The following is a 57,671-nucleotide window of genomic DNA, read 5'->3' as shown; positions in this document are numbered from 1 at the left end:
GTCGACGACGTCAGCGTCGGCGACGACGGCACCTGGCACGTCCTCATCGACGGCACCCAGCACACCGGCCGGGTCTTCTCCGACGCCGCTGACCGGTCGATCTGGGTGACCGGCGACCGCGGCATCCACGTCTTCACCCGCCCGCAGGCCGACACCTCGCTCACACCCGGGGCCGGCGGGGCAGAGGTGCTCGCCCCGATGCCCGGCTCGGTCGTCGACGTCAAGGTCGAATCCGGCGCCCATGTCGAGGCGGGCGACGCGATCGTCGTCGTCGAGGCGATGAAGATGGAGCACGTGCTCACCGCCCCGGCCACCGGCACCGTCACCGTCACCGCGGTGCCCGGCGCCCAGGTGGCCCTCGACGAGGTGCTCGCCACCGTCGTCGACGACAGCGCCGCCGACCTCGACACGGCCGCCGCGGATTCCGCGACTGAGACGGAGACGGCGGTCGCGGTCGTCGGGAAGGGCGGCGCCGCATGACCACCGCACCACAGACCGCACACACCAGCGAAACCACGCCCACCGGCGGAGAGGACACGATGAGCACTTTCGTCCCGGGCATGCTGCCCGAAGAATACGAGGATCTGCGTCAAGGCGTTGCGAAGTTCGCCGACGAGGAGGTCGCCCCCGTCAGCGCCGAACTCGACGCGAAGCACGAGTTCCCCTACGACCTCGTGGCGAAGATGGGGCAGATGGGCCTCTTCGGCCTGCCCTTCGACGAGGAGTACGGCGGCATGGGCGGAGACTACTTCGCGCTGTGCCTGGCGATCGAGGAGATCGCCCGCGTCAACCAGTCCCTGGCCATCACCCTCGAGGCCGGGGTGTCGCTCGGCGCGATGCCGATCTACCGGTTCGGCACCGAGGAGCAGAAGCGGGAATGGCTGCCGAAGCTCACCGACGCCTCCGGGCTCGCCGCCTTCGGACTCACCGAACCCGAAGCCGGTTCCGACGCCGGGGGCACCCGGACGAAGGCGACGCTCGAGAACGGCACGTGGACGATCAACGGGTCGAAGTCCTTCATCACGAACTCCGGCACCGACATCACCCGTCTCGTCACCGCCACGGCTGTGACCGGGACGAAGACCTCGAAGTCGGGCCGTGAGGTGCCGGAGATCTCGACGATCATCATCCCCGCAGGCACCCCCGGCTTCACCGCCGAACCCCCGTACGACAAGGTCGGCTGGAACTCCTCGGACACGCACCCGCTGACGTTCGACAACGTCGAGGTCCCCGAGGAGAACCTGCTCGGCGAACGCGGCCGCGGCTACGCGAACTTCCTCCGCATCCTCGACGAGGGCCGCATCGCCGTCGGCGCGCTCTCCGTCGGCGCCGCCCAGGGCTGCGTCGACGAGTCCGTCAAGTACGCGAAGGAGCGTCAGGCGTTCGGCCACCCGATCGCCGACTTCCAGGGCATCCAGTTCAAGATCGCCCGCATGGAGGCCCGCGTCGTCGCCGCCCGCGCCGCGTACTACCTCGCCGCCTCCCGCATGCTCGCGGGTCTGCCGTTCAAGAAGGAAGCGGCGATCGCGAAGATGATCGCCGGTGACGCGGCCATGGACAACGCCCGCGACGCCACGCAGATCCACGGCGGCTACGGCTTCATGAACGAATACCTCGTCGCCCGCCACTACCGCGACTCGAAGATCCTCGAGGTCGGCGAGGGCACGACGGAAGTCCAGCTCATGCTCATCGCCCGCGAACTCGGGCTCTGACCTCGTCGGGCGCAGGTTCTGCGGCGCCGCCGGTGCCGATGTCGCGGTGCTGGGATTGAGGTGCCGCCGGGGGACGCTGATTCCGTGACCCGGTGGTGACGTCGGCCCGGGCACGCCGCTCAACATCGCCCCGCCGAGGCGGTTCCCACCGCTGCCCCGTGCGATCCTGTGCGGGCGTGCGGGCTCCGGGGGCCGCCTCGGCGGTTAGGGTTGACCTCAACCCCACGAACGGAGGCTGCGGGTGAACACCATCGATTGGGCGACCATCAATTGGGCGACCGTGGCGTCGGTGACGTGGATCGTCATCGAGTACATCGTGAAGATCATCGCGATCGGCGTCGTGCCGGAGAACCGGCGGCCGTCATCGTCCTCGGCGTGGCTGCTGCTCATCCTCTTCCTGCCCATCGTCGGCATCCCGCTCTTCCTCCTCATCGGCAGCCCCTACATCAACCGGCGGCGCGCCCGGATCCAGGCGATGGCGAACGAGCTCATGCACAAGGGCGCCGACGACCTGCCCGATGTGCCGCCGTCGCTGAAGGCCCCGCGCGACTTCGACCTCATCGCCGAACTCGGTCGCAACCTCACCGCGCTGCCGATGGTCACCGGCACCAACCACGGCATCACGATGGACTACGATTCGACGATCGAGCGGATGGCCGAGCTCGTCGACGGGGCGCAGAAGTACGTTCATGTGCAGATCTACATCATGGCGTGGGACCAGACGACCGACGTGTTCTTCGAAGCCCTCAAGCGTGCAGCGGCCCGCGGCGTCCACGTCCGGGTCCTCTACGATCACATCGGGTCGCGGAAGTACCCGGGATTCCATTCGCTCGGCAAGCGGCTGACCGCGGCCGGGATCGAATGGCACCTCATGCTCCCGTTCATCCCGTGGCGGGGCAAGCTGCGGCGGATCGATCTGCGCAATCACCGCAAACTCCTCGTCGTCGACGGGAAGCGGGCGATGATGGGCTCGCAGAACATGATCGACTCGACCTACGACATGAAGGCCAACATCAAGGTCGGGCGGCATTGGCACGACATCATGGTCGAGGTCAGCGGCGAGATCGTCGCCTCGATCGAAGCGGTCTTCGCCACCGACTGGTACTCCGAATGCGGTGAGGAGCTGGGCATCCGCGACTACGAGGGCACTGCGCCGGAGCCGGACGTCGGGGGAGACGTCTGCGGAATGCAGCTCATCCCATCGGGGCCCGGGTTCACGACGGAGCCGAACCTCAAGGTCTTCAACTCGCTCTTCTACCTCGCTCAGAAGAAGCTCTCGATCGTCAGCCCCTACTTCATCCCCGACGAATCCCTGCTCGCCGCGATCAACACCGCGTCCTACCGCGGCGTCGACGTCGAGCTCTACGTCAGCGAGGAAGCCGACCAGTACGTCGTCGGCCGCGCCCAGGCCTCGTACTACCAGGCCCTCCTCGAGGCGGGGGTGCGCATCTACCTCTACCCGAAGCCCGCGGTCCTCCACACGAAGTGCTTCGTCGTCGACGGCGAGTACGGGGTCATGGGGTCCTCGAACATGAACATGCGCTCCTTCGGACTCAACTACGAGATCAGCCTGCTCACGACCGGCGGCAACCTCGTGCCCGACATCTCCGCAGTCATCGACGACTACCGGGAGAAGAGCCACGAGCTCACCCTCGACGAATGGATGAAGCGACCGTGGACGCGCCGGTACATGGAGTCGGCGATGCGGCTGATGTCGGCGCTCGCGTAAGGACTCGGCACTGCGTGGCGGCTTCGGCGTGCCAGGCTCGCTGTGCTGGGCTCGACGTACGGGCTCGACGTACGGGCTCGGCGTGCGGGGCTCGGCGTGCGGGCCGATTCAGTCGTGTTCGGCTCCGCCGATGCCCTCGGGATCCCTGACCGTGGCGAGCCTGCGGTCGAGCGGGTCGTGCCACCAGCGGTCCGTGCCGCGGTCGAGCACAGCCACGCGGGCCTCGAGCGGAGGCCGCTGGGATTCCGGGACGACGGAGGACAGGGTGGCGAAGAGCGCCCGCAGACGCCGCTGGATCTGGATCGACGACGTCCCGAACTGGCGGATCTCGTCGGTCGCCGCTTCGATGTACTCGGTCCAGCTGCGGGTCCAATCCCGCAGCACCGAGGCGTCTGGGCTGGCCGCGAGCGTGCGCTCCTGCTGTGCGACCAGGGGTGAGAGGCCGATGAGGATGGCCTCGATCTGGTCGAGGGCCTGCACCGCCCGGGACGGGTCGTTGACCGCCGGTGACAGCGCTTTGAGTGCGATGTCGACGATGGTGCGGATCGCTCCGAACGGTCCGTTCGCGGCGGATTCGATGTCGCCGAATGCGACGGCCTTCTCCAGCTCGGCGGCCTGCTTGCTGCTCAGTTCGACGCTCGTGCGGAAGAGGAGGGTGCGCACCGGCACGGGGGAGCCGACGGTGGGGACGAGTTCGATCGTGCAGTGCCACGCGTCTTCGAAGTCGAGCAGGCGCGGGGTGTTGACCGCCAGCAGCGCATCGCCGCCCCGGCCGGGGCGCTGCCGGTGCACCGGATGACCGTCGGGCACGGAGCGCTGGGACACCGCAGCCGCCTCGGCGGGGAATTTCTTCGGCAGATAGCGGGTGGCTCTCCAGCCGTCCCGGGCGAGTTTGCGCAGCAGGGCACCGGAGGTGAGGAGCTGGCAGACGCGGACGACGAAGGCGAGGAACATCACCGCGCACGCGAGGGTGGCGGTCACGGCACTGATCGTGCCCGCCCATGGCTTGTAGCTGTCCTCGCCGAGCGCGATGCTCAGGGCGATGAGCAGCGCATAGACGAAAGTCGCGATGAACGAGCCGAGCGCCCACTGGACGACGCGATCGGCTTGGAGCAGGGGAGCCAGGCGCACGGACATCGCCGTGATGCCGAGGCTCATCGCCGTTGTCAGGGCGGCGAAGGCGAGGCCGGCGAGGGTGACCATGGCGCCTGAGATGATGCCGAGCAGGGAGCCGACGCTGCCCGAGTCGAGGTCCGGATAGGAGTTGAAGACGGTCGCGAGCTGACGGTCGACGAGCGGGGTGAGCACGCCGAGGACCGCGGCGGCGATGAGGAGCCTGAGCGGGACGCCCCACATCGTCGCCGGCCGCAGGTGCCGACGGATCCTGCGCCATTCCCGCCGGTCGGAGGCGGTCTCCCGGATCTCGGTGTGCTGCCGCGGCATCGGGCCTCCTTGCGTCTCCGTCGTCGGCCGCTGGGCCGGGTGGTGGAGAGTCTATCCCGGCCGCGGGCCGGCGGGGAGGTCCGCGGGTGCCGCTCACTGAGCGACGGTCTCCGGACTGAGCACTCCGGCATCGTGGCGGAAGAGGACGGGTGCGCGTCCGGCAGGCTCCTCCCAGCTCTCCTGCCGGCCGAGGGCGGTGAGATCGAGCATGCCGTAGGCCGGCATCATCACCTCGAGCCCGCGGGCGTAGACCGAATAGGTGTGGAAGATGTCGTCGCCGTCTCGGAGGAAGACGCTGATCCCCGGCTGCTCGCCCCGATAGGTCGTCAGCCATTCCTGACCGGCCGCGATGAGCTCGTCGGCGGAGCGGAAGTTGTAGTTCGGCGGTGCCGCCTCGGGGTTGAGGGTGACGTGGAAGTCGAGGTTGAAGTCGCTGTCCGCCGAGGAGAACCACGGGAACGACCAGCCCCGCGCCGTCCGGTAGGCTTCGATCTTCTCCAGCGGTGCGCGGGAGACCGCGGCGAAGGCAGTGCCCCGTTTGGCCAGTTGGTCGAGGACGGCGGGGTGGGCGGAGCTGTCGGCCATCGCCGTGCAGCTCGTACAGCCCTGGTCCCAGCTGGGATCGAACATGAAGTGCTGGACGATGAGCTGCGGCGAATCGCCGAACAGCGCGCGGAGCGTGACCTCCCCGTCGGGGCCGGTGAGACGGTAGTCCTTCTCGACTTTCACCATCGGCAAGCGGCGGCGCGCGGCATTGACGGCGTCGATCCGCTTCGTCAGGTCCTTCTCCTCGTCGAGCAGGCGCCGGCGTGCGGTGACCCAGGTGTCCTCGTCGACGATCTCGGGATAGCGCATGGTGACCTCCATCACATAACTTTTATGATGAAAGTGAGTCTAGGGCTGCTTGGGCCGGTCGCGCCGAGTGATGCCGGCCCCCGAGGTGGATCGAGCTCGAATCTGCGTCGAGAATCGGGCGCGATCCACCTCGGCGAGGCTCTGACCCGTGATGCGGGTGCCGGGCGTCAGCTCACGCGGAGCCGGTGACGTCGGCGCCGAGGTCGGTCTGCTGATCGAGCGGGACGTCGAGGAGGTCGTAGACGCCGTCGAGGATCTCGTCGGGGCGGAACGGATAGCGGCGGACATCCTCGGCGGTAGAAATCCCTGAGAGGACGAGGACGGTGTGCATGCCCGCCTCCATGCCGGCGATGATGTCGGTGTCCATGCGGTCGCCGATCATCGCGGTGGACTTCGAGTGCGCGCCGATCTTGTTGAGGGCCGACCGGAACATCATCGGGTTGGGTTTGCCGACGACGTAGGGTTCGCGGTTCGTCGCCTTCGTGATGAGCGCGGCGATCGCACCGGTGGCCGGCAGGACCCCCTCGGGGCTCGGTCCGGTCGCATCGGGGTTGGTGACGATGAAGCGCGAGCCGGAGTCGATGAGCCGGATCGCCTTCGTGATCGCCTCGAACGAGTAGTTGTGGGTCTCGCCGACGACGACGAAGTCGGGGTCGTTCTCCGTCATGATGAACCCGGCTTCGTGGATCGCGGTGGTCAGACCCGCCTCACCGACGACATAGGCCGAGCCGTGGTCGACCTGGTGGGAGAGGAAGTCCGCGGTCGCCATCGCCGAGGTCCAGATGTTGTCCTCGGGAACCTCGAGACCGTTCGAGCGCAGCCTCGCGGAGAGGTCACGGGCGGTGTAGATCGAGTTGTTCGTCAGGACGAGGAACGGGATGTCCTTGCGCCGCCACTGCGCGAGCAGCTCCGAGGCACCGGGCAGGGCGTTGTTCTCCCTGACCAGGACGCCGTCCATGTCGGTCAGCCAGCAGTCGATCGAATCGCGGTCCATCGCTCTCCTCGGTCTCGGGTGCGGTTGCCACTCGGTGGGCCCGTTGCCTTCAGCCTAGTCGGATTCCGCGGGGAAAGGGCGGGCTGGCCCGGGTGGACTTCGCCTCATTCGCCGAGGTGGTCGACCGCGGCGAGGGACTGCAGCGTGCGATTGCGGAAGGTGTCATCCTCCCGCAGCTCAGGGGCAGGCGGGAGGCCTGGTGATTCAGGCGAGGAGATCGCCGATGAGGGCCCGGGCGCTCTGCAGGCGGTGGTCGTCGCCGTCGAGGCCGCGGTGGACGATCGCGCCTTCGAGGATGAGGAACACATGCTCGGCGAGGGCTTCGGGTGCGGGGTGTCCGCCGGTGTCGAGGATACCGGCGAGGAGATCGACGACGCGCGCCTTGTGCGCCCGGATGACAGCGCGGCCGGGATGGTCGGTGGGCAGTTCGGCCGCGGCGTTGACGAACGCGCACCCGCGTTCGGCCTCCGCCCCGGCGTCGAGTGAGTAGGAGTCGACGATGGCGAGCACGCGGTCGCGGGCTGCCGACCTCCCGTCGAGATCGTCGACGTCGAGCGCTGCGAGTCGCCGCTCCAGGCGAGACCACCAGGTGTGGTGCCTGACCTGCAGGTACGTGACGACGAGGGCGTCCTTCGAGCCGAACCGGTCATAGAGCGTCCGCTTCGTCCTCCCCGACTCGTCAGCGATCGTGTCGACGCCGACGGCATGGATGCCACGGGAGTAGAAGAGACCCGCGGCCGTCTCGAGGATGCGCTGCGCCCCGGCGGTGAGCTGCGGGGGAGTGAGGGGGTCCTCCGTCGTCGTGGTCGCCATCGGTGTCCTCCTGTCTCAGGGAAGCCGTGCGGGATTCCGTCCGGCCGGTCGTGGCGCCGTGCGGCTGCACTCCCACTTTACAGATCAGTGTACTTGTGATCACACTAGTTCACAGACCTGTGAAGTTACCCGGCGGCACTGGTCGCCAGGCACTCGACGACGAGCCCTCGGAGATCTCCGCAATGACCTCGACCGACACCGGCGCAGCACTCCTCGGCCGCCGCGGAACTCTGGCCCTCGCAGCCGCCGGCCTCAGCCTCATCGCCGCCTGCTACGGCCTCGCGCGTTTCGCCTTCGGTCTGTTCCTCCCGGCCTTCCGTGAGGACTTCGGACTCGACGCACAGACGGCCGGGGCGATCGCCTCGGGGTCGTACATCGCCTACTGCCTGGCGATCGTCGCCGCAACGGTCCTCACCCCGCGTTGCGGTGCCCGTCCCATCGCCGTCTGCGCCGGGATCATCGCGACGATCGGCACCGCGCTCATCGCCGCAGCTCCCACCACGACGATGCTCGCGATCGGTGTCCTCATCGCCGGATCGAGCACCGGTGTCGCCTCACCCCCGCTCGCCCAAGCCGTCGCGCAGTCCGTGCGCTCGTCCGTCCGCGGTCGGACCCAGACGGTCATCAACGCCGGCACGGGACTCGGCGTCGCCGTCGCCGGACCGATCGCCCTGCTCACCCTCGGCCAGTGGCGCTGGGCGTGGATCGCCTTCGCCGTCCTCTCCGCCCTTGTCACCCTGTGGGTCCTGCGCGCCGTCCCCTCACCGCGTCGGACGACCGCCTCACTGGGCGGTGCCAGGGCCGCGGCACCGCGCCGGCCCGGGATCGCCGAACCCGCTCTCCTGCCCCGCCCCCTCCTCCCGCGCGGAAGCACGCCGCTGATGACCGCCTCGGCGCTCATGGGATTCGCGAGTACGGCGGTGTGGACGTTCGGCCGCGACCTTCTCGTCGGCGTCGGCGGCATGGGGGAGGCCGCCTCGGCGATCGCCTGGATCCTCCTCGGCGCCTTCGGCATGCTCGGAGCCGTCTCCGGGGACCTCGCCGCGACGGTGGGACTGCGCCGCGGCTGGTTCGTCGCGATGCTCGTCCTCGCCGCATCGACTCTGCTCTTCGCCGCCGTGCCGGGCAGCATCGCCGGTGCCTGGGCGGCCGCTGCGGTCTTCGGGGCCGTCTACATCGCCCTGACCGGCCTCCTCCTCGTCTGGGGAACCGAGGTCTACGACCGGGCGCCCGCGGCCGGCGTCGGGCTCGCCTTCCTCCTCATCGCCGTCGGACAGGCCCTCGGCGCACCGCTCCTCGGGGCCCTCATCACCGGCCTCGGCGCCGGTCCCGCATTCGCCGTCGCCGCCGGCACCGCCGTGGTCGGAGCATTCCTCGGACCGCCTCGGCGGTGATCGTGCGGGCCCGGGGCAACCGCACCTGCCGCAGACTGTGATCCAGCTGACGGGTAAGCTCGAAACATCACGACGAAGGAGCGAGAATGAGCGAGAGCAAGGTCATCGAACAGCGCGGACTGTGGCTCGACGAGATGGAAGTCGGCACCGTCTACAAGCACGCGCCGGGCCGGACGATCACCGAGGCCGACAACACGTGGTTCACCGCGGTGACGATGAACACGCAGGCCCTCCACCTCGATGCCGCCTTCGCCGAGACCGAGCCCTTCGGGCAGCGCCTCGTCAACTCGATGTTCACCCTCGCCACGCTCATCGGCCTGTCCGTCTCCCAGCTCACCCAGGGCACGATCGTCGGCAACCTCGGCTTCTCCGAGGTCAGCTTCCCCGCCCCGCTCTTCCACGGCGACACCCTCTACGCAGAGACGACGATCCTCGACAAGCGCGCCTCGAAGTCCCGCCCCGGACAGGGCATCGTCACCCTCGAACACCGCGGCTACAACCAGAACGGCCAGCTCGTCGCGAAGGCCGTGCGCCAGACGATGATGTTTGACTCGTCCCATGCCAAGCCCGCCGAGGCGACCGCGGGGTCCGCGACGACACCGCAGACCGCGGCCTCCTCCGAATCCCCGCAGGCCGCGGCTTCGCAGGCCGAATCCCCGCAGACCGAATCCCCGCAGGCCGCGGCCTCGCAGACGGAGAAGTGAGGAGACCGACCATGGCACTCGAATTCGCCCCCGCCTGGCTCTTCGTCCCCGGCGACCGGCCCGACCGGTTCCAGAAGGCCGCCGAACGCTCCGACATCGTCATCCTCGACCTCGAGGACGCCGTCAACGACGCCGACAAGGACGCGGCGCGCGAAGCGATCATCGACTTTCCGCTCGATCCCACCCGCACCGTCGTGCGCGTCAACGCCCGCGACTCCGCGCACCTCGCCGACGACCTGCGGATGCTCGCGAAGACCGACTACACGGCCGTCATGCTGCCGAAGACGGAGTCGGCCGATGACCTGACGATCCTGACCGGGTACGAGGTCATCGCCCTCATCGAAACCGCGCTCGGCGCCCTGCACGTCGCCGAGATCGCCGCCGCCGACAACACCTACGGCCTGATGTGGGGCTCCGAGGACCTCATCGCCGACCTCGGCGGCGGCTCCTCCCGCCGGGCCGACGGGACGTGGCGCGATGTCGTCGCCCACGTGCGCAGCTCGACCCTGCTCGCTGCCCGCGCCCATGGGAAGTACGCGCTCGATTCGATCTGGGCCGACATCCCCGACCACGACGGTCTCGCCGCCGAAGCCCACGACGCCGTCGAATCCGGCTTCAGCGGCAAGGTCTCCATCCACCCCAACCACGTGCCCGTCGTCCGTGAGGCCTTCCGCCCCAGCGACGACCAGCTCACCTGGGCCAACGCCGTCCTCGAGCGTGCGAAGACGGAGAAGGGCGCGTTCGCGCACGAGGGCAAGATGATCGACGCCCCGCTGCTCAAGCACGCCGAGCTCATCGTCGCCCGCGCCCGCTGACCCTCACGCCTCCAGGAGAACCCAGTGCAGCTGACCGACCGTCTCGTCGCCGACCAGATCCATGCCGTTCTCGCGGCCGCCGAGGCGGGCGGCGGCATCGCCCCCATCGTCGATGCCGGCGACCCGATCCTGCGGACCCCGGTGCTGCCGTTCTCCGGACAGGTCGACGATGCGACGCTGTCCCGCCTCGCCGAGGTGATGCGAGCGACCATGCACGCCGCCCCGGGCGTCGGCCTTGCCGGCCCCCAGGTCGGTGTCGGACTGTCCCTCTTCGTCGCCGAGGACCCCGCCGCCGTCAGTCCCGAAGCCGCCGCGGTGCGCGAGCGGGAGCCGCTGCCGTTCCGCACCATCGTCAACGCCTCCTACGAGCCATCGACATCAGAGCAGGTCGCCTTCTACGAAGGCTGCCTCTCGATCCCCGGCTACCAGGCCGTCGTCGCCCGCCCGCGGACGATCGCCCTGCGCGGTGAGGAGCTCGACGGCACCCCCATCGCCGAGGAGGTCACCGGCTGGTCAGCGCGCATCGTCGCCCACGAGACCGACCACCTCGGCGGGATCCTCTTCCTCGACAAGGCCGAGATGCGGTCGCTGGCGACGAACGAGGCGGTCGCGCGGCTGTGGAACCAGCCCTCGACGCAGACGGCCGCCGCGGAACTCGGATTCACCCTGCCGAGCTCGCTCGTGCTCTGAGCCTTCGCCGTCCGGCGAGCGTCGCCGTCCGGCCAGCGAGTTCACACCCGCGCTTCAGGTGCGCGTGATTCGATGTGGACATGCGCCTCCCCGATATCCCACAACGCCATCGCCTCCTCGTCCGCGCCGTCTCCACGCTCGGCTCCGGAGCGCAGAGCATCGTCCGCCGCCGCGACTTCACCGCCGGTCAGGAACCCGTGGTCCGCGCCGCCTACGCCGTGGCCACCGCCGCCCTGACCTGGCTCGGAGGCACGAAGGCCTTCGCCGACCAGGACGCCGCGTTCGCCGATGACGACACGGCATTCGGGCAGCTCGATGTCGACGGTGAGGACACCGAGGCGTGGACGGTCGAGGCCGACACGTGGAAGTCGCAAGCCGTGCTCAACGCTGCCGCCGCGGTCGCCGCCGGAGTCGCGAGCTGGGCCCTGTGGACGCCGATCCAGGACATCAAGGACCGCTGGGATGCGAAGCTGCCGGCCGGCGTCGGCCGGGGGCTCAACGCCGCGGTGAACTCGACGGTCATGGCCGTCACCGCCTTCGCCCTCGACAAGGCCGAGGAGTTCGTCGCGGCCGAGGCGATCGACGGGCACCCCGACTTCGCCCCCGTCGAGATCGAACTGCCCTCCCACATCCGAGCCTCCGTCGAGGCGATTCTCGACCAGCCGCACCCGCAGTCCCAGGACGTCGCCGAGGTGATTCGCGCCCAACTCGAGCACGCGCGGTTCTTCGTGTGGGTGCCGTACTCGACGAAGCAGTTTCCCGGCAGCGATCCGATCGAGCTCAGCGACGAGGACCTGGCGGCCCTGCTCGCCGAGGAGGACATCACGAGCATCGACGTCTACCTCGACTCGGACGCGCCCGCTGCGGTGCCCGCCAACCAGATCTACCCCGTCGTCGGCGTCGTCGAGGCCGGGGAGGCGCTGACCGACGCGACCGGCGACGATGAACCCACGGCACTCGAGCTCAAGCTCGATGTCCACCGCGGACTGCTCAGCGGCATCGCACTCTTCACCGCCGAGGACGGCGAGGACCTCGTCCTGGCGGCGGAGACCGCCGAGCGCCTCGACGCCTCGGCACCGGGAACCCTCCACCCCGACGGCGTGGACGCCCACCAGGGGCCCCTCGATGAGGAGGACATCGACGGCGCTGCGGTGGTTGTCGACGACGCCCCGGAACCACCGCCGCTCACGCTCGCCGACTGGCCGCGACCGGCCGATCTGACGTTCCGCACCGACCGCAGCTGAGCGGACAAGCACCGAGCCGTCGAGCACCACGCCGTCGACTACACTGCTGAACGATCCCGGGCGGCTCTAACGCCGGCCCGGGAATACGCTGAACCGAAAGCCGTTGTACCAACTATGAGCGAACTTCGCACTCTCACGCTCGGCGCCGGATGCTTCTGGTGCCTCGATGCCGTCTACCAGCGCACCAAGGGCGTCACCTCGGTGGTCTCCGGATACACCGGCGGCGACACCCCCGACCCGCACTACCGGGAAGTCGCCGGCGGAACGACCGGCCACGCGGAGGCCCTCCAGGTCACCTTCGACCCGGAGATCGTGCCCGAGAGCATCATCCTCGGCCTCTTCTTCACCGGCCACGACCCGACGAGCCTCAACCGCCAGGGCTACGACGTCGGCACCCAGTACCGGTCGGCGATGTTCTACCGCGACGACGAGGAGAAGGCCGAGTTCGAGCAGGCGATCGCCGAAGCCCAGGAGTACTTCGACGATCCGATCGTCACGACCCTCGAACCGCTCGGCACCTACTACCCGGCCGAGACCGTCCACCAGGACTTCTACACGAACAACCCCGACAACGGCTACTGCCGGGTGATCATCGACCCGAAGCTGTCGAAGGCGCGGAAGGCCTACGCGAACTGGGTGAGCTGAGTGGGGAGCAAGAAGAAGTCCGGCTGTGGGAAGAAGGCGGCGAAGAAGCCGAAGCGCTCGATCGCCGAGCGTGAGCTCGCGCGCACCCATTTCCTCGACGGGGAGACCGGTCCGTGGGCGAAGAGGCTCGCCGCCCAAGCCGTGAGAACCGCCGCCGGACCGTCGGATGAGACCGCGCCCACCGAGTCCGGGGATCCGTTCCCGACCGCGGTGGGGCCCACCCTCGCCGAGGCGGGGGAGGAGTCGCGCACGGGACCGGACTATTCGCAGCCGAGCTCGATCGACGCGCTCACCGACCCGGTCCTCCACGCCCTCGCGACACGGCGCTCGATCTCGAAGGTCGACCCGGAGACCCCGAGCGACTCCGATCTGCGGGAGATCATCCGCATCATCTCCTCCGTCGCCGACCACAAGGCACTCAAACCGTGGCGGTTCGTCATCATCCGCGGGGACGACCGCCTCCGCCTCGGCGCCGCCCTCGACGAGGCCGCAGGCGTCACCCGCGCGCCCGGTGAGGTCAACACGAAGCTCCTGCGCGCCGAGCTCCTCCTCGCGCTCGTCGCCTCGCCGACACCGCACCCCAAGGTCCCCGAATGGGAGCAGCACGCGACCGCGGCCGGTGCCGGACACCTGCTCGAACTCGCCCTGTGGCAGGCCGGCTGGGGTGTGATGTGGCGCAGCGGCACCCTGACGAACGCACCCGCCGTCCGCCGCCTCCATCGGCTGAACGACAGCGAGCTACTCATGGGCTGGTTCTACATCGGGGCCGTGCCCGAGCGCTATCGGGCCCGTCTGATGACGAGCACGCGCCCCCTGCCCGATCCCGACCAGTTCCTCGACACCCTGTGAGAGGCGAGGAGGGGCAGCGCGACGAGGCGGCCGCCGACCTCGACGGCACCGCTCCCGCCGCCGACCGTCGCCTGCCGAAGGAGATCTACGTCCTCGTCGCGGCCGCGTTCATCGTCGCGCTCGGCTACGGCATCATCGCCCCCGTCCTCCCGCAGTTCGCGGCGAGCTTCGACTTCGGGGTGACGGCGGCGACGATCGTCGTCTCCTCCTTCGCGTTCTTCCGGTTCGTCTTCTCCCCGACCTCCGGTCGCCTCGTCGACGCCTTCGGGGAGCGGCGGATCTACATCACCGGGCTCCTCGTCGTCGCCGCCTCCACGGCGGCGGTCGCGTTCGCCCAGAACTACTGGCAGCTGCTGATCTTCCGCGGCCTCGGCGGCATCGGCTCGACGATGTTCACCGTCTCCGCGATGGCGCTCATCATCCGTCTCGCCCCCGTCGACGCCAGGGCGAAGGCCTCGAGCACGTACGCCACCGCGTTCCTCGTCGGCGGCATCGCCGGACCCGTCCTCGGCGGACTCATGGCCGGGTGGGGGATGCGCCTGCCCTTCCTCATCTACGCGATCGGACTCGTCATCGCCGCCGCCGTCGTGCGGATGTTCCTCGCCTCGACCGCCTCGGCGGGGTCGGCGACGAAGTCCGGGCGGGCACGGCGCGAGGCCGCGCAGGACGAGCCCATCCAGGAGGTCATGACGTTCCGGCAGGCGTGGCGGGACTCGGCCTACCGCGCGGCGCTCGTCTCCGCGTTCGTCCAGGGCTGGTCGGCGATGGGCATCCGCGTGGCCATCTACCCGCTCTTCGCGATCCAGATCCTGCGCGCCGACACCGCCGTGGCGGGACTGGCGCTGACGATGTTCGCGATCGGCAACGCCTCGGCCGTCGCCGTCGTCGGCCGCTTCGCCGACACGTACGGCCGCAAGCCGTTCATCCTCTGGGGTCTCACCGTCCTCGGGGTCTCGACCGCGGCCCTGGCGTTCACGGAGACGATCTGGCTCTTCTTCGTCCTCTCGATCATCGCCGGCATCGGCTCGGGGCTCGCCAATCCCGCCCAGCAGGCCGCGGTCGCCGACGTCATCGGCCGTGACCGCAAGGGCGGCCGGGTGCTCGCGAAGTACCAGATGGCCCTCGACGGCGGGGCGATCCTCGGCCCCGTCATCGCCGGCGTCGTCATCGACCACGCGAGCTACTCCGCCGCGTTCCTCCTCACCGGCGCCCTCGGCCTCATCGCCGCAGCCGTCTGGCTCACCGGCCGCGAAACCCGCCCGCGAACGGCGGCCGCGGAGTAGACGCGTTCGCGGTCTGCGCCGGCGCCGTCGCCGCCGCGCCACTGACGCCCTCAACCGACAAATACGCTCTGCGCTGACGGCGTATTTGCAGGTTCAGTGCGTCGGTGGGAATTCAGAGCGTCGGTGCAGGTTCACGGCGTTGGTGCGGCAGGGGCAGGTCGACGGCGTCGGTGGGGACTCAGCGTCGTCGCGCCATCGACGCCCTCAACCGACAGTTACGCGCTCAACCGACACCGTCGCCAGCGGCCCAGTCATCATCGACGCCCTCGACCGACAAATACGCTCTGCGCTAACGGCGTATCTGCAGGATCAGGGCGTCGAAGCGGATTCTGGGAGTCGGCGCGGCAGGGCCGGTGACCTCGTCGGGCGCACTCACAGTCCCGGTCACTAGGATGACCGTGGTGTCGTATGTCGCGGCTCCGGTCGGCTTCCCGAGAAGAAAGTCCACGAGTGAGTTTTCTGACCCGCCTGAGTCTGAAGAACCGTGCGCTCATCGCACTCATCTCCGTCGTCGCCGTGATCTTCGGCGTCATCGGGGCCGGAGCGCTCAAGCAGGAGCTCTTCCCCTCCCTCGACAATCCGCAGGCCACGGTCACCGCGACGTACGAAGGTGCGACCCCGCAGGCGGTCGAAAGCGAAGTCACCGACCCGCTCGAAGGAGCGCTCGCCCCGCTCTCCGAGGTCGAGGACATGACCTCGGTGTCCTCAGCCGGGTCGTCGACGATCACCGTGAGCACAAGGTACGGGGTGAACTCCGACGACATCGTCCGCACCCTGCAGCGCGCCGTGTCCCAGGTGCAGTCGCAGCTGCCCGAGGGCGTCGAACCCAATGTGCTGACGCTGAGCACCGACGACATCCCCGTCCTCGCGCTGTCGGTGACCTCGGATGCCGATGAGGACAGGCTCGCCGCTGACCTCAACGACATCGTCGAACCCGAGCTGTCGAAGGTCGACGGCGTCTCACAGGTCCAGATCGCCGGGGCCCGGACGAAGCAGGTCGACATCCGCATCCGCCAGGACGACCTCGAGGACGAGGGCGCCAGCGTCGATGAGATCGCCTCGCTTCTCCAGTCCAACGGCATCCCCACCTCGGCGGGTGACCTCAACAGCAGCGCGGGCACGGCACCGGTCGAGGTCGGCAGCCGACTGCGCTCGGTCGAGGCGATCGAGAACCTCGCGATCAACGGCAGCGACGGACCGATCACGCTCGGCGACGTCGCCGATGTCGCGATCGCCGACGCTCCCGTCGAATCGATCTCGCGGACCAACGGCCAGCCGTCGCTGTCGGTGTCGGTGATGAAGGAATCCGACGCGAACACCGTCGACGTCTCCCACGCGGTGGCGGAGCGGCTGCCCGACCTCGAGCGGACGATGGGCGACAACACGCAGTTCGTCTCCGCGTTCGATCAGGCCCCCTTCATCGAGCAGTCGATCGAGGACCTGCTCAACGAGGGCATGCTCGGCCTCATCTTCGCCGTCCTCGTCATCCTCGTCTTCCTCCTGTCCGTGCGCGCGACGATCATCACCGCGATCTCGATCCCGCTCTCCCTCCTCATCGCCCTCATCGGCCTGTGGATGGGCGGGGAGACGCTCAACATGCTCACCCTCGGTGCGCTGACGATCTCCGTCGGGCGCGTCGTCGACGATTCGATCGTCGTCATCGAGGCGATCCGTCGTCGGCATGCCGCCGGCGGTGACAAGTTCGCCAACATCCTCGCCGCCGTCGCCGAGGTGGCCGGAGCCATCACCGCCTCGACCCTGACGACGGTCGCCGTCTTCCTCCCGCTCGCGTTCGTCACCGGGCAGACGGGGGAGATGTTCCGTCCCTTCGCGCTCACCGCGACGATCGCCCTGCTCTCGAGCCTCTTCGTCGCGCTGACGATCGTGCCGGTCCTCGCGTACTGGTTCCTCCGGCAGCGGGAGTCGACCGTCAAGCTCACCCGAGAGGAGAAGGCAGAGATCCGCCGCAGCCGCAGGCAGATGCTCGGGCAGTGGCGCACCGAGCGGAAAGCCGCGCGCAAGGCGGCGAAGAAGCAGAGCATCCTCACCGCCGGACGCCACGACGCCGGCGGCGCCGTCGAGACCGACGACGGACTCGCGCCCGCGGGGTCGGCAGCCGCGGCTGGGGGATCGCGGGCGAGGTCAGGGTCCGGGAGCGTCTCCGCGTCCGGTGCCCCAGGGTCGGCCGCCTCGGCGGGGCGCGAAGCGGCGGAGGTCGATGAACTCGCCGCCCTCCACTCCCCGGTCACGCGCCTGCAGAAGACGTACATGCCGGTGATCTCGTTCTCCACCAAGCATCCGGTCATCATGATCCTCGCCGCGGTCATCATCCTCGTCGGGACCGGTCTCATGGTGCCGCAGCTGAAGACCGAGCTCTTCGGCGACACCGGCCAGGAGCAGCTGCAGGTGAGCCAGACCTTCGACCCGGGCACCGACCTCACCGAGGCCTCCGACCAGGCGCGGCAGGTCGAGGACATCCTCGCCGGTGATGAGAACATCGAGTCCTACCAGGTGTCGATCGGCGGGTCGAACTTCGGCTTCGTCGACGATTCCGGCCTGACGGGCACGTACATCGTCAACGCGAAGGACGGTGTCTCGGCGCAGTCGATCACGACCGAGCTGCAGAACGAGTTCGACGCCCTCGAGGGCGTGGGGCAGGTCGAGGTCGAGGATCAGAGTTCGACGCCGGGTGCGCAGACGATCGACGTCACCCTGACGTCCACGGACACGCAGGTCCTCGAGGAGACGACGCAGACCGTCGCCGACCGCCTCGAGCAGGTGCCCGACACCCAGTCCGTGACGAGCGACGTCGAAGCCGTCCAACCGGTCATCGAGGTCACGATCGACTCGGAGCGGGCGGCCGAGGAGAACCTCACCGAGGCGGCTATCGGCCAGTACGTCCAGCGGGCGATGCGCGGGCAGACGATCGGCGACGTCGTCATCGACGACGTCACCCATTCCGTCCTCCTCTTCGACCGCGAGGCGACGACGGTCGACGAGCTGCGCAGCCTCGAGATCCCCGCCGCACCCGAGACCCCGACCGCCCCCGGTGGTGCCGGGGCCGGAGCAGGCGCCGGTGCGGGTGCCGGTGCCGGGGCGGGCGCTGGTGCCGGGGCGGTGCCGCCGGCCGAACCGCAGTACATCGAACTCGACGAGGTCGCCGACGTCAACGAGGTGAGGACCGCACCGAACATCCGCCACACGAACAGTCAGCGTTCGACGACGGTGTCGGTCACCCCCGCCGGCGACGACCTCGGCACGCTGTCGGCCGATGTGCAGGCGGCGCTTGGCGAGGTCGATATCCCCGACGGCGTCACCGTCGACACGGGCGGTGCCACCGAGGAGCAGGAGGACGCGTTCTCCCAGCTGGGGCTGGCGATGCTCGCCGCGATCCTCATCGTCTTCGTCATCATGGTCGCGACCTTCAAGTCGCTCCTCCAGCCGCTCATCCTCCTCGTCTCGATCCCGTTCGCGGCGACCGGATCGATCGCGCTGCTCCTCCTCACCGACACCGCGATGGGGCTCACGGCGATGATCGGCCTGCTCATGCTCATCGGCATCGTCGTGACGAACGCGATCGTCCTCATCGACCTCATCAACCACTTCCGCGCCCGCGGGGTCGAGCTGCGGCCGGCGATCGTCGGCGGCGCGCGCCTGCGCTACCGGCCGATCCTCATGACCGCGGCGGCGACGATCTTCGCGCTCGTCCCGATGGCGCTCGGGCTCACCGGCGGGGGCGTGTTCATCTCGAAGCCGCTCGCGATCGTCGTCATCGGCGGCCTCGTCAGCTCGACGATCCTCACGCTCATCCTCGTCCCCGTCCTCTACCTCCTCCTCGAGGGAGCGAAGGAGCGCCGGGCCGAGAAGCGGCACGTGAAGAACATGGCCCGCGGTCAGGTCCTCGACGTCGCCGAGGCGCGCGCCGCCGACCGTGAGAATGCGACGGTGGGCGCCACGGCCGGGTCGGCGCCGGCCGGGGCGACTTCGACCGGCGCGATGTCCGGCGGGTCAGCGTCGACCGGTTCCGCGCCGACAGACGCAGTGTCGACTGGATCGGAGTCTGAGGCGGGTCCGCAGGCGGGTCCCGCCGAGGGCCGCGACGAACCGAAGCACTGATAACGAGACGGAGGAGAACGACGGTGAGCATGGAGACCGCGGCCGACCCGCGGGAGCGCAGACGCCTGTGGATCGAGCTCGGGCTCGTCGCCGCCCTCTCCCTCGGCCAGTCCGCGGTCTACGCGGTCGTGCGGTTGGCCGACATCGTCACCCGCGGCCCCATCAGCGATGCCGAGGCGAAGCTCAACACCTCGCTCAATCCGCGGCCGTTCTTCGACCTCGTCTACCAGCTCCTCGACATCGGGTTCGCCCTCGTCCCCGTCGCGCTCGCCCTCTACCTCCTCACCCGTGACTCCGACCGGAGGCCCCTGAGCGAGCGCCTCGGCGTCCAGGGGCACCGAGTCCGCGACTTCGCTCAGGGTGCGGGCCTCCTCCTCGTCATCGGGCTCGGGACCCTGGGGATCTACGCGGGCGGCAGGGCACTCGGGATCACCGCCGAGGTGCAGCCGGCCAACCTCGGCGACCATTGGTGGACGATCCCCGTGCTCATCCTCGCGGCGGCGAAGAACGGGATCCTCGAAGAGGTCCTCCTCTTCGGATTCGGCGCCGAGCGCCTCCGGGAACTCGGCTATCGGCCGTGGACGATCATCATCGCCCTCGCGCTCTTCCGCGCGAGCTACCACCTCTATCAGGGGATCGGGCCGTTCCTCGGGAACTTCGCGATGGGCATCATCTTCGGGTGGTTCTTCATGCGCACCGGCCGGCTCATGCCGCTCGTGTGGGCGCACACCCTCATCGACGTCGTCGGATTCGTCGCCCCCGGCGTGCTCGCCCTCGTCGACCCTCGGTGATCCGGCGCGGAACCTGCGGCATCCATCTCGCATGCGCCGTCGCGTCGGCTGAATGCCGATCGGCGCTGGGACCCGACCCCGGTCTGAGGACGCGTGTGTGGTCCCAGAACGGAGGGATTCGGGCCGATTCAGCGCGACCACCTCGGCGATGTGACCACAAACGGGCAGCCGGACAGGCAGTGCGGCGGGGACATGACACAGCCGCGCACGGCCCGATCGGGGGCTGTGCGCGGCTGCTCTGTGGGGCGGGCAGACTTCGTCGTCTGCTGCGTCAGTGCCGAAGCGCCCGGGTTGATGCCGAAGCGCCCGGGTCAGATCGTGACGAGGCCGTTCTTCTCGGTCTCGAACGTCACCGACATGATGCCGGGGGCGCCGTGCGGGGCCGACCAGTCGATGTGGATCTCCGGGATCGGCTTGGCATCGTCGGTGCCGAGCCAGTCGCGCAGGCGATCACGGTCGCCCGCGATCTGGAGGGTGTCGATCGAGACATCCTCATTGGTCTTGTACGAGGAGGGATGCTGAGACGAATCGGCGGACCACTTGATGAAGAACGGCAGCTGGGGATCGGCGATGAGCCCCTTGACTCCGATCTGCAGCCACTTGAGCTCTTCTCCCGACTCGGGCGTGCGATTGCCGTCGACGGCCTTGCGTTCGAGGCGCGTCTCGACCTCGGAGAGATCGTCGACGGACACGCACCAGCCCATCCAGCCGCCGCCGAGTTCGGAACGCGTCCGCACAGCTTGGCCGAAGGGGGTCGAGAGAGCGGCCGGGTGCTCCAAGGCTTCGACGACTTCGAGGTAATGGCCGCCCGCAAGCGGGAAGATGAGATTCCGGGTACCGAAACGCGGATGCACCCCGCCGTCGTAGGGAACCACTCCGAGCTGGTCCGAGATGCGCTCGGCAGTCGCTCGATAGCCGTCAGGTTCACTGGCGAAGGACACATGGTCGAGTTTCATGTCACGAGAATTGCACACCCTGGCCCACACTTCTCATTAGGGTAACCTAATCTGAAAACTCACGGTCGCTCGTCGCTGCAAGCGGGCTTTCCTGTGACACCATATGTGACCTGGGCAACAGGCGTGATGTGTTGCGGCTCGCACCTGAGGGTCCAGGTCGGAGCAGTGTGAAAGGATTCCCCCTATGCCCCCCTCAGACATCTCCTCGGCGAAGGGCACCCCGTTCTTCGTGCGCTGGCTGCCGCGCGTGCTCACCATCCTCGCCGTGCTCATGCTCATCAACCTCATCACTCCCGAGGACAGCTGGCTCGGCCGAGTCCTCAGCTTCGTCTTCGACTGGATCGTCCCGATCACCCCGGTCGACTTCGTCTCCTCGGTCATCCTCTTCCTCCTCGCGGCCGCCCTCAACATCCGCAAGCGCCTGGCGTGGTGGATCCTCCTCGTGTTCCTGGCCGTCATCCTCCTCCTCTACATCCTCATCGTCATCGCGGTGTACTTCACCGCCCCCGACCTCCTCGCCTGGGACCTCGCCACCGGCATCGCCGTGCCGGTGATCGTCATCATCGCCCTCCTCGTCTACCGCCGGTGGTACGTCGCGAAGACCCAGCCGCGCGGCTTCCTCAAGGCGCTCGTCGTCCTCGCCGCCGGCCTCGTCCTCACCGTGATCATCGTGCTGACCTGCCAGTACGTCACCGGCGGCCTGACGATGATCCAAGCCCGCCAGATCCTCGCCGAGCTCTTCGGCGTCCGGCAGAACACCGCGTCGAGCTGGATGATCACGCTCTTCGGCTTCGGTTCCGGTGCGAGCATCATCCTCGCCTTCTGGACCCTGCTGCGGTCCTCGCGCGACGCCGAGCGCATCGACATCGACCAGGAGCGCCAGGTCCGCGAAGGCCTGGCCGACCATCCCTCGGATTCGCTCGGCTACTTCTCGACGCGGCGGGACCGGTCGGCGTTCTTCGCCGACGACTGCGTGCTCACCTACCGCGTCCAGGCCGGCGTCTGCCTCGTCGCGAGCGACCCGATCGGACCGCCCTCGCAGTGGGCGAGTGCTGCCCGCGCGTTCGTCGCCTACGCCGAGTCCTACGGCTGGGTGCCCGCCGTCCTCGCCGCCTCGAAGCAGGGTGCGCAGGCCTATCACGAAGCCGGACTCAAGGTCCTCCACGTCGGCGACGAAGCTGTGCTCTACACGAAGGACTTCACCCTCTCCTCGCTTCCCGAGGTGCAGCGGGCCGTCTCGAAGCTCTCCGGCCTCGGCTACACGCTCCGCATCCGCCGGCAGGGAGAGATCCCCGCCGACGAACTCGCAGGCCTCTCCCGGTTCGCCGACGAATGGCGTGACGGGGACACCGAACGCGGCTTCTCGATGGCGCTCGGGCGCTTCGGCGACCCCGCCGACGCCGACGGGCTCGTCGTCGAAGCGCTCTTCCCCGCCGACGCGGGAACGCTGGCCGAGACCACGGCGGGACTGCTCTGCTTCGTGCCGTGGGGCCGCTCGGGAGCCTCCCTCGACCTCATGCGCCGTCACCCGTTCGCGGAGAACGGCGTCACCGAGTTCATGGTCGCCGGCCTCATGCGCGAGGCCCCCGATCAGGGGATCGCCGAGGTCTCGCTCAACTTCGCCGTCTTCCGGTCGGCGTTCGAACAGGGCAAGGAGCTCGGCGCAGGGCCCATCAAGCGGCTGTGGCGCAACGTCCTCCTCTACCTCTCCCGGTTCTGGCAGCTCGAGTCCCTCTACCGGTCCAATGAGAAGTACCACCCGACGTGGGTGCCCCGCATGCTCTGCTACCCGGAGGGCTCGGACCTCGCCCGCATCGGCCTCGCCGTGAGCATCGCCGAAGGCTTCCTCACCCCGCCGAAGATCTTCGGCAAGGGCCAGCACGAACAACCGATCTACACGCCGGAGGAAGCGGCCCCGCTGCTCGGGATCACCGCCTCGGCGCCGGCCCCGGACACCGCGTCCCGGATCCCCGATCAGGTCCGCCACCGTCTCGACGTGCGCGAGCGGATGCTCGCCTCCGGGGTCGAGCCCTATCCCGCCGAGGCGGCCGCCGACGCCGTGCCCGGCACCGTCATCGACGGGCGGGTGCTCGGCATCCGCGACCACGGCGGCGTCGTCTTCCTCGACCTGCGCACGCAGGGCCACGACGTCCAGCTCGTCTGCGAACGGGACAACCTCGGTGCGGAATCGCTCTCCCAGCTGCAGTCGTGGCTCTCCCGCGGTGACCGGATCTCCGTGACCGGCTACGACGGCGTCTCCCGCACCGGCACCCCGTCGTTCATCGTCACCGGGTGGACGATGACGGCGAAGTCGCTGCGCCCGTGGCCGAGCCTCCACGAGGGGCTGACCGACCCCGAGGCGAAGGTGCGCCAGCGCTACCTCGACTTCACGATGAACACCGGGCAGCGCGACCTCATGGTCGTCCGCTCGCTCGCGTTCCAGACGATCAGGGAGACCCTGCAGTCGCGTGACTTCCTCGAGGTCGAGACCCCCATCCTCCAGACCGTCCACGGCGGAGCGAACGCACGGCCGTTCCTCACCCACATCAACGCCTACAACCTCGACCTCTACCTCCGCATCGCCCCCGAGCTCTACCTCAAGCGCCTCCTCGTCGGCGGCTTCGACCGGGTGTTCGAGATCGGGCGGAACTTCCGCAACGAGGGCGTCGACGCGACCCACAACCCGGAGTTCTCGATGCTCGAGGCCTACCAGGCCGGTGGTGACTACACGACGATGCGCGAGCTCACCCGCACGATGGTCATCAACGCCGCCCAGGCATCGTTGGGGACCACGATCGTGCGCGGGACCGTCGACGGCGTCGAACACGAGATCGACCTCGCCGACGAATGGACGACGATCTCGCTCACCGACGTCGTCTCGCAGACAATGGGCGAGGAGGTCACGACCGACACCTCGATCGAGGCGCTGCGCACCCTGGCGCGGAAGGCCGGGGTCACCGTCAACCCGAAGTGGGGGTGGGGCATGCTGCTCCAGGAGATCTACGAGGAGGTCGCGGAGTCCCAGACGGTCGCCCCGACCTTCTACACGGACTTCCCCGCCGAGACCTCACCGCTGACCCGGCAGCACCGGACGGACCCGATGCTCGCCGAGAAGTGGGACCTCATCATCTTCGGCTCCGAGCTCGGCACCGCGTACTCCGAACTCGTCGACCCCGTCGTCCAGCGGCAGCGGCTCACCGCACAGTCGCTGGCCGCGGCCGGCGGCGACCCCGAGGCGATGGAGCTCGACGAGGACTTCCTCCGGGCCCTCGAGTACGGCATGCCGCCGGCCGGTGGGCTCGGGATGGGGCTCGACCGGCTCGTCATGCTCTTCACGCAGCAGACGATCCGGTCGACGATCACCTTCCCGCTGGCCAAACCGCGCGGATACTGAGCATGCGCCGCACCCTTGCCGTCGTCCTCGCCGCGGCCGTCCTGCTGTCCTACGACTCGTGGGTCCTGCTGGCACTGAGCCCGCAGCCGTACCCGCTGGCCGGGTACGTCTCCGAACTCGCCGCGGCCGATCAGCCGTACTCGTGGGTCTTCCGCACCGGTGATGCGATCGCCGGGACCCTCATGGTCCTCATCGCGGGCCTCGGGGTGCGGGGGTGGCGGGCGCGCTTCGGGCGGCTGGCGGTCTGGGTGGCGGTCGCCGTGGCGGTCACGGGGCTCGGCACGATCGGCGATTCCATCGCCGCGCTGCCGTGCGCGCAGAGCTTCGACGACGTCTGCTACGCCGAGTACACCGCGAACCCGCTGCGGCCCGACTTCCTCCTCCACACGATCGCGTCCTCCCTCGTCGCGTTCGGGGCCATGGCGAGCATGGTGCTCGCCTACCTCGCCCTGCGCCGGCAGGGGAGGGGGCGCACGGCGTACGCCCGCGGCGTCGTCATCATGCTCGCTGCCCTCTTCGCGACGAATGTGTCCTCGGTCGTCATCGAGACGCTGTGGCGGACCGGGCAGGGCTACGTCCAGGCCATCGCCGTGCTCGTCATCGCCGCGTGGGCCGCGCACCTCGGGTACGTCGCCGTCATCGACCGCGGCACGGAAGGGCAGAAGGGCGCCGAGGCGGTCGCCGGTGAGGACAGCCGTGTCAGCTGAGAGCCGGTTCGCAGATCTCGCGACGACCGTCATCGACGGGTACACGGTCTATCGGCGCCCGGGCACCGCCTCGGTGGGGGATACCGCCGCGGTGGGGGAGTCGGCTGCCGGTCCCGCCGCCCTGCCGGTGCTGCTGCTCAACGGCTGCGCGATCGCGGCGGCGAGCTGGGCCCCGGTCATCGAGGCGATGCCCGACCGCGAGATCATCGCCATCGACCGTCCGGGCTTCGCGGGCACGCCCTGGCCGGGCGTCCTGCCCGACCTCGCCACGGAGGTCGCGGCGATGGAGCGGGCGATCGGCGAGCACGACGAGGTCGTCATCGTCGCCCATTCGATGGCGTCGTTCCGCGCCGAGGCGTTCGCCCGGCTGCACCCGGAACGCGTGGCCGGCATCGTCCTCGTCGACCCCTCGATCGAGGACTACCGGTACCGCGGCAGCGCCGGAGCGCTCTCACGGGCGACGCTGCTGCCCGTCCTCGGAGCACTGACGACCCGCAGCGAGATCGGACAGCTCGCCTCGCTGGTCTCCCACCGCGGATTCTCCAAGCAGTCGGGGTCGGGGCGCGCGCTCGACCAGGCGGCATTCAAGGACCCCTACGCCGATCCCGACACCCTCAAGGCCTCCCTGGCGGAATGGCTGAGCTACCGCAGTCAGGGGGCTGACCTGCAGGCTCTGCGGACGTCGACGGACCCGGTGGCCGCACCCACCTCGGCGCTCGAAGCACCGCCGCTGTCGAACCTGCGGCGCGAACGGATCCTCGGTCAGGCGTTTGCGGATCTGCGGAAGCGGGAGGTCCTCGACTCCCGGCACCTCATGATGATCGACCGCCCCGACGTGATCGTCGAGGCGGTCGATGAGGTCAGCCGTGAGGCGCGCGCCGCAGGGGCCGGTTCGAAGGACTGAGCCGCGGGGCTCAGTTCGAAAGGACTGAAGTCGCGGTCAGCGCCGACTCAGTGGTCGCTGGTCTTGAAGCGCTCGATCGAGGCGTTGACCTCGGCTTCGGCCTCGGCGCGGCCGACCCAGTTCGATCCCTTGACGAACTTGCCGGGCTCGAGGTCCTTGTAGCGAGTGAAGAAGTGCTCGATCTCGTCGAGGGTGAACTGATTGACATCGGCGATGTCCTGGTAGGAGTCCCAGCGCGGATCGCCTGCGGGCACGGCGAGAACCTTGTCGTCGCCACCGGCTTCGTCCTCCATCTGGAACATGCCGATCGGGCGGACGTCGACCTGCACACCGGGGAACAGGGGCTCGGTGAGCAGCACGAGCACATCGAGGGGATCCCCGTCGTTGCCGAGGGTGTCCTCGATGAAGCCGTAGTCCGCGGGGTACTGCATCGAGGTGAAGAGGTAGCGGTCGAGCTTGACCCGGCCGGTCTCATGGTCGACTTCGTACTTGTTGCGGGAACCGCGGGGGATCTCGATCGTGGCCAAGAGTTCCATAGTGCTCCTTACGCGTTAGGGTGGCATCACTAGGATAGTGCCTATGCGTCCCCACCGCCGACACGCCTCGACCCTCCCCGGCCGGCCCCCGCACCGGCACCAGATGCGAGGGCGGACGTGCCCGATGACACGAACAGGAGCCCGCGTTTGACCCCCACGACGCCGCAGGACTCTCAGCCCGAGAAGGAACCGCGGGCAGGTTCGGGATCGGCAGAAGCCGATACGACGGGCACCGGTTCGACGAGCACGGGATCGACGGGCACGGGCGGTGCGGGTTCACGCGGTGAGCGGAAGCGGTCGGGCAAGCGGCTCGCCGCCGGGATCACCGCAGGCGTCCTCCTCGCCGGTGCCCTCGGGTACGGGGTCGCCGACGCCGCCGACGTCGTCCCCGGCTTCCTCACCACGGAACCGGCGATCGAGGTCGACCCGCTGCCGCAGCCGGTCGCGGCCGGACAGGACGTGCCCGCCCCCGCCTCGGCGCTCACCGACTCCGCCCCGATCCCGACGAACGCCGGCGGCGAACTCGAGCGCATCCTCGGCGAGTCCGAGGTCAAGGGATTCGGCGTCGAGGTCCGCGACGCCCTGACCGACCAGGTGCTCTTCGCCACCGACGAGAACCGCGCGCGGACGCCGGCCTCGGTGACGAAGGTGCTCACCGCCTCGGCCGCGCTGCTCGCCATCGGCGGTGAGCAGCGACTGTCGACGACGACCGCCTTCGACCCGGCGACGTCGACGGTCACGCTCGTCGGCGGTGGGGACGCCCTCCTCGGCGCCGGCGAATCCCAGCCCGGTGCCGTCAACGGCCACGCGGGGCTGGGGACCCTGGCAGAGGAGACCGCGGCGGCGCTCAAGGACCGGCAGGTCACCGAGGTGGCGCTCGCCGTGGACACGAGCCGCTACCCGGGCAATGCCTTCAACCCGAGCTGGGAGCGGGCGGACATCGCCAAGGGCGTCATCACCCCGATCCAACCGCTCATGGTCGACAGCGGGTACGTCGGGGATCCGTCTGCGGCGTGGCGGGGCCGCAGCGAGAACCCGTCCGCGGATGCCCTCGCCGCGTTCCGCAGCGCCCTTGAGACCGCGGGGATCACCGTCACCGATCAGCCGGCGGCCGCCAGCGCCGCGGACACTGCGGGGACGACACCGAACCCGACGGACACCTCGGCGGCAGCGACGAACACCGAGGAACCCGCGACGCTCGCAGCGGTGGAATCGGCGACGATCTCCGAGATCGTCGAGTACGCCCTCGTCCACAGTGACAACGTCGTCGCCGAGGTGCTCGGCAACGAGGTCGCGATCGCCGAAGGCATGCCCGGCAGCCTCGAGAACGGACCGAAGGCCGTCGTCGCCGCACTCGAGGACACCGTCGACCTCGGGCAGACGCAGCTCTACGACACCTCGGGACTCGACTACGGCAACCGGATCAGTCCGCACGATCTCACGACGGTCCTCCAGGCCTCGGTCGTCGCCAAGGACTCGCTCTCGAGCCTCATCAGCTACTTCCCCGTCGGCGGGCTGACCGGCACGCTCACCGACCGGTTCGGCGACGATCCGAATGCCGCGGGCGTCGTGCACGCGAAGACGGGAACCCTGTCGACGGTGACCTCGCTGGCCGGGGGAGTCCTCGACGCCGACGGCCGCTACCTCGTCTTCAGCCTCCAGATCGACGGGGTCGACCGGGCGAAGATCCTCGAGGCCCGCAAGACCGTCGACGACGCCGTGTCCGCGCTGGCAGATTGTGGGTGCTCATGATCATCGACGAGAACTTCGCCGTCCGCACGGCCCGCGAGGTCGTCTCCGCTCCGAAACCGCCGGCGGCGGGCAGACTCGAGGAGCTCGTCGGCGGGATGAAGGACAATGCGCTGACTGCGCAGGACCTCGTCGTCGATTCGTTCCTGCTGGCCCCGGACCACGCCGACGACGTCCGCACCCGCCTGGCAGCAGGATCCGTGCTCGTTCTCGACCAGGTCGGCTGGATCAAGGCGAACGCCGAGTCGCTCAACGGGATGGTCGACGTGACCGCCCTGCCGGGGGTCCCCGGTCCGGCCTCGCAGCGGGCCGCAGCCGTCGAGGTGGCGAGTGTCCTCTCCCTGCTCTCGACGCGCGTGCTCGGCCAGTTCGATCCCTTCGCCCGGGAGTCCGGGCGGCTGATGTTCATCGCCCCGTCGGTGCTCATCGCAGAAGAGGCGATGAAGGTCGACCCCCGGGACTTCCGGATGTGGGTCGCCCTCCACGAAGCCACCCACCAGGTCCAGTTCGCCACCGCGCCGTGGCTGCGCGAGCACATGCGGGGGCTGCTCTCGCAGTTCGTCTCGACCCCGCTCTCGACTCCGGGGTGGTCGACCGTCGCCGAGGTGTTCGCCACCTTCGGACGCATCATCCGCGGTCAGGCGAGCATGGTCGACCTCATCACGAACGAGGGGATGAAGACGGCGCTCACCGACGCCTCGGCGATCCTCAGCCTGCTCGAAGGCCATGCCGACGTCGTCATGGACGAGGTCGGCATCGGCGTCATCCCCAGCGTGCGCAAGCTGCGCCGCCGGTTCGAGGCGCGTCGGGACGCCGGACAGGGAGGGTTCCTCTCGAATCTGCTGGGGATGAACCTCAAGCTCGCGCAGTACCGGGACGGAGCGAAGTTCGTCCGCGAGGTCCGGTCCGCGGTCGGCCAGTCCGGGTTCGGCGCAGTCTACGCGAGCGCGGAGAACCTGCCCACGGCCCCGGAGATCCAGACGCCGAGGCTGTGGCTCGACCGCGTCCACGGGTGAGGGGCTGCGAGAGTGACTCGAGTGAGTGGCGACGCGGGTGAGCCGGGGCGTCGGCCGACGCTCGACCCGGCGAGTGCCGCGATCCGCGCCGCCGTCCGCGCGACGCTGGCAGATGCGGGGGATCGAGGGCGGTCGCGAGCGGACGGGGAGTCACGCCGATCTGTCGAATCGCTGGCTTCCGGGGAGTCGCATCTTTCCGGGCAACCGCGCGCGGAAGCCGTGCCGCGTCTCATCGTCGCGGTCTCCGGGGGTGCCGATTCGATGGCGCTGCTCCACGCGTGCGCCTTCCTCCATCGACGCGGCGAGGTCGAGGCGCTTGCCGTCACCGTCGACCACGGCCTGCAGGCGGAATCCGCCGAGGTGGCCGCGACCGTGGCGGGCACCGCCGAGTCGTGGGGAGTGCCCGCGAGGATCGTCGCCGTCACCGTCACACCCGGAGCCGACGGCATCGAGGCCGCGGCGAGAGACGCCCGCTATGCCGCGCTCGAGACCGCTCGGACAGCCCATGACGCGGACTGGATCCTCACCGCCCACACCCGCAGCGACCAGGCCGAGACGGTGCTCCTCGGACTGCTCCGCGGTTCGGGCACTCGGTCGCTGGCCGGCATGGCGGTGCGGTCAGGGCATGTGCTGCGCCCCCTGCTCGACATCGACCGGGCCGCGACCGAAGCCGCGTGCCGGGCGCAGGGGATCGCCGTGTGGGACGACCCGATGAATGCCGATGCCGCATTCGCCAGGGTGCGGGTGCGCAGTCTGCTCGGCACGCTCGAGGCCGAGCTCGGCCAGCCGGTCACCGACAATCTCGCCCGGACGGCGGAGCTCTGCCGCGCCGACGCGGACTTTCTCGACGCGGCCGCCGCGGACGTCCTCGCCGAGATCCGGGGAGCGTCCGAGATTCCGCTCGACCGCCTCGGCGATCATCCCGATGCGATCCTCTCCCGCGTGCTGCGCGGGTGGCTGCTCTCACTCGGAGTGCCCGCGCAGTCCTTCGGGTCGACCCGGATCCGCGATCTCATGGCGCTCATCAGGGAGGATGCCGGGGCCGGTCGGGTGGGCCGTCTGTCCTTCCCGGGCGATACGGAGGTCGTCGTCAGTCGCGGCACCGTGCGCTTCGGCTTCGCCGCCAAGCACCCGGACTCGTAGCGTCCGTACCTCTGCTGTCGACCGCCGCTGTCCGCAGGTACCCCCGAGCCCCACGCACACTCAACGCCGAGCTTCACGCATAGCCCCGTGCTTCACGCACAACCAGGCACTCCACCCGCAACCCCGCGTAGCACAAAAGACCTCGCGCTCCACCCGCAACCCGCAGCTCGGCACACGCAACCCCGAGCCTCGAGCACTACGCGCAGCTCCGCACGCACTCCGTGGAGCCGCGAATCCGCCGCGTGCACAGGTTGTGCAACGAGTTGCGTGTGTGGGATTCGCGGCGACGGATACCGGGACGCTGAACTCAGGCGTGCTCGCACTCCGGGGAGCGCGATATCGCCGGTGCGGCGGCACGCACAACCCCGAGCCTCACGCACTACGCGCAGCTCCGCACGCTCTCCGTGGAGCCGCGAATCCGCCGCGTGCACGGGTTGTGCGTGACGCTCAAGGTGCCGGTGGGGGAGCGGCGACGCCAGCGGACGCCGCCGCTCAGCAGGGGAGTAGAGCGCGCGGCGGCGGATGGGGGAGAACGCCGCGCCGCCGGTGGGGAAGCGACGGGGTCAGCGGAGGCCGCCGAGGAGCTCACCGCCGGAGGCGACGAGCCTCCCGCCCTTGTAGACGTCGCGCTCGAGCGGACAGTCCATGACCGCCGAGGTGACCGTGTCGGCGTCGAGGAGCAGGAAGTCCGCAGGCGCCCCGACACCGAGGCCGTGGTCCGCATCGTCGGTGAGCGCGGTGCCGTCGGGGCGCGTCCCGGCCATCACCTGGGCACCTCCGCGGGAGGCGATGTCGAGGCAGTGCTCGATGTCCTCGTCGCGGCGGAAGCCGTTCGTGAACGCCAGCTGCCACGTTCGTCGCAGCAGGTCACCGTCACCGTAGGGACTCCAGTAGTCACGCTGCCCGTCCTCGCCGAGGCCGATCGCCACCCGCTGCTCACCGAGGATGTCCTGCGGCAGGCTGCCCTTCTGCGGGGCCACGGTCGTCACGGAGATGCCCGCTTCGGCGAGGAGCTCCGCCAGGCGACGGACGACGGGTTCGGGGTTCGTGTTGAGGGCGAAGGCATGTGAGATCGTCACCTTCCCCTGCAGGCCGAGCGTCTGCGTCCGGTGCGCGATCTCCTCGAACGAGAAGACACCGGCCGTGCCGCCCTCGTGGAGGTGGATATCGACGCCTTTGCCGTGCTTCTCGGCGAGATCGAAGACGATGTCGAGATGCGTCTTCGGGTCGCGATCGTACTGGACGGGGTCGAGGCCGCCGACGAGATCAGCGCCCTCGGTCAGGGCCGCGTCGAGAAGATCCCGGACGCCCTTCTCCCGCACGATGCCCGCCTGCGGGAACGCGACGATCTGCGAATCGAGGACGTCCGCATGAGCGGCGAGGGCATCGCGGACCCCGGTGAAGCGCTCGAGCCCGGTGTCGGAGTCGATCTGCGCGTGCGAGCGGATCCGCGATCCACCCGAGGCGATGATCGCGGCGATCGCGAAGCTCGCCTGGTCGCGCACCGACCGTTCGCCGCTGCGCCAGTTCGCGCGGTCGTTCATGATGTAGCCGTGCAGCGTGCCGTCGGCGGTGTGCGGGCGGAAGGTCTGCCCGAGGCGGTTCGAATCGAGGTGCGCATGGACATCCCCGAGGCTCGGCAGCAGCACTCGTCCGCGCCCCTCGACGATCTCGTCGGACGCTGCGGCGCCCGCTTCGCCGGCCCCGGCTCCCGCGCCGCCGGCCTCGCCGGCAGGCGTGATCGCCGCGATCCGACCGTCGGCGACGACGACGTCGACGGCCGCCTCGTCCGGATAGCGCGGGAAGAGGCGGACATCGGTGAACGTGGTGGCCATGGGCTGCCTCGGCTTTCTCTCTGCTCTCCGATGGTCGGGGAGAGCGCTCTGCTGGTCGGGGAGAACACTCTGCGGGTAGGAGAGGTCTCTGCGGGTGGGAGACGGTGAGCTGCAGGCCCGGTCGGAGCCCTCGACTCAAACGGTATACCATTGTTCGGGCGGCTGCCCACCCCGGCTCCACCCGTGCAGCCGTCCACCCACCAGTGAACCCCCTTCCGGGACCCAGGCGTGAGAGACCGCCGGGTGTGAGACCGAGGGGTGAGAGACCGACGAACGACGGAGCACCGTCTGAGAGGATGACCGCATGAGCACCACTCCCGGGACCGCGAACGCCACCGGCCCGCGGATGGGCCCCGGCCTCGACGTGCTCGCCCTCATCTGCCTCGTCCTCATCGCCTCCTCGCTGCGTCCCGCGGCCTCCTCACTCGGCCCCGTCCTCGCCGAGGTCCAGACCGCCTTCGGCCTCGCCGAATGGCAGACCGGCCTGCTCACCGCCCTGCCCGGTCTCATCTTCGCCGTCTGCGGCTTCCTCGCCGTCCCGCTCCTGCGGCGCGTCGGACTCTTCACCTCGCTGACGATCGCCTGCGTGCTCATCGCCGGCGGCATCGGCGCCCGCGTCCTCGTCGACTCATGGGTGGCGTTCGCCGCCCTGACGATCGCCGCCCTGGCCGGGATGTCGCTCGGCAACGTCATCCTCCCCGTCTTCGTCAAGACCCGCTTCCCGCACCGAGCCCACCTCGGCGCGACCGCGTTCACCGTTTCCCTCGGCCTCGGCGCGATGTTCCCCGCCCTCCTCACCGCGCCCCTGACCGAGCACTTCGACGATTGGCGGGTCGGCCTCGGCGCCTGGGTGCTCGTCCCCCTCGCCGCCCTGGCCACATGGATCGTCCTGCGCGGCCTCGGCTCCGTGCCCGTCTTCCGCGCCCCCGGAACCGACCGCACCCCCGGAACCGAGCGCAACGCGACACCGGCACCGAGGCGGCACATCCACATGACCGCGAAGGCGCGGTACATGGCGATGTTCTTCGGCCTCCAGTCCGTCAACGCCTACGTCCAGTTCGGGTGGCTGCCGCAGATCTACCGGGATGCCGGACTCGACCCCGTCGCCGCCGGTATCATGCTCACGATCGTCACCCTCGGCGGTCTGCCCGGCGGCTTCCTCGCCCCGCAGATCATCATGCGCGGGATCGCACCCCGCGCCTTCCTCGTCTCCTTCGCCGTCAGCGCCGTCGCCGGCTACACGGGCCTCCTCCTCGCCCCCGCCTCGGCGCCGGTGCTCTGGGCGGTGCTCCTCTCCTACGGCGGATTCGCGTTCCCCGCGGCCCTCGCCCTCATCACCAGCCGCACGCGTGACGTCTCGGTCACCGCCCGCACCTCGGCGTTCGTCCAGTCCTCCGGCTATGTGCTCGCCGCCCTCGGCCCGCTCGCCGTCGGCGGGCTGCTCGGCCTCAGCGGCGCCTGGACCCTGCCGCTCCTCCTCATGATCGCCGTCTCCGTGCTCATGGGCATCACCGGTTATCTCTCCGCGGCACCGGGCACCGTCGACGACGAGCTGACCCAGTGACTGCGCGGGTGGCTCCGCGGCGGTCCCGTCGCCCATAATGGAGTCACAGCCACCCCACACGAGGAGAATCGACACCAGTGGACATCAACGATCTCGGCAATGACATCGAAGAAGTGCTCGTCTCGGAAGAACAGATAGCCGCCCGACTCGTTGAACTGGCCGCCGCCATCGATGAAGACTACAAGGACAAGGACATCCTCCTCGTCGGCGTCCTCAAGGGTGCGGTCATGGTCATGGCCGACCTCGCCCGCGCCCTGCACTCGCCGGTGACGATGGACTGGATGGCCGTCTCCTCCTACGGCTCGGGCACGAAGTCCTCCGGCGTCGTGCGGATCCTCAAGGACCTCGACACCGACCTCACCGGCCGCCACGTGCTCATCGTCGAGGACATCATCGACTCCGGCCTCACTCTGTCCTGGCTCGTGCAGAACCTGCGCTCGCGCGGAGCCGCCGACGTCGAGATCTGCACGATGCTGCGCAAACCCGAAGCCGTCAAGGTCGACATCGACGTCAAGTACGTCGGCTTCGACGTCCCCAACGAGTTCGTCATCGGCTACGGACTCGACTACGCGGAGAAGTACCGCAACGTCCCGTTCGTCGCGACGCTGGCACAGCACGTCTACAGCTGAGCACCGGTGAGCTGAGCGCCCACCGCGCGTTGCCTGGAATTTGCTTCCGCCGGGGAACAAAACCTCTCTGATTCCCGCTATGCCACTGGTACGTACTAGGCTGTGGGGGATGCTCCCAGGCAGCCGCGGCGGCCTGCACGGGCTGCCCAGACTGAAATCCTGAGAGGATCTATGGCCGAGTCCAAAAAGCGACGTCCACTGCTCAACAAGGCGACGAGAGGTCCCTTGATCTGGATCGTCATGGCGCTCCTCGTGGTGTCCATCGGAGCGCTCCTCTTCAGCCGTGTGGGCTTCAGCCAGATCGACACCGAGCAGGGACTCCAACTGCTGGCCGACGACCAGGTCGAACAGGCCAAGATCGTCGACCGCGACCAGCGCGTCGACCTCACCCTCAAAGAGGACCTCACGGTCGACGGCCAGGAATACGGCAAGAAGGTCCAGTTCTACTACGTCGAACAGCGCGGCGACCAGATCGTCGAGGCCGTCACCGAGGCGAACCCCACTCAGGGCTACACCGACGAGGTGCCGCAGCAGAGCTGGCTGATGTCGCTGCTGGGCACCCTCATCCCGTTCGTCATCATCTTCGTCGTCTTCTGGTTCCTCATCTCGCAGATGAGCGGCGGGAAGATGATGAACTTCGGCAAGTCGAAGGCCAAGCTCGTCAACAAGGAGAACCCGGACGTCACGTTCAAGGACGTCGCCGGGGTCGACGAGGCGCTCGAAGAGCTCGAGGAGATCAAGGAGTTCCTCGCCGAACCCGAGAAGTTCAAGGCCGTCGGGGCGAAGATCCCCAAGGGCGTCCTCCTCTACGGTCAGCCGGGCACCGGCAAGACCCTGCTCGCGAAGGCCGTCGCCGGTGAGGCGGGTGTGCCGTTCTACTCGATCTCCGGTTCCGACTTCGTCGAGATGTACGTCGGCGTCGGCGCCTCCCGCGTGCGCGATCTCTTCGAACAGGCGAAGGCGAACGCCCCCTGCATCATCTTCATCGACGAGATCGACGCCGTCGGCCGCCAGCGCGGGGCCGGCATGGGCGGCGGGCACGACGAGCGCGAGCAGACGCTCAACCAGCTCCTCGTCGAGATGGACGGCTTCGACGTCAAGACCAACGTCATCCTCATCGCCGCGACCAACCGGCCCGACGTCCTCGACCCGGCGCTGCTGCGCCCGGGCCGCTTCGACCGGCAGATCCCGGTCGAGGCCCCGGACATGAAGGGCCGGAAGAAGATCCTCGAGGTCCACGCGAAGGACAAGCCGCTGGCCCCCGACGTCGACCTCGGCCAGATCGCCAAGCGCACCCCCGGATTCTCCGGCGCCGATCTCGCCAACGTCCTCAACGAGGCGGCCCTGCTCACCGCGCGTGAGAACGCGAAGGTCATCGACAACCGCATCCTCGACGAGGCGATCGACCGCGTCATCGCCGGACCGCAGAAGCGCACGCGCCTGATGAACGACAAGGAGCGCCTCGTCACCGCCTACCACGAGGGCGGCCACGCCCTCGTCGCTGCGGCGATGAACAACACCGACCCGGTGACGAAGGTGACGATCCTGCCCCGCGGCCGCGCCCTGGGCTACACGATGGTGCTGCCGAGCGAGGACAAGTACTCGACGACCCGCAACGAACTCCTCGACCAGCTCGCCTACGCGATGGGCGGACGCGTCGCCGAGGAGGTCGTGTTCCACGATCCGACGACCGGGGCGAGCAACGACATCGAGAAGGCGACGAACATCGCCCGGAAGATGGTCACGCAGTACGGCATGAGCGAGAAGCTCGGCATGGTCAAGATCGGCGACGACCAATCCGAGCCCTTCGCCGGACGCGGCTACGGCGCCGGCGACGAGTACGGCGATTCGACGCTGTCGGCCATCGACAAGGAGGTGCGCGCGCTCATCGACACCGCGCACGCCGATGCGTACTGGGTGCTCACCCACAACCGCGACATCCTCGACGCCCTGGCCTACCAGCTGCTCGAACGCGAGACGCTCGACCAGGCCGCCCTCGAGGAGATCTTCGCCCCCGTCCTCAAACGGCCCCGCCGCGAGGTGTGGCTGGCCAACGACGAGCGCCCGGTCTCCGACCGCGGCCCGATCGTGCCTCCTGCCCCGCAGGGCGGCCGCAGCGCCGGCGGCGATCAGGACGGCACCGGCCACTCCGGTGGTCCGGGTCCCGACACGACGGACCTGCCCGGTGCCGGACCGACCGGCACCCACGGCCCCGACGTGCCGCACAACCCGCCGGGACCCCGCGACCCCAACGGTCCGGTCGGACCCGCCGGTCCCACCGGGCCGGCAGGACCGAACTCCGGTCTGTCCGGGGACGAACCGGGAGGCCAGCGCTGATGACCGATTACGTGTTCGACGACCTCGGCGAGACGACCGCGGACAAGCCCACGGTCGATCATGAGCGCATCGCCGCGGCAGTCAGGGAGATCCTCTTCGCCGTCGGGGAGGACCCCGACCGCGACGGGCTCATCGAGACCCCGGCCAGGGTGGCCCGCGCCTATGAGGAGTTCTTCGCCGGTCTCCACCACGACCCGGCCGAGATCCTCTCCGTGACGTTCGACATCAGCCACGAGGAGATGGTCCTCGTCCGCGACATCGACCTCTACTCGATGTGCGAACACCACCTCGTGCCGTTCCACGGCGTCGCCCACGTCGGCTACATCCCGGCGAAGAACGGCAAGGTCACCGGCCTGTCGAAGCTCGCCCGGCTCGTCGAGGTCTACGCCCGCCGTCCCCAGGTCCAGGAGCGGCTGACCTCGCAGATCGCCGACGCCCTGATGACCTACCTCGAACCCCAGGGCGCGATCGTCGTCGTCGAGGCCGAGCATCTGTGCATGACGATGCGCGGAGTCCGCAAGCCCGGCGCCTCGACGATCACCTCAGCGGTGCGCGGTCAGCTGCGCGAACCGGCGTCCCGGGCGGAGGCGATGAGCCTCATCCTCCGAGGCTGAGCGATGACAGGGACACCGGCTGTCGAACCGACCCCTGCCGCGGGTCAGCCGCCTGCTCTCGGGGATCCGGCGCGCACGCAGATCATGGGCGTCCTCAACGTCACGCCCGATTCCTTCTCCGACGGCGGCCGCTACTTCGACCACGCCAAGGCGATCGCCCACGGGCTCGCACTGACGACCGCAGGCGCGGACATCATCGACGTCGGCGGGGAATCGACTCGCCCCGGTGCGGTCCGCGTCGACGAGGACGAGGAGCTGCGCCGGGTCGTGCCCGTCGTCCGTGAACTCGCCGCTGCCGGCGTGCTCATCAGCGTCGATACGATGCGGGCGGCGGTGGCCTCGGCGGCCATCGACGCCGGGGCGCACATCATCAACGACGTCTCGGCCGGCCTGTCGGATCCCGGCATGCTCACCGTCGCCGCGGACACCGGCGTCCCGATCGTCCTCATGCACTGGCGCGGTCATCTCGACCGTGCGGATGCGACGTTCCACTACGACGATGTCCTCGCCGAGGTGGTCGCCGAACTGCGCGAGCGCATCGATGCAGCCGTGGCCGCCGGCATCGACGCGGACGCGATCATCGTCGATCCGGGCCTGGGCTTCTCGAAGAACGCCGACCACAACTGGCAGATCCTCGCCGGGCTCGACGCGTTCTCCGCGTTCGACCAGCGCCTCCTCGTCGCCGCGAGCCGCAAGCGCTTCATCTCCTCTCTCGTCTCGCCGGAGGATCCGACGCGTGCCGCGGAAGCGGCGAAGGACCAGGCCACGGCCGTGATCTCGGCGTTCGCCGCGCAGGCAGGGGCCTGGGCGGTGCGCGTCCACGACCCGGCCGCCTCGGCGCTGGCCTGTCGGGTGACGGCTGCCATCGCCGATCACGCGGCCCCGGGCACCTCACCGTGGAAGCCCGGCCGGGCATGAGCTCACAGCCGGACCGGATCGAGCTGCGCGGCCTGACGGTGCGCGGCAACCACGGCGTCTTCGACTTCGAGAAGCGCGAGGGTCAGGACTTCGTCGTCGACGTCGTCCTCCACACGTCGACGGCGGCTGCGGCCGGGACCGATGACATCGCCGACACCATCCACTACGGCGACCTCGCCGAGGCGGTCGCCCACATCGTCGAGGACACCACCTTCGACCTCATCGAGACTCTCGCCGAGGCGATCGCCGACCACTGCCTGACCCTGACCGACCATGTCGAGGTCGTCGTCCACAAGCCGAGCGCCCCGATCGAGCGGACCTTCGCCGACGTCACCGTCACCGTCGACCGGCACCGCGCGGACGCGGGTCCTGCCGAGGCACCGGCCGCGGTCGCCTATCTCAGCCTCGGGGCCAACCTCGGCGATGCCGCGGCCACGCTCGACGACGCCGTCGCCGCCCTCGACCGGCACCCGGCGATCACGGTCGCCGCCCGGTCCTCGCTCTACCGGACCGCACCGTGGGGCGGGGTCGAGCAGAACGACTTCCTCAACCTCGGCGTCCTCATCGAGACCGCCCTGCCCGTCGACCAGCTCCTCGGGGTGGCCCAGGGCATCGAGGTCGCCGCCGGTCGGACCCGGGAGCTGCGGTGGGGACCGCGGACCCTCGACATCGACCTCATCAGCGTCACCACCGAGGCCGGGGAGGTCCGCTCAGCGACCCCGACGCTCACCCTGCCGCACCCGCGCGCTCACGAGCGGGCCTTCGTCCTCGTCCCGTGGGCGGAGCTCGCACCGGAGACGACGGTCGCCACGGCCACCGGGCGCCAGCCGATCTCCGAGGTCATCGCCGCACTGGCCGATCAGGAAATCACCCGGGTTCCCTCCCCGCAGACGCCGGAGATCTGAAAGACTGAGGAGCATGCAGCGAACCTCCTCAGGCATGCTCGTCATCTGGGCGACCGCCGGCGTCGTCCTCGGCGTGCTCGTCGACGTGCTCCTCGAGAGCCAGGGGTTCGCGCTGCCGGGCCAGCCGTGGTTCCCGATCATCGGCATGCTCATCCTCGCCGCCGTCCTCCTCGTCCTCGGCTACCCGATCAAGAAGTGGAACGAGGGGGACCGGACCCGCGAGATCGACCCGCTCCAGGCCGCCCGCGTGGCCGTCATGGCCAAGGCGAGCGCTCTGACCGGAGCCGGGCTGGCCGGCTGGTACCTCGGCAACGCCGCCTACTACTTCTTCTCGGCTCCGGGCATCCGCAACGACCTCGCCGCCGGCATGCTCTTCGCCGCGATCGCCGCCGCTGCCCTGATGATCGTCGGGATCATCGTCGAGATCTTCTGCACCCTCCCGCCCCACGACCCACCAGGAGCCGAAGCCGCATGACCGACCCGATCTACACCCGAGTCAGCCCGAAGTACTGGCGCAAGGAGACGATCTCGTCGCTGACGTTCTTCGTCCCGCTGCTCGCCGTGGCGATCGCACTCGCCGTGATCTTCCCGTCCCAGTGGTGGCTGCACCCGCTGTGGGCGGCGATCCTCGTCTGGGCCGTCGTCTACCTCGTCGTCCTCTACCGGCAGGCGAAGGTCATCGGGTACGCCGAACGCGATGACGACCTCCTCATCCGCCGCGGCATCATGTTCCGCCGCACCACCGTTGTGCCCTACGGCCGCCTCCAGTTCGTCGACGTCGACTCCGGCCCCATCGACCGGATGTTCGGACTGGCCACCGTCAAACTCCACACCGCCTCGGCGGCCACCGATGCGACGATCCCCGGCCTGCCGCGCCCCGACGCCGACCGCCTCCGCGACAGCCTCGCCGGTCGCGGACAGGCGAACCTGGCAGGGCTGTGACGATGAGCTCCGATCACGACATCACCGAGGAGACCGGGCAGTCCCAGCCGGCAGCGGAGCCCCAGCCGGCTGCGGAGTCCTCCGTCGCCGAGGTGGCCGCCCCGGAGGTCTGGCATCGGGTCCATCCGCTCACCCCGGTGCTTGAGAGCCTCGGCGTCATCGTCGTCCTCTTCGTCGTCGCCGGGTACGTCGGGCAGAACTTCATCCAGCAGGCGCTCAGCGACTTCGCGGCCGGTGACGGCGTCGACCTGTCGATGGCCGGCTGGGTCGGCGCGCATCCGCTCGTCATCCTCGCCGGCCTCGGCGGGGTCCTCCTCGTCCTCGCCGTCGCCGGTGTCTACAGCTGGCTCGCCTGGCGGGTCATGGGCTACCGCGTCGACGCCGAGGCGATCTACGCCCGTTCCGGCCTGCTCGCGAAGAAGCTGCGCAAGGCCCGCCTCGACCGGGTCCAGTCGATCGACCTCCAGCAGAAGCTCGTGCCCCGTCTCCTCGGACTCGCCGAGCTCGTCTTCGACGTCGCCGGCGGCAAGGGCGCCAACGTGTCGCTGAAGTACCTCAGCCGGAAGAAGGCCGACGCCCTGCGCGATGAGCTCCTCGCCGCGGTGCGCGAGGTCAAGCAGGGCGGGCGACCTGCCGGTGGTGCCGGCAGTGCCGCCGTTGCCGGTGTCGGTGATGCAGGGGTCCCGGGAGGGCCCGTTGGGCTCGGCAGCCCTGCCGGTACCCCGGTCGGCCAGGCGGCCTGGGCAGGTGAGGACGGCACGGTCGACAGCCTCGGCGCGGGCCAGGGTCCAGGGGAGCCGACGGTCGATCTCAGCGCCCCCGAACGCGCCGGTGACAGCATCGGTGTGCGGCTGAGCAAGCGCCTGAGCCGGTACGCGGGGGAGGCGATCGGGGAGGCCGAGGACAGCCTCAACGACATGCTCGCCCCCTACGGCGTCTCGACCAGGCTGACGGAGGAGGGCGAGATCATCCGGGTGCCCGTCCACCGCGTCATCCTCTCCTCGCTGCTCAAGACCGACTTCCTCATCGGCGTCCTCGTCTTCCTCGCCGTCATCGTCGCGGCCATCGTCCTCTTCCTCACCGGTGTCCGGGAGGCGGCGGTGCCGATGCTCTTCGGCGTGCTGCCCGCCGGCATCGCGGCATTCGCCTCGGTGAAGAAGGACCTCGACAACGCGAACTTCGTCGTCCGCCTCACCGACTCGGGCCTCGCCGTCAGCCACGGCCTCGTCTCGACCTCGCGGAAGGTCATCCCGCTGGACCGGGTGCAGGCGGTGTGCCTGCACCAGCCGCTGCTGTGGCGCATCGGCGGCTGGTGGAAGGCCGAGTACAACATCGCCAGCGCCGGCGACAAGGGCGAATCGAACCTGCTGCTGCCCGTCGGCGACATCGACCAGGCGCTGACGATGATCGGTCTCGCCCTGCCGGCACCGCAGGTCGACGACGAGGTCAGCGCCCGCAGCCTCACGCTCTCGGCGATGTACGACACCGACTCGCCCGACCCGCAGGCCGCGCGCGCCGAGCAGGCCTTCCACCCGCAGCCGCGCTCCTCCCGATTCATCGACCCGCTCGTGTGGAAGCGGCGGGCGTACGCGATCACCGAAGCCCTCCTCGTCATCCGCCTCGGCCGCCTCGAGCGCCGCGTCGACTTCGTCCCGCACGAACGCGTCCAGTCGATGGAGTACCGGCAGGGTCCGCTCCTGCGGTCACTCGGTCTCGCCTCGGTGGCGGTGCACTCGACGGCAGGGCCGATCACCCCGAACGTCGCCCACCAGGACGCCGAGGAGGCGCGGCGGTTCTTCGCCGAACACGCCGAACGCACCCGGCTGGCCCGTGAGCACTTCGACGAGCAGCGCCGCACCGGGAAGGGGATCGACGCATGACCGCACCGCCCCCGGACGCCCCGCGCCTGGGCATCGGCATCATCGGCGCCGGCCGCGTCGGCTCCGTCATCGGAGCCGCCTGGCGGGCGGCCGGACATGCGATCATCGGGGTCAGCGCCACCTCGGCGGCCAGCCTCGAACGCGCCGAGGACATGCTGCCCGGCGTGCCCGTCCTCCCTCCCGACCAGATCGCCGAACGCGCCGAACTCCTGCTGCTCGCCGTGCCCGACGACGAGATAGGCTCGCTCGTCTCCGGTCTCGCCGCGCTCGGCCGGATCCACGCAGGTCAGATCGTCGTCCACGTCTCCGGACGCTACGGCACGGACATCCTCGAACCGGCGACCGGCGTCGGGGCGCTGCCGATCGCCCTGCATCCGTCACTGTCGTTCACCGGCACCGCCGTCGACCTTCCGCGCCTGCGGCAGGCCACCGTCGCCGTCACCGCACCCGGACCGATCCGGCCGGTGGGCGAGGCCCTCGTCGTCGAGATGGGGGCTGAACCGATCGAGATCGCCGAGGCCGACCGACCGCTCTACCACGCCGCGATCACGCACGCGTCGAACCACTCGATCACGATCATCGCCGAGGCCCTCGAGATGCTCACCGAAGCCGGTGTCGAGGACCCCTCGCGGGTGCTCACCGCTCTCGTCGACGCGAGTGTCGCCAACACCCTGCAGAACGGGGCGAAGGCGCTGACCGGACCGGTCGCCCGCGGCGATGTCGGGACGCTCGCCGCGCACCTGGCGGCCCTGAGCGAATACAGCCTTGCCGTCTCCCATCCGGGCACCCGCGACAGCTACATCGCACTGGCCCGGTCGACGACGGCGAAGGCGCTCGCCCTGGGGCGGATCACCGAGGCGCAGGCCCAGGAGATCCTCGCCCTCCTCGCCTGAGCTGACGGGGCGGGTCGGCCGGCCTGCGACCCCCTCCGCACGGGGTGTGGCGGGGGCCTCAGGGCGGTTGCGCGAATTCCCCCGCGGGGTGCTGGCGCGGTAGCCTTGAGGGCATGGCAGAAACTGAGTCGATCATCCCTGACACCGCTGAGTCCGCACCGGAACACCTCGATCCCGAACAGATCAGGATCCGCAAGGACAAGCGGCAGCGGATGCTGGACTCCGACACCGAGGCCTACCCCGTCTCCGTGCCCCGCACGCACACTCTCGCGCAGGTCCACGCTGCCCACCCCGACCTCGAAGCCGGTGACGAGACCGACGATGTCGTCGGCGTCGTCGGCCGCGTCGTCTTCGTCCGCACCACCGGCAAGCTCGCCTTCGTCACCCTGCAGGCCGGTGACGGCACCCGCCTGCAGGGGATGCTCTCCCTGCGCGAGGTCGGCGAGGAGCGCCTGGCCGACTTCAAGGCCGACGTCGACCTCGGCGACTTCCTCTTCCTCCACGGCAGGGTCATCAAGTCCAAGCGCGGGGAGCTCTCCGTGCTCGCCGATGAGTGGCAGATGGCGTCGAAGGCCCTCCGCCCGCTGCCGGGCCTGCACACGGAACTCGCCGAGGACACCCGCGTGCGCCAGCGCTACCTCGACCTCATCACGCGGGAGGCCGCACGGACGACGATGCGCACCCGCGCCGAGGTGATGGCCTCGCTGCGGCGGACGTTCGCCGACCAGGACTTCATCGAGATCGAGACGCCGATGCTCCAGGTCATGCACGGGGGAGCGGCGGCCCGCCCGTTCAAGACGCACATGAACGCCTACGACATCGACATGTACCTGCGCATCGCCCCCGAGCTCTTCCTCAAGCGGGCCATCGTCGGCGGCATCGACAACGTCTTCGAGATCAACCGGAACTTCCGCAACGAAGGCGCCGACTCGACGCACTCGCCGGAGTTCGCGATGCTCGAGGCCTACCAGTCCTACGGGGACTACCATTCGATCGCGGAGCTGACGAAGACGCTCGTCCAGAACGCGGCCCAGGACGCCACGGGCTCGCTGCTCGTCACCCTCGACGACGGCACCGACTACGACTTCGGCGGCGACTGGGCGGTCGTGAGCATGTACGAGACGCTCTCGGCCGAATCCGGTGTCGAGGTCACCCCGCTGACCGGCATCGAGGAGCTCGAGAAGATCGCCGCGGACCACGACGTCGACCTGGGCGGAGTCTTCCGCTCGCACGGCAAGTACGTCGAGGAGCTGTGGGAGCACTTCTACAAGGACAAGCTGTGGGCGCCGACCTTCGTCACCGACTTCCCGGTCGACACCTCACCGCTCGTGCGCGAGCACCGGGACAAGCCCGGCGTCGTCGAGAAGTGGGATCTCTACGTCCGCGGCTTCGAGCTGGCGACCGGATACTCCGAGCTCGTCGACCCCGTCATCCAGCGGCAGCGCTTCGAAGCGCAGGCCGCCGACGCCGCCCGCGGTGACGGTGAGGCGATGGGCCTCGACGAGGAGTTCCTCACCGCGATGGAACACGGCATGCCCCCGACCGGGGGAATGGGCATGGGCCTCGACCGTCTGCTCATGGCGCTCACCGGTCTGGGAATTCGCGAAACCATTCTCTTCCCCTTCACCAAACCGATCGCTGCGGCGAATTCGGACTCCACAGAGGAAGGCTGAGACCGTGCTGGATCTCATCAAGGCGCTGCTTCCGTCGATCTGCATCGCATTGCTCTTCTGGTACGTGATGCGCGGCATTGTTCGCGCAGATCGGACAGAACGCGAGCAGATCGAGAAATTCTATTCGGAGCATGAAGTTAGCGAATTGGACGATAATGGGGATTCGGGTGTTATGCTTACACCCGTAAAGTCGTCTGAAAATGAAAAGAGTGAACATGGCACGGGAGATGCGACTCGTTCTCACGGATGATTTCGACGGTTCGGAAGCAGCCGAAACCGTTCGGTTCAGCCTCGACCAGGGGACTTATGAACTGGAACTGTCCACGAAGAATGCCGAAGAGCTGCGTGAGACCTTTGCTCCCTATATCGCCAAAGCCCGCCGTGTGGCCAACCCCGGTTCACGCGGACGCCGCGGAGGATCGACCGGCTCGGGCCCCAAGCGGGACACCGCGAAGATCCGCGAATGGGCGCAGGAGAACGGCTACCAGCTCGGTGATCGCGGACGGATCCCCCAGGAGATCGTCCAGGCCTACGAAGCCGCAGGGAACTGAGCACAGGCACAACTGAACGACAGCCCCCTGACAGGGGCGCCGATTCGCCGAGGGACCGATGACACGAGCATCGGTCCCTCGGTCTTTTCGTCGCCTGGGCTTGATCGGTGCGTGCGCCGCGCCGGATCGCGGGGTCTGCGCCTGCATCCGGCCATCCGTGCAGGTGACTGCGATTCTGCGGCGGCGGTGTCGCAGTTAGGGATTAGCCGCGCAAAGCGACTTTCTTGAGAATTGACTGAGCGTCGCGCGTGCCGATTTGTTTCTCCGCAGGCGGCTTTCCAGGCGGCAATGCCGGTGGCGGAATATCGGCAACGCCGTCTGCGTTGCGTGTGGTGTTTGAGGGTGCCGTCACCGATTGCCGGGAGGATGACAATCGCCGAGGCGGTCAAAAGGACTTTGGAAGAGACCAGGTCCGCACCCATCCGGAAACCCGGGGACTCCGAATATACAGTGTAAGCACGGAAGCGCTCGGTTGGCGTTCGACGTGAGAGCGGTGCCACGTGCGCCGGTCGCGGCAGCGTCCGAACGGGGCGGCCGACCGACTGCGGTGGACCGGGTTCCGACCGACCGCCTCGGCGCAGGATCAAGGGATTTCGCCCTGAGCCGAACGGTTTCGGCTGATGGCGAAACGTGCAATAGATCCCGAGGTTGGGTCGTTACGCTCTACAGATACCAGAACTCCAGGAGGGTGAATATGTTCGAGCGGTTCACTGACCGAGCCCGCCGAGTGGTGGTGCTCGCCCAGGAAGAGGCCAAACTCCTCAAGCATAACTACATCGGAACCGAGCACATCCTGCTCGGCCTCATCCACGAGGGTGAAGGCCTGGCGGCCAAGGCTCTCGAGGGGATGGACATCTCCCTCGAACAGGTTCGCGATCAGGTCCAGGAGATCATCGGGCAGGGACAGCAGGCGCCGAGCGGGCACATCCCGTTCACTCCGCGCGCGAAGAAGGTCCTCGAGCTCAGTCTCCGTGAGGCCCTGCAGCTGGGCCACAGCTACATCGGCACCGAGCACATCCTGCTCGGCCTCATCCGCGAAGGCGAGGGCGTGGCCGCTCAGGTCCTCGTCAAGCTCGGCGCCGACCTCGGGCGGGTGCGCCAGGAAGTCATCAAGCTGCTCTCGGGCTACCAGGGCAAGGAGCCGGTCGCTGCCGGCGGTCGCGAAGAGGGCACGCCCTCGGGCTCGCTCGTCCTCGACCAGTTCGGGCGCAACCTCACCGCAGCCGCCCGTGAGGGCAAGCTCGATCCGGTCATCGGCCGGCACGAGCAGATGCAGCGCGTCATGCAGATCCTCTCCCGCCGCACGAAGAACAACCCGGTTCTCATCGGCGAGCCCGGCGTCGGCAAGACCGCCGTGGTCGAGGGTCTGGCGCAGGCGATCGTCAACGGCGAGGTTCCCGAGATCCTCACCGACAAGCAGCTCTACACGCTCGACCTCGGCTCCCTCGTCGCCGGCTCCCGGTACCGCGGTGACTTCGAGGAACGTCTGAAGAAGGTGCTCAAGGAGATCCGCACGCGCGGTGACATCATCCTCTTCATCGATGAGATCCACACGCTCGTGGGTGCCGGTGCCGCCGAAGGCGCCATCGACGCCGCATCGATCCTCAAGCCGATGCTCGCCCGAGGTGAGCTCCAGACGATCGGTGCGACGACGCTCGACGAGTACCGCAAGCACATCGAGAAGGACGCTGCGCTCGAGCGCCGCTTCCAGCCGATCCAGGTGCCCGAGCCCTCGCTCGCGCACTCGATCGAGATCCTCAAGGGCCTGCGCGACAAGTACGAGGCGCACCACAAGGTGACGATCACCGAGGGTGCTCTCGCGGCTGCCGTCAACATGTCCGATCGCTACATCAACGACCGGTACCTGCCGGACAAGGCGATCGACCTCATCGACGAAGCGGGAGCGAAGCTGCGCATCTCGCGGCTGTCGGTGCCGCAGGAGATCCGTGACCTCGAGGAGAAGATCCTTGAGGCCCGTCACCGCAAGGAAGCTGCGATCGACGCTCAGGACTTCGAGCTGGCGGCCTCCGAGCGGGACTCGGAGATGAAGCTCCAGCACGAGAAGGACGAGCAGACCGAGGCCTGGCGCAAGGGCGGCAAGGACACCTCCGCCACCGTCGACGCCGATCTCATCGCCGAGGTGCTCGCCTCTGCCACCGGCATTCCGATCTTCAAGCTCACCGAGGAGGAGTCCTCGCGTCTGCTGCGGATGGAAGACGAGCTGCACAAGCGCATCATCGGCCAGAACGATGCGGTCAAGTCGATCTCGCGGGCGATCCGCCGGACCCGTGCGGGTCTGAAGGATCCGAAGCGTCCGTCGGGTTCGTTCATCTTCGCCGGTCCCACCGGTGTGGGAAAGACCGAGCTCGCGAAGGCTCTCGCGGAGTTCCTCTTCGGCGACGAGGATTCCCTCATCAGCCTCGACATGTCGGAATACTCGGAGAAGCACACCGTGTCGCGTCTCTTCGGTTCGCCTCCCGGCTACGTCGGCTACGAAGAGGGCGGCCAGCTCACGGAGAAGGTGCGTCGCAAGCCGTTCTCCGTCGTCCTCTTCGACGAGGTGGAGAAGGCCCACTCGGACATCTTCAACTCGCTGCTGCAGATTCTCGAGGACGGCCGACTCACCGACTCGCAGGGTCGTGAGGTCGACTTCAAGAACACGATCATCATCATGACGACCAACCTGGGCACGCGTGACGTCTCCAGCGGTCTGCAGATGGGATTCCAGGTCGAGGGTGACACCAAGACCAACTACGACCGGATGAAGCAGCGGGTCAACGAAGAGCTCAAGCAGCACTTCCGTCCCGAGTTCCTCAACCGCGTCGATGACACGATCGTGTTCCCGCAGCTGAACAAGGAAGAGATCATCGAGATCGTCGACCTGTTCCTCGAGCGCCTCGACACGCGTCTGGCGGATCAGGGCATGAAGGTCGAGCTCACCGATGCGGCCAAGAACCTGCTGGCCGATCGCGGCTACGATCCGGTGCTCGGTGCACGTCCGCTGCGCCGCACGATCCAGCTCGAGATCGAGGACCAGCTCTCGGAGAAGATCCTCTTCAAGGAGATCGGCCGCGGTCAGACGATCAAGGTCGACATCGAGGGCGAAGGCAAGGACGCGCAGTTCACCTTCGAAGGCGTCGAGACCGAGACCTTCCCGACCTCCGGATCCGACGATTCGTCCTCCGGCGGCGAACTCGCCGGCGCCGGGTCGACCGGGTCGGCGTCCTGATCGGCAGCGGTCCGCTGACTGGCTGGCTGACTGCGGCTGCTGGCTGACAGTGGTCTGCTGAGCGAACAGTCACCCTCCGCAAGCGGCCCCGGGCCCGAGAACTTCGGTTCTCGCCCGGGGCCGCTTCGCGTTGTCCGGACGCCTCGCGTTCTGCGCCAGGTTCATGGTGACGCCTGCGTTCTGCGCCAGGTTCATGGCGGCGCCTCACGTTCTGCGCCAGACTCATGTCGATTTCGGACTCGAGATCACCACGGAGGTGGCGCACAATCGCCGTCACTGTGGCGCAGACCTGAGTGGACGCACCGTCAGCGCCTGCGCGCGATGGTGTTGAATGAGGGGATGAGCTCAGCCACCTTCGACCACGGACTCGTCGCCTCCGATCACCACCAGACCCACGGTCTGCCCAGTGGGCTGCGGCTGCGACGAGCCCGGACGTCCGACGTCAAGGGCATCGAAGCGCTCGTGGCCCCGCTGGCCGAAGAGCGCATCCTCCTCGCTAAGGACACGGTGACGTACTTCGAGTCGCTGCAGGAGTTCTGGCTCGTCGTCGATGAGCGACCCGACGGCAGTGAAGTCCTCGCCGGCTGCGCGGCCCTCCACATCATCTGGTCCGACCTCGCCGAGGCGCGCACCGTCGCGACGTCCCCTGACTACCGGGGCAGGGGAGTGGGCAAGGCCCTCATCCGCCAGCTCCTCGCCGACGCCGTGGAGATCGGGGTCGACAGGGTCTTCTGCCTGACGTTCGAAACCGGATTCTTCGGCTCCCTCGGCTTCGAGCCGATCAAGGGCATTCCCGTATCACCGGAGGTCTACGTCGAACTCCTCCACTCTGCTGACGAAGGTGTGGCCGAGTTCCTCGACCTCGCCAGGGTCAAGCCGAACACTCTCGGCAACACGCGAATGATCAAGTACCTGTAGATCCGGCCGCCGGCATCGGGCCGGGTACCCGGCCGTCACCGCGGCAGGCTGAGGCGGTCCTCGCTGCGGTGAGCCAACCCGTCGGTGACGAGATCGGCGATGAGTCGTGAGATGCGGCCGGCATCCGCGCTGAGATCGCGCATCGTCGTGAGCTTCGCCGAGGTGGCCGGGCCCAAGGCGGCGAGGCATTCGTCATCGAGGTCGGCAGTCGGTGCCGTGAAGAGATCGACCGCGACAGCATCGGTCGCGGCGGACCTCCGACCTGCGGCTGCGTTCGCCGCCCCCTCGACCGCCGAGGACCCGTCGGCAGCCGATGAACTCTCGGCCGCCGAGGTCGACCGATCGCCCGCCTCGGCGGCTTCTGCATGCGCGGCCTTGAGGACATCCATGATCGCGCCGCGCAGCTGTCGGTCAGTGCCGGCCCACTTCTGGGTCTTCGGCTTCGTCGCCGAGGCGGGACGTCCGGCGAGGTTCCAGGCGCAGATGTCCGCGAGCGGGCATTCCTCGCATTTCGGACTGCGGGCGGTGCACACGACGGCACCGAACTCCATGACCCCGGCGTTCCAGGCCACATGATCGGTCGCGGGGACGAACTGTTCGGCCCAGACCGTCTCCCTGCGGCTCGGTGACACCGTGGGCCGGTCGCGGCCGGCGAAGACACGGATGAGGACCCGGCGCACATTCGTATCGAGGACCGTGGTGCGCTCGCCATGGGCGAACGAGGCGACGGCTGCCGCCGTGTACGCGCCGATCCCCGGCAGCGTCTCGAGAGCGGCAGCGGTGTCCGGCACCTGGTTGTCGTGGTCGTCGGCGATGACTCTCGCGGCTTCCTGCAGCCGCAGCGCACGACGCGGGTAGCCGAGGCGATCCCATCGCTGGAGAACCTCGGCGGTGGGAGCTGCCGCCAGGTCAGCGGGAGTGGGCCAGCGCTCGAGCCATTCGCTCCAGCGCGGGGCGACGCGGGAGACCGGGGTCTGCTGGGACATGATCTCGCTGACGAGGACCGCCCACGCCGAGGTGCCTTCGGCCCGCCATGGCAGGGGTCGGGCGGCTACCTCGAACCAGTCGATGATCGTCGTCTGGACGCGTTCGATCTCGGACTCGGACACGTCGGGGAAGCCCGGTGCTGTGGGGGTGATCCCAGTTTCGGCAGAGGTGCGGTGTGTCATTTGGATGCGCATTCGCAATTGCCTAGGCTCATTGCGATGACTCCTTCCGATCGTGGTTCGCAGCCGAAACAGCCTCGCCAGTCTAGCGGCAAGCTGCCTGCGCACGTCTACCGTCGGCGGAGGATCACCCTGGCGGTGCTCAGCCTCGTCGTCATCGGGCTCATCGTGCTCGGCGTCGTCGGCATCACGAAGGCGATCGGCGGTCTGTCGGATCAGGAGCCGACCGCGGCCGACGCTCCCACGAGCGCCTCACCGACACCTCAGGCTCCGGTCCCCGACGCGCAGGCCGCCAGCGGTGCCTGCCCGCCGGATTCCGTCTCGGTGAGCGCGAAGGCCGACAAGAAGAGCTACGACGAGAACACGAAGCCGAAGTTCGAGATGGTTATCGGCAACACCCACACGGCCACCTGCCTCATCGAGGTCGGCACGAAGCAGCAGGAATTCGTCGTCGAGCAGGAAGGGGACGTCGTGTGGTCCTCGAAGTACTGCGCAGCCGACGACGATGAGAACGCCGAGGCGCCGACGGAGTTCGCCCCGCAGTCCCAGAAGACCGCCCAGTTCGAATGGAACCGGGTCCGCGTCGACAAGAACTGCAACAAGGCGAGCAAGGGCTTCGAGGCGGGCACGTACGATCTCGTCGTCAAACTCGGCGACACAGAGAGCAAACCTGTGCCCTTCGAACTCGAGAAGGATGAGGCGACGAAGGCCAAGGAGAAGGAAGCCGCTGACAAGAAGAAGGCCGAGGAGGAGAAGAAGGCGACCGAGTCGCCGACTCCGAAGCCCACGGAGACCGAGAACTCCGACGGCTAGCCCGCTCAGACCCCGCGGTACGAGCCCACACCCCACGAGTTGCCGTCGTGGTCGCGGAACGCGAACTCCCGTCCGCCGTAGGACTGTGTGGCCACCGGCCGCACGATCGCATGCCCGAGTTCGCGGATCTCACGGTAGAGCCGGTCGACCTCCCGTTCGGTGGGTACGACGACGTAGATCGCCGCCCCGCCGACGCTGTCGAGAGCCGAACCGTCGTGGCGCACAGACCCGATCATCACCCCGCCGGTCTCACCGAGGGCGTATTCGGCATGGAGGACGAGGCTCGGATCGTCTTCATCCCGCACCGTGACGCGCTCGACGAAGCCGAGGGTGACGAGCATGGCGGTCGTCGCCGCGATGTCCGTCGTCCGCAGCGCCGGAAACACTGTCGTGGTCATCTTTCAAGCATGCCCTGTTTCACTGCGGAAGTCTCGGATTTTCTCCCCTTCGCAGCCCCGACATCGCACACCGGCCGCCCCGTCATGACCGGCGACCATCGGCACCGCCCGCCGGCTCACTTGTCCTTGTCGTTGAGGACGAGTTCGACCGCCTCGGCGACGTGCTCGCATTCCTTGACGACCATGCCGTCGGGGATCGAGACGTTGCGCAGCGCGCCCCGGGCGACGATCGCCCGGGTCATGCCCAGCCGGGCCGCTTCGCTGAGCCGCTGGCCGAGGTTGGGCACATTGCGGATCTCACCGGAGAGGCTGATCTCGCCGATCGCGACGAACTTCGCGTAGAGGGCCCGCCCTAGCGCGGCCGAGGCCAGCGACAGGCAGATCGCCAGATCGTTGGCCGGTTCGACGAGCTTGGCCCCGCCGACCGTGGCGACGAAGACATCGGACTTCGCGAACCCGGCCGCGGAGACCTTCTGGCTGAGCACGGCGATCATCATCGCCACCCGCGACGAGTCGACCCCCGACACCGAACGCCGCGTCTGACCTGCCGCGGCCTCGGTGACCAGGGACTGCACCTCGACGAGCAGCGGCCGTTTGCCCTCCTGATTGACCGTCAGGCACGTGCCCGCCGGCGTGGACCCCGATGCGCGGGAGAGGAAGAGACCGGAGGGGTCTTCGAGGCTCTTGATCCCGTTCTCCTCCATGTCGAAGCAGCCGACCTCGTCGGTGGGACCGAACCGGTTCTTGATCGCCCGCAGCATCCGCAGCCGGGAGTGCTTCTCGCCTTCGAACGTGCATACGACGTCGACGAGGTGCTCGAGGAGGCGGGGTCCGGCGATCGTTCCGTCCTTCGTGATGTGGCCGACGAGCACGGTCGACAGGGACCGGGACTTCGCTTCCCGGATGAGGGCGGCGGCGACCTCCCTGACCTGGGTGACCCCGCCGGGCACACCGTCGACCTCCGAGGAGGCCAGCGTCTGGATCGAATCGACGATGAGCAGGTCGGGGTCCTCGGCTTCGATGAGGCCGAGCACGGCGCCGAGGTCGGTCTCCGCGGCCAGCAGCAGGTTCTCCTCGAGGGCGTTGATCCGGTCGGCGCGCAGCCGCACCTGGCCGGCCGACTCCTCACCGGTGACGTAGAGGACCGTCGACTCGAACTTCGCGGCGCGCGCGGCGACGTCGAGGAGGAGAGTCGACTTCCCGACTCCGGGCTCCCCGGAGAGCAGGATGACCCCGCCGGGGACGATGCCGCCGCCGAGCACCCGGTCGAATTCGTCGACGAAGGTCCGCTTCGCCACCGCAAGGGTCGTGTCGACCTCGGTGATCGACTTCGCCCCGCTCGACTTCTTCACCTTCGTCTTCACCGACGTCGAACCGGCACCCTTTTCCTCGAGAGTGCCCCAGGCCTGGCATTCGGGGCACCGCCCGAGCCACTTCACGGTCGAGTATCCGCATTCGGTGCAGGTGAAAGACATACGGCAAGTCTGGCATGCGACACGGACATGACGCGCGCCTCACGGACATGACGTCCGGGGCAGACCTCAGTCGGCGACGGTGAGCACCCGGGGGCCGTCCTCGGTGATGGCGATCGTGTTCTCCGAATGGGCGCCGTTCGAGCCGTCGGCCACCCGCAGGGTCCACCCGTCCTGATCGACCTTGAGCTTCTTCGACGTGAACGACCACCACGGTTCGATCGCCAGGGTCAGGCCCGGCTTGAGCACCATGCCGCGCCCGCCCTTGCCGCGGTTGGCGACGTGGGGGTCCTCGTGCATCGTGTGCCCGAGGCCGTGACCGCCGAAGTCGAGGTTGACCGGGATGCGCTGGGCATCGGCGACGTCGCCGATCGCCTGGGAGATGTCGCCGAGGCGGTTGCCGGCCTGCGCGGCACCGATGCCCGCCTCGAGGCCTGACCACGTCGAGTCGATGAGGCGCTGGTCCTCCTCGGTGCCGGTGCCCACGATGACGGAGCGGGCGGCGTCGGCGACCCAGCCGTCGATGGACACGGCGAAGTCGAGGGTGAGGAGGTCACCGTCGGCCATGACGTAGTCGTGGGGTTTGCCGTGGAGGACGCCGTCGTTGACGGAGAGGCAGATGACGTTGCGGAACGGACCCGACCCGAACGAGGGAGCGTAGTCCCAGTAGCAGGACTTCGCTCCGGCCTGCTCGATGAGCGTGCGAGCCCGCTTCTCCAGGTGCATGAGGTTCATGCCGGGTTCTGCGGTCTGAGACAGTTCGGCCAGCGTGTTCGCCACGAAGCGACCGGTCACCGCCATCTTGTCGATCTCGGCGGGTGTCTTCAGCTCAATCACGGGTGCTCTCCTCTGGGGTCTGGGCTCACCGGCCAGTCTAGTTCCCCGCGCGGGCCCTCGGCCCTCCCGGGTCAGGTCACCGCCGCCCTGCTGCTCGACAGTGAAGTCCTCGTCGTGACGAGGATGAACGGCATGGTGAGCACCGCGAGTCCCAGGCAGAGCAGCGGCGGAAGGGCGCCTGCGCCGAGGCTGACTCCGCCGGCTCAGGTGCCTGCGACGATGCCGGCCTGGAAGGCGATAACATAGACGGCGGAGAGCACCGTAGCCTCGACTCCGCCGAGGCGCACGACGCTCGATCCGGCATTACGAGGACAGAGGTCTGCTGGTCTCGTCGCGCACGTCGACAGGGTATCGCGAATTCGGCGCCGAGGCGGTCGGCACGGTCGCGCACATCCGCCGGCTGCCGCCTCAGAGGAACTCCACGCCCTGGGCCAGGGGCAGCTCGCCGGAGTAGTTGATCGTGTTCGTCGCCTGCCGCATGTAGGCCTTCCACGCATCCGACCCGGATTCGCGGCCGCCGCCGGTCTCCTTCTCACCGCCGAACGCCCCGCCGATCTCCGCACCCGAGGTGCCGATGTTGACGTTGGCGATGCCGCAGTCGGACCGGGAGAGGAAGGTCTCCGCCTCGGCGAGGTCAGAGGTGAAGATCGCCGAGGACAGCCCCTGCGGCACCCCGTTGTGGAGGGCGATCGCCTCGTCGAGGTCGCTGTAGGTGACGACGTAGAGGATCGGGGCGAAGGTCTCCGACTCCATCACCGAGGTCTGCGCGGGCATCCGCACGAGCGCGGGTTCGACGTAGTGGGCGTCGGGTCGCTCCTCGGCGAAGACGCGACCGCCGCCGGTGAGCACGATTCCCCCTTCGGCCTCCGCCCGGGCCAGCGCCGACTGCATCGCCTCGAAGGCGCCTGAGTTGATGAGCGGCCCGACGAGCACCCCATCGTCCGTGGGCGAGCCGATGCTCAGGGTCGCGTAGGCGGCGACGATCGCGGCATTGTTGCCGCCGAGTTCGAGCAGGACGCGTCCGAAGCGCTCGGCGACGACCGGACCGACCTCACGGCCCATGCGCACCGATCCCGTCGCCGAGACCAGCGCCACCCGGTCGTCGCGGACCATGGCGTCGCCGATGTCGCGACCGCCGACGAGGACGGGCACGAGACCCTCCGGTGCCCCCACCTCGGCGGCGGCCCGGGCCAGCAGCGACTGCGCGCCGAGGGCGGCGAGCACGGCGTTCTCCGAGGGCTTCCACACCACGGCGTCTCCGGCGACGAGCGCGAGGGCGGTGTTCCACGAGTACACGGCGACGGGGAAGTTGAACGCGGAGATCACGCCGACGACTCCGAGCGGATGCCACGTCTCCATGAGTCGGTGACCCGGACGTTCGCTCGGCATCGTCTTGCCCCACAGCTGGCGGGACTGGCCGAGCGCGAACTCGCAGATGTCGATCATCTCCTGGACCTCGCCGGCGGCTTCGGAGGGAGTCTTGCCGGCCTCGACGGTGACGATCTTCGCAAGCTCCTCCTTGTGCTCGGCAAGCAGCTGACCCCAGCGGCTGACGAGCCGGCCGCGGACGGGAGCGGGAACGTCCCGCCAGGTCTCGAAGGCGGCGGCTGCCTGCCCGATCTTCGCCGCGGCTGTCTGCGGCGAGTCTGCGGCGATCGTCGCGAGCACCTGCCCGGTGATCGGGGAGCGGGCGGTCAAAGGCTGCCCACTCGTCGAGTCGGGGGCGAGCACAGCGGCGCCGACGCCGCATGCGCGCAGCCCCTCGTCGAGGAGCGCGGCGACGGCGTCATCGGTGGGAAGAGCGGTGGCGGTGGAGGTCGTGGTCATCATGGTCCTCACTGTGTCTCAGGCGGATGGGTGTCAGTTGCGGGTGTGTCAGTGGCGGCGACTAGGGTGCGGGCATCGAAGTCGGAGGAAGGGGAGTCATGGTCACACGATGTTGAGCTCCTTGCGCAGGCCCGTCAGGGAGAAGCGGTCCTTGTCGAGCGGGGAGACGTCGACGAACGGGGTGCGGCCGGTGAGGAGGTCGGCGACGACCTCGCCGACGGCCGGGCCCATGAGGAACCCGTGGCCGGAGAACCCGCACGCGTAGGTGAAACCCTCGAGTTCGCGGGCCTGCCCGATGAGCGCGTTGTGGTCGGGGGTCATCTCGTAGAGGCCCGCCCAGCCGCGTCGGATGTCGACGTCGGCGAGGTCCGGGGTGCGCCGGTCGATGAGCTCGGAGAGCCGGAACAGCCACTCCGGGTCGCGGCGGTCGTCGAACCCCCACCGGTCCTCGGCATCGGGACAGCCGAAGAGGAGTCCGGGGCCTTCGGGGTGGACGTAGTAGCTGGTGGCGAAGTCGATGGTGAACGGCATCGCGGAGGTGTCGAACGCCACGGGTTCGCTCACCATGATCTCGCGCCGCAGAGGGGTGACGGGCAGGTCGACGCCAGCCATCTCGCCGATCAGCCCCGACCAGGCGCCGGCCGCGCAGACGACCTGCGAGCACGCGATCGGACCCGCCGTCGTCTCCACCGAGGTGATCGTCCGCTTCCCGGCGGCTCCCTTCGTGAGGATGCCGGTGACCTCGCAGGACGTGAGCACGGTGACGCCGCGGTCACGGGCGGCGCCGATGTAGCCGGCGACGACGGACTCGGGGGTGCAGTGCCCGTCACCGGGGTTGAACGCCCCGGCGACGAGACCCGCGGTGTCGACGTAGGGGGCAAGGGCTGCGACCTCGGCGACGGTGAGCATCTGCGAATCGAGGCCGAGCGACCGCTGGAGGTCGACGTTGTCGGCGAACGTCCTCGCCGCCTCGGGGGAGTCGAGGAGGAAGAGGTAGCCGTTGGAGACGAGGTCGATGTCGATGCCGAAGCGTGATTCGAAGTCGCGGAGGATCTCGAGGCTGCGCACGGACAGGGCGATGTTGACCTCGTCGGAGAACTGGCAGCGCACCCCGCCGGCGGCCTTCGACGTCGACCCGGACCCCGGGACGTCGCGTTCGACGAGGACGACGCTCCCGGCCCCCGCGGCGGCGAGGTTGAAGGCGATCGACGCGCCCATGACGCCGCCGCCGATGATGACCACATCTGCGTTCACACTGCACCTCAGCTGGTTCGGGGCCGACACCGTTGTCGGCTTGTCCACCATTGTGCGACCGAACACATTTAAGGACAAGGCAGAGTCTGTGAAGACTGTTTTCACGATTCCTTAAAAACCGCTAGTCTGTGCCCATGACCTGGACGCTCGGGCAGCTGCAGACGTTCGTCGTCGTCGCCGAACGCGGTTCGATGACCCGCGCCGCCGAAGCCCTGGGCTACAGCATCGGGGCGGTCTCCCAGCACATGAGCGCACTGCGGCGCACCGTCGGCTCCGACCTCGTCATCCGCCGCGGCCGCTCGCTCGTGCTCACCGAAGCCGGCCGCACCCTGCTCCCGCGCGCCCGGAGCATCCTCGCCGCCCAGGCGCAGGCGGAGCTCGCGATGCTCGGCCGCGACTTCGAGCGCGAGGCGATCGTCACCCTCGGGGTGTTCGGGTCGACGTCGACCATCGGCCTGCCGCTCATCGTCCGCCTGCTCGCCCAGCGCCACCCCGACATCGTCGTCCGGGCCCGGGAGGTCAACGTCGAGACGA

Annotated in this window: 50 protein-coding genes (1 of these 50 running past the window's edge); 37 read left to right on the top strand and 13 right to left on the bottom strand. The window is 68.9% G+C overall.

The genetic code is table 11. The features are described 5' to 3' along the window. The 3 genes from ABD154_RS12530 to cls form a co-directional block, all read left to right on the top strand. Window positions 1-480 carry the 3' end of an acetyl-CoA carboxylase biotin carboxylase subunit gene (locus ABD154_RS12530; RefSeq protein WP_198500694.1) on the top strand. The gene continues 1,578 nt to the left of window position 1, outside the view, so the window shows 480 of its 2,058 coding nt (coding positions 1,579-2,058); its start codon lies off the left edge, out of view; its stop codon occupies window positions 478-480. Window positions 481-539: 59 nt separating this feature from the next. Beyond that, window positions 540-1,712 (top strand): acyl-CoA dehydrogenase family protein, encoded by a 1,173-nt coding sequence (locus ABD154_RS12525; protein WP_198500695.1) that lies wholly within the window; start codon window positions 540-542, stop codon window positions 1,710-1,712. A gap of 241 nt (window positions 1,713-1,953) precedes the next feature. Further along, entirely contained in the window at window positions 1,954-3,441 is a 1,488-nt protein-coding gene (cls, locus tag ABD154_RS12520) for a cardiolipin synthase (protein ID WP_344251397.1), read from the top strand. 108 nt (window positions 3,442-3,549) lie between these two features. Here the strand turns inward: cls and ABD154_RS12515 are convergent, their stop codons facing one another. The 4 genes from ABD154_RS12515 to ABD154_RS12500 all read right to left on the bottom strand — a co-directional run bounded on the left by ABD154_RS12515 (window position 3,550) and on the right by ABD154_RS12500 (window position 7,546). Continuing rightward, complete coding sequence (locus ABD154_RS12515; RefSeq protein ID WP_198500697.1) at window positions 3,550-4,884, bottom strand: DUF2254 family protein; 1,335 nt, start codon at window positions 4,882-4,884, stop codon at window positions 3,550-3,552. A gap of 93 nt (window positions 4,885-4,977) precedes the next feature. Further along, window positions 4,978-5,751: a DUF899 domain-containing protein gene (locus ABD154_RS12510; protein WP_198500698.1), complete on the bottom strand. Its 774-nt coding sequence runs from the start codon at window positions 5,749-5,751 to the stop codon at window positions 4,978-4,980. A 160-nt stretch (window positions 5,752-5,911) separates the two neighbouring features. Next, window positions 5,912-6,733, bottom strand: coding sequence for an HAD-IIA family hydrolase (locus tag ABD154_RS12505; protein ID WP_198500699.1), 822 nt, complete (start codon window positions 6,731-6,733; stop codon window positions 5,912-5,914). A 204-nt stretch (window positions 6,734-6,937) separates the two neighbouring features. Then, on the bottom strand, window positions 6,938-7,546 hold the full coding sequence (locus ABD154_RS12500) for a TetR/AcrR family transcriptional regulator (protein ID WP_344251396.1): 609 nt from the start codon (window positions 7,544-7,546) through the stop codon (window positions 6,938-6,940). A gap of 182 nt (window positions 7,547-7,728) precedes the next feature. Between ABD154_RS12500 and ABD154_RS12495 the strand changes: the two genes are divergently transcribed. From ABD154_RS12495 to ABD154_RS12450, 10 genes are all read left to right on the top strand, one after another. After that, window positions 7,729-8,940 carry an MFS transporter gene (locus ABD154_RS12495; RefSeq protein ID WP_344251394.1) on the top strand — a complete coding sequence of 404 codons (1,212 nt, stop codon included), beginning with the start codon at window positions 7,729-7,731 and terminating at the stop codon, window positions 8,938-8,940. Window positions 8,941-9,026: 86 nt separating this feature from the next. Next, the gene (locus ABD154_RS12490; protein WP_211978034.1) at window positions 9,027-9,644 is read left to right on the top strand and encodes a MaoC family dehydratase; all 618 of its coding nucleotides are present in this window, start codon (window positions 9,027-9,029) and stop codon (window positions 9,642-9,644) included. 11 nt (window positions 9,645-9,655) lie between these two features. Next, window positions 9,656-10,459, top strand: coding sequence for an HpcH/HpaI aldolase/citrate lyase family protein (locus tag ABD154_RS12485; RefSeq protein ID WP_211978033.1), 804 nt, complete (start codon window positions 9,656-9,658; stop codon window positions 10,457-10,459). 24 nt (window positions 10,460-10,483) lie between these two features. Next, on the top strand, window positions 10,484-11,149 hold the full coding sequence (locus tag ABD154_RS12480) for a peptide deformylase (protein ID WP_211978032.1): 666 nt from the start codon (window positions 10,484-10,486) through the stop codon (window positions 11,147-11,149). An 80-nt stretch (window positions 11,150-11,229) separates the two neighbouring features. After that, complete coding sequence (locus ABD154_RS12475) at window positions 11,230-12,393, top strand: SDR family oxidoreductase (RefSeq protein WP_211978031.1); 1,164 nt, start codon at window positions 11,230-11,232, stop codon at window positions 12,391-12,393. Window positions 12,394-12,507: 114 nt separating this feature from the next. Then, complete coding sequence (gene msrA / locus ABD154_RS12470) at window positions 12,508-13,038, top strand: peptide-methionine (S)-S-oxide reductase MsrA (RefSeq protein ID WP_211978030.1); 531 nt, start codon at window positions 12,508-12,510, stop codon at window positions 13,036-13,038. Then, on the top strand, window positions 13,039-13,887 hold the full coding sequence (locus ABD154_RS12465) for a nitroreductase family protein (protein ID WP_211978029.1): 849 nt from the start codon (window positions 13,039-13,041) through the stop codon (window positions 13,885-13,887). After that, the gene (locus ABD154_RS12460) at window positions 13,884-15,170 is read left to right on the top strand and encodes an MFS transporter (protein WP_344251392.1); all 1,287 of its coding nucleotides are present in this window, start codon (window positions 13,884-13,886) and stop codon (window positions 15,168-15,170) included. The genes ABD154_RS12465 and ABD154_RS12460 overlap by 4 nt, the downstream gene beginning before the upstream one ends. 450 nt (window positions 15,171-15,620) lie before the next feature. Further along, window positions 15,621-19,286, top strand: coding sequence for an efflux RND transporter permease subunit (locus ABD154_RS12455; RefSeq protein ID WP_344251391.1), 3,666 nt, complete (start codon window positions 15,621-15,623; stop codon window positions 19,284-19,286). Between the two features lie 29 nt (window positions 19,287-19,315). Further along, the gene (locus ABD154_RS12450) at window positions 19,316-20,077 is read left to right on the top strand and encodes a CPBP family intramembrane glutamic endopeptidase (RefSeq protein WP_344251452.1); all 762 of its coding nucleotides are present in this window, start codon (window positions 19,316-19,318) and stop codon (window positions 20,075-20,077) included. A 311-nt stretch (window positions 20,078-20,388) separates the two neighbouring features. Here the strand turns inward: ABD154_RS12450 and ABD154_RS12445 are convergent, their stop codons facing one another. After that, window positions 20,389-21,033, bottom strand: coding sequence for a VOC family protein (locus tag ABD154_RS12445; RefSeq protein WP_137824873.1), 645 nt, complete (start codon window positions 21,031-21,033; stop codon window positions 20,389-20,391). A 184-nt stretch (window positions 21,034-21,217) separates the two neighbouring features. On the opposite strand from ABD154_RS12445, the gene lysX reads away from it, so the two are divergent. From lysX to ABD154_RS12430, 3 genes are read left to right on the top strand one after another with little or no spacing between them, the layout of a single operon-like run. Beyond that, window positions 21,218-24,427: a bifunctional lysylphosphatidylglycerol synthetase/lysine--tRNA ligase LysX gene (gene lysX, locus ABD154_RS12440; protein ID WP_344251390.1), complete on the top strand. Its 3,210-nt coding sequence runs from the start codon at window positions 21,218-21,220 to the stop codon at window positions 24,425-24,427. A gap of 2 nt (window positions 24,428-24,429) precedes the next feature. After that, entirely contained in the window at window positions 24,430-25,134 is a 705-nt protein-coding gene (locus ABD154_RS12435; RefSeq protein ID WP_344251389.1) for a DUF998 domain-containing protein, read from the top strand. Continuing rightward, complete coding sequence (locus ABD154_RS12430; RefSeq protein WP_344251388.1) at window positions 25,124-26,038, top strand: alpha/beta fold hydrolase; 915 nt, start codon at window positions 25,124-25,126, stop codon at window positions 26,036-26,038. Before ABD154_RS12435 ends, ABD154_RS12430 begins: the two co-directional genes overlap by 11 nt. 47 nt (window positions 26,039-26,085) lie before the next feature. Here ABD154_RS12430 and ABD154_RS12425 read toward each other — a convergent pair whose 3' ends face one another. Beyond that, a complete protein-coding gene (locus tag ABD154_RS12425) occupies window positions 26,086-26,574 on the bottom strand; it encodes an inorganic diphosphatase (RefSeq protein WP_344251387.1) in 489 nt (162 codons plus the stop codon). A 147-nt stretch (window positions 26,575-26,721) separates the two neighbouring features. On the opposite strand from ABD154_RS12425, the gene dacB reads away from it, so the two are divergent. The 3 genes from dacB to tilS all read left to right on the top strand — a co-directional run bounded on the left by dacB (window position 26,722) and on the right by tilS (window position 30,482). Then, the gene (gene dacB, locus ABD154_RS12420) at window positions 26,722-28,326 is read left to right on the top strand and encodes a D-alanyl-D-alanine carboxypeptidase/D-alanyl-D-alanine endopeptidase (protein WP_344251386.1); all 1,605 of its coding nucleotides are present in this window, start codon (window positions 26,722-26,724) and stop codon (window positions 28,324-28,326) included. Further along, window positions 28,323-29,339 carry a zinc-dependent metalloprotease gene (locus ABD154_RS12415; protein ID WP_198500713.1) on the top strand — a complete coding sequence of 339 codons (1,017 nt, stop codon included), beginning with the start codon at window positions 28,323-28,325 and terminating at the stop codon, window positions 29,337-29,339. Before dacB ends, ABD154_RS12415 begins: the two co-directional genes overlap by 4 nt. 219 nt (window positions 29,340-29,558) lie before the next feature. Further along, on the top strand, window positions 29,559-30,482 hold the full coding sequence (tilS, locus tag ABD154_RS12410; protein WP_232623855.1) for a tRNA lysidine(34) synthetase TilS: 924 nt from the start codon (window positions 29,559-29,561) through the stop codon (window positions 30,480-30,482). Window positions 30,483-31,045: 563 nt separating this feature from the next. On the opposite strand, the gene ABD154_RS12405 is transcribed toward tilS, so the two are convergent. Continuing rightward, window positions 31,046-32,317, bottom strand: a complete 1,272-nt coding sequence (locus ABD154_RS12405; RefSeq protein WP_198500714.1) for an amidohydrolase family protein — start codon at window positions 32,315-32,317, stop codon at window positions 31,046-31,048. Between the two features lie 304 nt (window positions 32,318-32,621). Here ABD154_RS12405 and ABD154_RS12400 point away from each other — a divergent pair, with 304 nt between their 5' ends. The 15 genes from ABD154_RS12400 to ABD154_RS12330 all read left to right on the top strand — a co-directional run bounded on the left by ABD154_RS12400 (window position 32,622) and on the right by ABD154_RS12330 (window position 49,370). After that, complete coding sequence (locus tag ABD154_RS12400; protein ID WP_344251385.1) at window positions 32,622-33,881, top strand: MFS transporter; 1,260 nt, start codon at window positions 32,622-32,624, stop codon at window positions 33,879-33,881. 77 nt (window positions 33,882-33,958) lie between these two features. Beyond that, the gene (gene hpt, locus ABD154_RS12395; protein ID WP_009380922.1) at window positions 33,959-34,510 is read left to right on the top strand and encodes a hypoxanthine phosphoribosyltransferase; all 552 of its coding nucleotides are present in this window, start codon (window positions 33,959-33,961) and stop codon (window positions 34,508-34,510) included. Window positions 34,511-34,681: 171 nt separating this feature from the next. Continuing rightward, window positions 34,682-36,847 carry an ATP-dependent zinc metalloprotease FtsH gene (ftsH, locus tag ABD154_RS12390; protein ID WP_198500716.1) on the top strand — a complete coding sequence of 722 codons (2,166 nt, stop codon included), beginning with the start codon at window positions 34,682-34,684 and terminating at the stop codon, window positions 36,845-36,847. After that, window positions 36,847-37,461 carry a GTP cyclohydrolase I FolE gene (gene folE, locus ABD154_RS12385; protein WP_344251384.1) on the top strand — a complete coding sequence of 205 codons (615 nt, stop codon included), beginning with the start codon at window positions 36,847-36,849 and terminating at the stop codon, window positions 37,459-37,461. Before ftsH ends, folE begins: the two co-directional genes overlap by 1 nt. Window positions 37,462-37,464: 3 nt before the next feature. Then, window positions 37,465-38,379, top strand: a complete 915-nt coding sequence (gene folP / locus ABD154_RS12380; protein ID WP_344251383.1) for a dihydropteroate synthase — start codon at window positions 37,465-37,467, stop codon at window positions 38,377-38,379. Then, window positions 38,376-39,284, top strand: a complete 909-nt coding sequence (gene folK, locus ABD154_RS12375) for a 2-amino-4-hydroxy-6-hydroxymethyldihydropteridine diphosphokinase (RefSeq protein WP_344251382.1) — start codon at window positions 38,376-38,378, stop codon at window positions 39,282-39,284. The genes folP and folK overlap by 4 nt, the downstream gene beginning before the upstream one ends. Window positions 39,285-39,297: 13 nt before the next feature. Beyond that, window positions 39,298-39,759: a DUF3180 domain-containing protein gene (locus ABD154_RS12370; protein ID WP_344251381.1), complete on the top strand. Its 462-nt coding sequence runs from the start codon at window positions 39,298-39,300 to the stop codon at window positions 39,757-39,759. Beyond that, on the top strand, window positions 39,756-40,226 hold the full coding sequence (locus tag ABD154_RS12365) for a PH domain-containing protein (protein WP_198500721.1): 471 nt from the start codon (window positions 39,756-39,758) through the stop codon (window positions 40,224-40,226). The genes ABD154_RS12370 and ABD154_RS12365 overlap by 4 nt, the downstream gene beginning before the upstream one ends. 2 nt (window positions 40,227-40,228) lie before the next feature. After that, window positions 40,229-42,106 carry a PH domain-containing protein gene (locus ABD154_RS12360; protein ID WP_344251380.1) on the top strand — a complete coding sequence of 626 codons (1,878 nt, stop codon included), beginning with the start codon at window positions 40,229-40,231 and terminating at the stop codon, window positions 42,104-42,106. Next, window positions 42,103-42,999 (top strand): Rossmann-like and DUF2520 domain-containing protein, encoded by an 897-nt coding sequence (locus ABD154_RS12355; RefSeq protein ID WP_344251379.1) that lies wholly within the window; start codon window positions 42,103-42,105, stop codon window positions 42,997-42,999. Before ABD154_RS12360 ends, ABD154_RS12355 begins: the two co-directional genes overlap by 4 nt. A 113-nt stretch (window positions 43,000-43,112) precedes the next feature. Next, window positions 43,113-44,672 carry a lysine--tRNA ligase gene (gene lysS / locus ABD154_RS12350; RefSeq protein WP_344251378.1) on the top strand — a complete coding sequence of 520 codons (1,560 nt, stop codon included), beginning with the start codon at window positions 43,113-43,115 and terminating at the stop codon, window positions 44,670-44,672. A 4-nt stretch (window positions 44,673-44,676) separates the two neighbouring features. Beyond that, window positions 44,677-44,922: a hypothetical protein gene (locus ABD154_RS12345; RefSeq protein ID WP_171006995.1), complete on the top strand. Its 246-nt coding sequence runs from the start codon at window positions 44,677-44,679 to the stop codon at window positions 44,920-44,922. Then, the gene (locus tag ABD154_RS12340; protein WP_137824891.1) at window positions 44,888-45,223 is read left to right on the top strand and encodes a histone-like nucleoid-structuring protein Lsr2; all 336 of its coding nucleotides are present in this window, start codon (window positions 44,888-44,890) and stop codon (window positions 45,221-45,223) included. Before ABD154_RS12345 ends, ABD154_RS12340 begins: the two co-directional genes overlap by 35 nt. 694 nt (window positions 45,224-45,917) lie before the next feature. After that, the gene (locus ABD154_RS12335; protein WP_137824892.1) at window positions 45,918-48,452 is read left to right on the top strand and encodes an ATP-dependent Clp protease ATP-binding subunit; all 2,535 of its coding nucleotides are present in this window, start codon (window positions 45,918-45,920) and stop codon (window positions 48,450-48,452) included. A 339-nt stretch (window positions 48,453-48,791) separates the two neighbouring features. Next, window positions 48,792-49,370 carry an amino-acid N-acetyltransferase gene (locus ABD154_RS12330; RefSeq protein WP_171007000.1) on the top strand — a complete coding sequence of 193 codons (579 nt, stop codon included), beginning with the start codon at window positions 48,792-48,794 and terminating at the stop codon, window positions 49,368-49,370. Window positions 49,371-49,405: 35 nt separating this feature from the next. Here the strand turns inward: ABD154_RS12330 and ABD154_RS12325 are convergent, their stop codons facing one another. Next, window positions 49,406-50,539 (bottom strand): HhH-GPD family protein, encoded by a 1,134-nt coding sequence (locus tag ABD154_RS12325; RefSeq protein WP_344251377.1) that lies wholly within the window; start codon window positions 50,537-50,539, stop codon window positions 49,406-49,408. A gap of 36 nt (window positions 50,540-50,575) precedes the next feature. Between ABD154_RS12325 and ABD154_RS12320 the strand changes: the two genes are divergently transcribed. Further along, window positions 50,576-51,349: a hypothetical protein gene (locus ABD154_RS12320; protein ID WP_344251376.1), complete on the top strand. Its 774-nt coding sequence runs from the start codon at window positions 50,576-50,578 to the stop codon at window positions 51,347-51,349. Window positions 51,350-51,354: 5 nt separating this feature from the next. Here the strand turns inward: ABD154_RS12320 and ABD154_RS12315 are convergent, their stop codons facing one another. The 3 genes from ABD154_RS12315 to map form a co-directional block, all read right to left on the bottom strand. Beyond that, window positions 51,355-51,747, bottom strand: a complete 393-nt coding sequence (locus tag ABD154_RS12315) for a VOC family protein (protein ID WP_232623857.1) — start codon at window positions 51,745-51,747, stop codon at window positions 51,355-51,357. A 116-nt stretch (window positions 51,748-51,863) separates the two neighbouring features. Continuing rightward, a complete protein-coding gene (radA, locus tag ABD154_RS12310; RefSeq protein WP_344251375.1) occupies window positions 51,864-53,222 on the bottom strand; it encodes a DNA repair protein RadA in 1,359 nt (452 codons plus the stop codon). Window positions 53,223-53,288: 66 nt separating this feature from the next. Then, the gene (gene map, locus ABD154_RS12305; RefSeq protein WP_344251374.1) at window positions 53,289-54,056 is read right to left on the bottom strand and encodes a type I methionyl aminopeptidase; all 768 of its coding nucleotides are present in this window, start codon (window positions 54,054-54,056) and stop codon (window positions 53,289-53,291) included. A gap of 295 nt (window positions 54,057-54,351) precedes the next feature. Between map and ABD154_RS17965 the strand changes: the two genes are divergently transcribed. Beyond that, window positions 54,352-54,510, top strand: a complete 159-nt coding sequence (locus ABD154_RS17965) for a MerR family transcriptional regulator (protein ID WP_425546734.1) — start codon at window positions 54,352-54,354, stop codon at window positions 54,508-54,510. Here the strand turns inward: ABD154_RS17965 and ABD154_RS12300 are convergent. After that, window positions 54,465-55,883: an aldehyde dehydrogenase family protein gene (locus ABD154_RS12300; RefSeq protein ID WP_344251373.1), complete on the bottom strand. Its 1,419-nt coding sequence runs from the start codon at window positions 55,881-55,883 to the stop codon at window positions 54,465-54,467. The genes ABD154_RS17965 and ABD154_RS12300 overlap by 46 nt on opposite strands. Before the next feature lie 102 nt (window positions 55,884-55,985). Next, window positions 55,986-57,137 carry an NAD(P)/FAD-dependent oxidoreductase gene (locus ABD154_RS12295; RefSeq protein WP_344251372.1) on the bottom strand — a complete coding sequence of 384 codons (1,152 nt, stop codon included), beginning with the start codon at window positions 57,135-57,137 and terminating at the stop codon, window positions 55,986-55,988. A gap of 134 nt (window positions 57,138-57,271) precedes the next feature. Between ABD154_RS12295 and ABD154_RS12290 the strand changes: the two genes are divergently transcribed. After that, a partial coding sequence (locus ABD154_RS12290) for a LysR family transcriptional regulator (protein ID WP_344251371.1) occupies window positions 57,272-57,671 on the top strand: 400 nt, incomplete at its 3' end.

Origin of the sequence: Brevibacterium sanguinis (assembly GCF_039528855.1) — a bacterium.
GTDB lineage: Bacteria > Actinomycetota > Actinomycetes > Actinomycetales > Brevibacteriaceae > Brevibacterium > Brevibacterium sanguinis.
This window is presented reverse-complemented; position numbering and strand designations above follow the sequence as displayed.

Bases quoted from the DNA above. Each gene is read 5' to 3' on its own strand.
- lysS (WP_344251378.1), top strand. From the start codon at position 43,113: ATGGCAGAAACTGAGTCGATCATCCCTGACACCGCTGAGTCCGCACCG.
- ABD154_RS12490 (WP_211978034.1), top strand. From the start codon at position 9,027: ATGAGCGAGAGCAAGGTCATCGAACAGCGCGGACTGTGGCTCGACGAG.
- ABD154_RS12320 (WP_344251376.1), top strand. From the start codon at position 50,576: ATGACTCCTTCCGATCGTGGTTCGCAGCCGAAACAGCCTCGCCAGTCT.
- ABD154_RS12485 (WP_211978033.1), top strand. From the start codon at position 9,656: ATGGCACTCGAATTCGCCCCCGCCTGGCTCTTCGTCCCCGGCGACCGG.
- ABD154_RS12365 (WP_198500721.1), top strand. From the start codon at position 39,756: ATGACCGACCCGATCTACACCCGAGTCAGCCCGAAGTACTGGCGCAAG.
- ABD154_RS12330 (WP_171007000.1), top strand. From the start codon at position 48,792: ATGAGCTCAGCCACCTTCGACCACGGACTCGTCGCCTCCGATCACCAC.
- ABD154_RS12500 (WP_344251396.1), bottom strand. From the start codon at position 7,546: ATGGCGACCACGACGACGGAGGACCCCCTCACTCCCCCGCAGCTCACC.
- radA (WP_344251375.1), bottom strand. From the start codon at position 53,222: ATGTCTTTCACCTGCACCGAATGCGGATACTCGACCGTGAAGTGGCTC.
- ABD154_RS12335 (WP_137824892.1), top strand. From the start codon at position 45,918: ATGTTCGAGCGGTTCACTGACCGAGCCCGCCGAGTGGTGGTGCTCGCC.
- ABD154_RS12425 (WP_344251387.1), bottom strand. From the start codon at position 26,574: ATGGAACTCTTGGCCACGATCGAGATCCCCCGCGGTTCCCGCAACAAG.
- ABD154_RS12525 (WP_198500695.1), top strand. From the start codon at position 540: ATGAGCACTTTCGTCCCGGGCATGCTGCCCGAAGAATACGAGGATCTG.
- ftsH (WP_198500716.1), top strand. From the start codon at position 34,682: ATGGCCGAGTCCAAAAAGCGACGTCCACTGCTCAACAAGGCGACGAGA.
- ABD154_RS12315 (WP_232623857.1), bottom strand. From the start codon at position 51,747: ATGACCACGACAGTGTTTCCGGCGCTGCGGACGACGGACATCGCGGCG.
- ABD154_RS12445 (WP_137824873.1), bottom strand. From the start codon at position 21,033: ATGAAACTCGACCATGTGTCCTTCGCCAGTGAACCTGACGGCTATCGA.
- ABD154_RS12300 (WP_344251373.1), bottom strand. From the start codon at position 55,883: ATGACCACGACCTCCACCGCCACCGCTCTTCCCACCGATGACGCCGTC.
- ABD154_RS12435 (WP_344251389.1), top strand. From the start codon at position 24,430: ATGCGCCGCACCCTTGCCGTCGTCCTCGCCGCGGCCGTCCTGCTGTCC.
- ABD154_RS12450 (WP_344251452.1), top strand. From the start codon at position 19,316: ATGGAGACCGCGGCCGACCCGCGGGAGCGCAGACGCCTGTGGATCGAG.
- ABD154_RS12360 (WP_344251380.1), top strand. From the start codon at position 40,229: ATGAGCTCCGATCACGACATCACCGAGGAGACCGGGCAGTCCCAGCCG.
- msrA (WP_211978030.1), top strand. From the start codon at position 12,508: ATGAGCGAACTTCGCACTCTCACGCTCGGCGCCGGATGCTTCTGGTGC.
- ABD154_RS12415 (WP_198500713.1), top strand. From the start codon at position 28,323: ATGATCATCGACGAGAACTTCGCCGTCCGCACGGCCCGCGAGGTCGTC.
- ABD154_RS12515 (WP_198500697.1), bottom strand. From the start codon at position 4,884: ATGCCGCGGCAGCACACCGAGATCCGGGAGACCGCCTCCGACCGGCGG.
- ABD154_RS12355 (WP_344251379.1), top strand. From the start codon at position 42,103: ATGACCGCACCGCCCCCGGACGCCCCGCGCCTGGGCATCGGCATCATC.
- ABD154_RS12325 (WP_344251377.1), bottom strand. From the start codon at position 50,539: ATGACACACCGCACCTCTGCCGAAACTGGGATCACCCCCACAGCACCG.
- folE (WP_344251384.1), top strand. From the start codon at position 36,847: ATGACCGATTACGTGTTCGACGACCTCGGCGAGACGACCGCGGACAAG.
- ABD154_RS12510 (WP_198500698.1), bottom strand. From the start codon at position 5,751: ATGGAGGTCACCATGCGCTATCCCGAGATCGTCGACGAGGACACCTGG.
- ABD154_RS12370 (WP_344251381.1), top strand. From the start codon at position 39,298: ATGCAGCGAACCTCCTCAGGCATGCTCGTCATCTGGGCGACCGCCGGC.
- lysX (WP_344251390.1), top strand. From the start codon at position 21,218: ATGCCCCCCTCAGACATCTCCTCGGCGAAGGGCACCCCGTTCTTCGTG.
- folP (WP_344251383.1), top strand. From the start codon at position 37,465: ATGACAGGGACACCGGCTGTCGAACCGACCCCTGCCGCGGGTCAGCCG.
- ABD154_RS12505 (WP_198500699.1), bottom strand. From the start codon at position 6,733: ATGGACCGCGATTCGATCGACTGCTGGCTGACCGACATGGACGGCGTC.
- ABD154_RS12405 (WP_198500714.1), bottom strand. From the start codon at position 32,317: ATGGCCACCACGTTCACCGATGTCCGCCTCTTCCCGCGCTATCCGGAC.
- ABD154_RS12400 (WP_344251385.1), top strand. From the start codon at position 32,622: ATGAGCACCACTCCCGGGACCGCGAACGCCACCGGCCCGCGGATGGGC.
- ABD154_RS12475 (WP_211978031.1), top strand. From the start codon at position 11,230: ATGCGCCTCCCCGATATCCCACAACGCCATCGCCTCCTCGTCCGCGCC.
- ABD154_RS12495 (WP_344251394.1), top strand. From the start codon at position 7,729: ATGACCTCGACCGACACCGGCGCAGCACTCCTCGGCCGCCGCGGAACT.
- ABD154_RS12340 (WP_137824891.1), top strand. From the start codon at position 44,888: ATGGCACGGGAGATGCGACTCGTTCTCACGGATGATTTCGACGGTTCG.
- folK (WP_344251382.1), top strand. From the start codon at position 38,376: ATGAGCTCACAGCCGGACCGGATCGAGCTGCGCGGCCTGACGGTGCGC.